Source organism: Streptomyces sp. NPDC030820 (assembly GCF_055572075.1).
Genome location: NZ_JBVIEB010000007.1, coordinates 1 through 54,696, shown reverse-complemented (window position 1 = coordinate 54,696; position 54,696 = coordinate 1). Strand labels below are relative to the sequence as shown.

The following is a 54,696-nucleotide window of genomic DNA, read 5'->3' as shown; positions in this document are numbered from 1 at the left end:
GGCCCGGGCGGGCAGCGGCTCGGTCCGTGGCTCGGCACCGACGCGAGCGCCGCCCGGGTGTACGACGTACCGCTCGCGCACGGCATCACGCCGTACGTCCGCTACGGCGACTGGCCGGTGCACGGCGCGCTGCTGGTGCTGGCGGCGCTGTGCGTCACCGAGAGCCTGCGGGCGCTCAGGCTGCGGCGCAGCGGTCCCCAACCGCTCGTACCACCCGCTCGCACAGCTCATGGGTCGCCAGCGCGTCCCGGGCGCTGAGCACCTTCCCGGCGCGTACGGCGTCGAGGAAGGCGAGGACCGCCTGCTCGATGCCGCGCTGCCGGGCCACCGGCACCCAGTCGCCGCGCCGGCGCACGGTCGGCTGGCCCTTGTGGTCGATCACCTCGGCGAGGTTGAGCACCTGGCGCTTGGTGTCCTGCCCGGAGACCTCCAGGATCTCCTCCGTGGACCCGCTGAGCCGGTTCATCACGCCGAGCGCGGTGAAGCCGTCCCCGGCGAGCTGGAGCACGACGTGGTGCAGCAGCCCGGCCGCGACCCGGGCGCGCACGGTGATGTCGTCGACCGTTCCCGGCACCAGGAAGCGCAGGGTGTCGACGACGTGGATGAAGTCGTCCAGGATCATCGAGCGGGGTTCCTCGGGCAGCCCGATCCGGTTCTTCTGCATGAGGATCAGCTCGCGCGGGTGCTCCAGACACTGCGCGTACCCGGGCGCGTACCGGCGGTTGAAGCCGACGAACAAGGAGACCCCGCGCTGCTCGGCAAGCCTCACCAGCCGCTCGGAGTCGGCGAGTTCGTAGGCGAGCGGCTTGTCCACGTACGTCGGTACGCCCGCATCGAGCAGCCGGGTGACGATCTCGGGGTGGACGGCGGTCGGCGCGTGCACGAAGGCCGCGTCGAGACCGGCCCCGAGCAGGGAGTCGAGCGTGGTGTGGCGCCGGTCGGCCGGCAGATGCAGGCTGTCCGCGACCCGGTCCAGGGTGGCGGCCGTCCTGGTCTGGACGTGCAGGTCGACCCCCGGCTGCATGGCCAGCACCGGCAGGTACGCCTTCTGCGCGATGTCCCCGAGTCCGATGCAGCCGACCTTCACGTGCCTCTCCCCTACCGCTTGATTGCCTCTCCGGCAGCATACGGGGGCCGCCAGTCGGCGATGCCGTCGAAGCCGCGCAGGAGGAGGGCGGGTGCGGCCTTCGACAGGGCCGCGATCAGGGTGTCGCGTACGGCGACGGCTACGGGGTTGCCGGCCATGTTCACGCGTGCGGCCTTGACGGCCCGGCGGGCGATCGCGGTGGTGCGCGGCAGCCGGGCGGCGGTGTAGGCGGCCAGGTCGTCGCAGTGGTGCGCGAGCACGACGGCGTCCTCGACGGCCTGGTTGCCGCCCTGGCCGAGGGTCGGCGGCATGGCGTGGGCGGCGTCGCCGAGCAGGGCCACCCGGCCCGAGTGGTAGGCGGGCAGGGGCGTGACGATGTGGTGGACGTCGTGCCGGAGCACGTCCTCGGGGCGGGCGGCGGCGAGGACGGCGGGGACGGGGTCGTGCCAGTCACCGAACAGGCGCAGGAGTTCGGCCTTCTCGTCGTCGGGTGCCCGCCCGCCGGCCGGGGTCATGGCCGCCGCGTAGGCGTAGACGCGGCCGTCCTTGAGCGGGTGCGTGCCCCAGATGCGGCCCCGGCCCCAGGTCTCGTGCGAGGCGAACTGCACGCCGGGCACCGGGATCAGCACCCGCCAGGTGGTGAACCCCGCGTACACCGGGCCGGGATGGTCGGGAAACAGGGCGCCGCGGACACGGGAGTTGATGCCGTCCGCGCCCACCACCAGCTCGGCCTCCAGTTCGTCGTCGCCGATGCGCACTCGGGCGGGCCGCCGGCTGTCGCCGGGGTCGGTGAGCTGCGCGGCGGCCGCCGTACGGACGGCACCCGGCGGGAGCAGGGCGGCGAGGCGGTCGACCAGGGTGGCGCGGGGCAGCAGGACCAGGGGGCCGCCGAAGCGGGCGGCGGCCGCCTCGGCACTGGACCGGGACAGCCACCGCCCGCGCGGCGTACGCAGTCCGCCGTCCCCCTGCCAGGCGGCGTGGTCGCGGATCTCCTCGCCGATGCCGAGCACGTCCAGGGCGCGCAGGGCGTTCGGCGCGAGCGAGATGGCCGCGCCGACCAGTTCCAGGGAGCTGGCCCGCTCCAGCACGCTCACATCCCAGTCCCTGCGATGCAGAGTCGCCGCTGCGGCCAGACCTCCGATGCCGCCACCGATGACGATCGCGCGCCCCGACCGAGCCATGGTTCCTCCCGAAACCCTCGAACCCTCGACTACACCTGTAGTGAGTGCGACTCTACTACAGCCGTAGTGAGACAGATAGGGTCACCTCATGTCCGTACGCACCCCCAGCGCCTCCCGCGCCGATCTGGTCGCCGACGCCGCCCTCGCCCTGCTCGCCGAGCGCGGGATGCGCGGGCTGACGCACCGGGCGGTGGACGAGGCGGCGGGACTGCCGCCGGGCTCGACGTCGAACGTGGCGCGCACCCGGCAGGCCCTGCTGGAACTGGCGGTACGGCGGCACGCCGAACGCGAGGCCCGGGTGCTGGACGTGGCGGAGCTGCCGGATCCGAGCGGCGGCCTCGACGCGCTCGCCGACGGGCTGGCCCTGGCCGTGCACCGCTCCCTGACCAGGGGCCGCGAACTGCTCATCGCCCGCTACGAACTCGCCCTGGAGGCCACCCGCCGCCCCGAGCTGCGCGCCTTCTACGACCGGACCGGTGCCGTCTTCAAGGAGCAACTGGCCGCGATGCTCGCCGCCGTCGGCTCACCCGACCCGGCCCGGCATGTGCTGTCCCTGGTCGCCTGGGCGGACGGGCTGGTGTTCTCCTGCGCGGCGGGGTCGTTCAGCGCCGAGCAACCGGGCCTGGAGGAGATCCGCAAGAGCCTGCGGGAACTGCTGGCGGGGATGCTGGGCCGCTGAAAACCCCTGGTGGGGGGCGTGGACCAGCGGCGAGGATACGGGCATGACGACCGAACGCCGAGAGCCCGCCCTGAACGCCGGTGAACGCGCCATGCTGGAGGGCTGGCTGGACTACCACCGCCGGACGCTGGCCTGGAAGTGCGAGGGCCTGACCGACGAGCAGCTGCGGACCGCGTCCGTGCCGCCCTCCGAGCTGTCCCTCATGGGCCTGGTGCGGCACATGGCGGAGGTGGAACGAGGCTGGTTCCGCAAGGTGCTCGTGGGCGACGACCCCGGTCCGATCTACTACACGGAGGACGACCGGGACGGCGAGTTCCATCTCACCGAGGACGACACCTGGCAGGAGGCGTACGCGACCTGGCAGGCGGAGATCGAGATCGCCCGGCGCAACGCGGCCCGCTTCGAACTGGACGATCTGTCCCGGGGAAAGAGCAGGTTCACCGACGAGCCGTTCAGCCTGCGCTGGATCTACACCCATATGATCGAGGAGTACGCCCGGCACAACGGCCACGCCGACCTCATCCGCGAACGCATCGACGGCACCACCGGCGACTGAACGGCAGCCCCGGCACCCCGGATTCCTCCGTACGGGGCACGAGATCACCCTTGCGGGGGCATCAACCTCGGCTCCCTGGTGCCAACCCGGGCGCCGAACCAGCAGAGTTGCCCGGGTGCATCGAACGACGACCACCACAGCGCTCCTGGTCACCGTGGCCGTCTCGGCCCTCTCCGGCTGTGTGACGGTACAGCGCCCCGCGACACCCGCGCCGCCGAGGGACACGGCGCCCTCGCTCCCGACCGCGCCCCGGCCGGACGGCAGCGCAAAGCCACGGGTGGTGCAGGCACCGGCCCAGGAGGCACTGGAGATGACGGGGCCGTCCCGGCATCCGAGGCGCGCCACGCCGGCCACGCCGCATCCGACGGTGGAGGCACCCCGGGTCGTACACCACCCTCCGGCGGCCCCACCTGCTCCGTCACGTCCCCACGAGCGCCCCCGACGGTCGCACACCGCCGCCCCGGACCTGCCGAACGCGGCCCCGAAGGCCCCGAACGCATGCGCCCTGGGCAAGCAGTACGGCGGCTGGCGAGCAGACAGCCCGGAGGCGGAGATCTGCGAGCGGACCTACGGCCACTGAAGCGCGCCCCCGGGAGGCGTCAGTCACCCAGCCGCGACTCCAGCCGCCCGATCGCAGCCCACACCCCGTCGCCGTACCCATCGTCGGCCAGAGCGGCAGCGGCATCGCGCGCCCGGCGCAGATGGGTTCGGGCAGCCTCGTCCCGGCCCAGCTTCGCATAGTCGGCGGCAAGATTGAGATGGAGCGAGGGGAACAACCCCCGCACACTCGGCGGAGCGCCCCGGTCCTCCGCCGCCGACAACGCCCTGAGATCCCAGGCGAGTTCGTCCTCCGGGTCGTCCTGGGTGTCCGCGAGATAGTGGGCCAGGGTGCAGCGGTGCAGTGGGTCGCCGTCCTCGCCGATCTCCGCCCACAGGGTCAGAAAGCGGCTGCGGGCCTCCTCGCGGTCGCCGCCGTGGTGCAGCATCACGACCTGCCCGATCCGCGTCAGCAGGGCATCCGGTGCCGCCTGCTCCTGTTGCTCCGCCACGGGGCCCTCCGGGCTGTCGACCGTTGTGTGGTGCTGACGCTAAACGGCGCCGTCTGGATTCCTCGGCAGGCGGCGCCGTTGCGGCCTGGGCCGGTGGTCGGCTGCGGGCCGGTGGAGGGCTGGTCGCGCCCACGCGGCGGAGCCGCATATCGATACGGCCCCGCGCCCCTGGGAGTTGCACCTCCGTCGGCTTCGAGGCGCTCCCTGTCCTCAGCCCAGATTCGGGATGCGCCAGTCGATCGGCTCATGTCCCTGCGCGGCGATCGCCTCGTTGATCTGCGTGAAGGGGCGGGAGCCGAAGAACTTCTTCGCGGACAGCGGCGAAGGGTGCGCGCCCTTGACCACCGCGTGCCGCTTCTCGTCGATCAGCGGCAGCTTCTTCTGTGCGTAGTTGCCCCACAGGACGAAGACCGCCGGGTCGGGGCGGGAGGCCACCGCGCGGATCACCGCGTCGGTGAACTTCTCCCAGCCCTTGCCCTTGTGCGAGTTGGCCTCGCCGGCCCGGACCGTGAGGACCGCGTTGAGCAGCAGCACGCCCTGCCGGGCCCACGGCATCAGATAGCCGTTGTCCGGGATCGGCAGGCCCAGCTCCTCCTGCATCTCCTTGTAGATGTTCCGCAGGGAGGGCGGGGTCTTCACGCCGGGGCGGACCGAGAAGCACAGGCCGTGGCCCTGGCCCTCGCCGTGGTACGGGTCCTGGCCCAGGACGAGTACCTTGACCTGCTCGTACGGCGTCGCCTCCAGCGCGGCGAAGACCTCCTCCCGCGGCGGGTAGACGGGACCCTTCGCCCGCTCCTCCTCGACGAACTCGGTCAGCTCCTTGAAGTAGGGCTGCTGCAGCTCGTCGCCCAGAACCCCGCGCCAGGACTCGGGCAGCATGGCGATGTCGGTCACGTCAACGTCCTCACGGTCGATCGACTACGTCGTGCGGTCACTTCCAGGATGCAGAACCTACAGGTGACCACTGACAATCGGGGCCGCAAGGGCCGTTCACCGGCTCACCAGCTGGTCTTGCGGTGCAGTGCCCACATCATCATGATCGTCGACGGGTCGAGGGCCTGCTCGCCGCCGGAGATGTCCTCGCTGGCGGCGATGAACTGCCGGCCCTGCCACAGCGGGATCAGCCGCGCGTCGTCGACGATGATCTGCTGGGCCTGCTCCATGTCCTTGACCGTCTGGGCGCGGTCGCTCTCGGCGCGCGAGTGGGGCAGCAGCTTGCCGGTGATCTCCTTGGCCGGGTAGGGCGTACCGAGCGCGTTGTGCTCGCCGACGAACGGGGCGATGAAGTTGTCCGCGTCGGGGAAGTCGGGGAACCAGCCGCGCCCGAACACCGGGTACTCGCCCTTCTGGTAACCGACCACATAGGTCTTCCAGGGGCGGCTCTTGAGCGTGATCGTGAACAGCCCGGAGGCCTCCAGCTGCCGCTTCAGCTCCTGGAACATCAGCGCGGTCTCGGAGCCGTAGCGGTCGGTGGTGTACCAGAGGGTGAGCGGCACGGGCTGGTGGATGCCCGCGTCGGAGAGGATCTTGCGGGCCTTGGGGACGCTCGGGTCGCCGTAGTCGTCGAAGAAGCCGGTGGTGTGTCCGGTCAGGCCCCTGGGGACCATCGAGTACAGCGGGTCGACCGTGTCCTTGTAGACCTTGTGCGCGATGGCGCCCCGGTCGACGATCTGGGCGACGGCCTTGCGTACGGCGGGCTGCTTGGCCCAGGGGTCCTTGGGGTTGAACACCAGGTAGCTGATGTCGATGCCGGAGCCGTCGACCAGCTGGAGGTTGCTGTCGCTGTGCTGCTGGAGGGCGAGGATGTCGTCGGCGGCGAGGCCGCGGTAGGTGACGTCGATCTGCTTGTCCCGCAGCGCCTTGACCATCTGGGCCGAGTCCTGGAAGTAGCGGATGGTCACCGCGTCGTTCTGCCGCTTGGCGAAGCCCCGGTAGTTGCCGTTGGCGACGAGGACGGCCTGCTTGCCGTCCTCGTAGGACTGGACCTTGTACGGCCCGGAGCCGTAGACGTTGTCGTCCTTGCGCAGGGAGCGCGCGGGGTAGTCGTCCGGGTCGACGATCGACATGGCGGGCGTGGCCAGCACGAACGGGAAGGTGGCGTCGGGCTGGTTGAGGTGGAAGACGATCTCGCGGTCGCCGAGCGCCTGCACCCGGTCCAGGCTGCCGAGCAGACCGGCGGGGCCGCCGGGGGCGTTGATCGTGCGGATGCGGTCGATGGAGTGCTTGACGGCCTGGGCGTTCAGCGGGTCGCCGTCGGCGAACTTCATGCCCGCGCGGAGCGTGCAGCGGTAGGTGCGGCTCGAGGTGTCGGTGAAGGAGCAGCTCTCGGCGGCGTCGGGCTGGGGGGTGGCGGCACCGCTGGGGAAGGCCAGCAGGGTCTGGAAGATGTTGCGGTACAGCTCCCAGGAGCCGTCCCAGGCGCCGGCGGGGTCCAGCGTGCTGGGGGCGCTGGTGGTACCGACGACGATGGGGCCCTTGCCGTCGCCGCCGTCGGACAGCAGGCTGCAGCCGGCCACCAGGGATATGGACGCGATCGCCGCGACTCTCCGCAGGAATCGGTTCCGGTTGAACACGCGCACGCTCCTCGATCTGCCATACCAAGGGTCGGCAGACCATACCGCAGCGTTCGACGCCCTGAACCTCCCCCGAAACGGGGCTTCTTGATCGATTTCACGATGACGACGTTGTCAGTCCGCTGTGCGGATTCCATACGGCGTTCCGGGCGCCGATCCGTCCGAAAATCGGCGCCCGGAAGATGACTCAGCCCACGCCGGCGTTCAGGAAGATGCCGCCGTCCACGACGAGCGTCTGACCGGTGATCCAGTCGGACTGCTCGGAGGTGAGGAAGGCGGCGGCCCCGCCGATGTCGGAGGGCACGCCGAGCCGGCCGAGGGGGTAGGCGGCGGCCGCCTCCTCCTCGCGGTTCTCGTACAGCGCCTGCGCGAACTTGGTCTTGACCACGGCCGGGGCTATCGCGTTGACCCGCACCCTGGGCGCGAACTCGTGCGCCAGCTGCTGGGTCAGATTGATCATCGCGGCCTTGCTGACGCCGTAGGCGCCGATGAACGGCGAGGGCGCCAGGCCCGCGACCGAGGCGATGTTGACGATCGCGCCGCCGTTGTCCTTCTGCCAGGCGTGCCAGGTCTTCTGGGCGAAGCCGAGCGCGGAGATCACATTGGTCTCGAAGACCTTGCGGGCCACGTCCAGGTCGAGGTCGGCGATCGGGCAGAAGACCGGGTTGGTGCCCGCGTTGTTGACCAGGAAGTCCAGGCGGCCGAAGGCCTCCATGGTGCGCTCGACGGCCTCGGTCTGGTGGGCCAGGTCGTGCGCCTTGCCGGCGATGCCGATGACCCGGTCCGAGCCGAGCTTGTCGACGGCCTCCTTCAGCGCGTCCTCGTTGCGGCCGGTGATGCACACACGGTCGCCACGGGCGACGAACGCCTCGGCGACGCCGTAGCCGATGCCGCGGCTGGCGCCCGTGACCAGGGCGACCTTGCCCGAGAGCTCGGGGAGTTCAGCGGAAGTCATGTACCTGTTTCCTTAGTTCAGCGGTCCGCCGGCGACGTACAGCACCTGGCCGGAGACGAAGCCGGCCGCCTCGCCGGTGAAGAACGCGATGGCGTTGGCGATGTCCTCGGGCTCGCCGACGCGCTGCACCGGGATCTGGGTGGCGGCGGCCTTCTTGAAGTCGTCGAAGCCCATGCCGACCCGGTCGGCGGTGGCCTTGGTCATCTCGGTGGCGATGAAGCCGGGGGCGACGGCGTTGGCGGTGATGCCGAACTTGCCCAGCTCGATGGCGAGGGTCTTGGTGAAGCCCTGCAGGCCCGCCTTGGCGGCGGAGTAGTTGGCCTGGCCGCGGTTGCCCAGCGCCGAGGACGAGGAGAGGTTGACGATGCGGCCGAAGCCCGCGTCGACCATGTGCTTCTGTACGGCCTTGGTCATCAGGAACGAACCGCGCAGGTGCACGTTCATGACGGTGTCCCAGTCGGAGACGCTCATCTTGAACAGCAGGTTGTCACGCAGCACGCCCGCGTTGTTGACCAGGATCGTCGGGGCGCCCAGCTCCTCGACGATCCGGGCGACGGCCGCCTCGACCTGCGCCTCGTCGGAGACGTCGGCGCCGACCGCGATCGCCTTGCCGCCGGCGGCGGTGATCTTCTCGACGGTGTCCTTGCAGGCGGCCTCGTCGAGGTCGATCACGGCGACCGCGCGACCCTCGGCGGCCAGTCGTACGGCGGTGGCGGCGCCGATGCCGCGCGCCGCGCCGGTGACTACCGCGACCCGCTGTTCAGTGGTGGACATTGCTGCTTCTCCTCGCCCTTGAGAGAACCTGTCGGGGCCCTCGGAAGTGAGCCCCTCATGCGGTGAGCGACCGCTTAGTACCTTCAGCACACGTGACGCTAGAAGCCCTGGCACCCGGTGTCAACGGCACACCGGGTGCGTGTGATCCATTACCTCACCAAGAGGTCCAGCAACCGCTCCGTCTCGGCGGCCGGGTCGGTGGTCAGGCCGGTGTGCACGGGGCCGGGCTGGACGACCGTGGAGCGGGGTGCGATCAGCCAGCGGAAGCGGCGCCCGGCGTCGTCCCCGGCGGCCTGCCCGGCCTCCTCTCCGCCCGCGCAGTGGCGCTCCATGGCACCGAGCGCCGCCCGGATCCCGGCCACGTCCGCCTCCGGGTCCAGCGCGAGCAGCCGGGCCTCGTCCAGGTGGGTACGGGCGCCGACGTAGCCTCGCGCGCGGCTGTAGACGACGACGCCCGCGTTGATGCACTCGCCGCGCTCCACGCGCGGTACGACCCTGAGCAGCGCGTACTCGAACACGTCCCGGTCGCCGCCCTGGCCCGCCCGGGTGATGTGCCGCTCGGTGACATGGCCGGCCATGTGGATGTGGGTCTCGCTCACTTCGTCCCCTCGATGCCGGTGATGCGCTCGGCGATGACGGCCGCCCGCGCGAGCAGCGGCCTGGCGTAGGCCCGGCGCAGCTCGTCCGGGGTGTCGAAGCCGGGCTCGTCGGTGAGCCAGGCGTCCGGGATCTCGGCGGTGACCTCGGCGAGCAGGTCCTCGGTGACGCGGGGCGCCAGGGCGGCCGCGGCGGCGGGGACGTCCGGAGCGAAGCGGGCGAGGGCGTGGTCGGCGGCGTCGTAGGGGCGGGCCGCGGAGGCCTCGGCGGAGGGCCAGTTGTGGTGCCAGATCATCGTCGCGCCGTGGTCGATGAGCCACAGCTCGCCGCGGTGCACCAGGAGGTTCGGATTGCGCCAGGACCGGTCCACGTTGTTGATCAGTGCGTCGAACCAGACGATCCGGCCCGCCTCCTCGGGGCTCACCGCGAAGGCCAGCGGGTCGTAGCCGAGGGCCCCGGAGAGGAAGTCCATGCCGAGGTTGCTGCCACCGCTGGACCTGAGCAGGTCCTGCACCTGCTGTTCGGGCTCGCCGAGGCCCAGGACCGGGTCCAGCCGGACGGTGACCAGCCGGGGCATCCGGAATCCGAGGCGGCGGGCGAGTTCGCCGCACACCACCTCGGCGACCAGTGTCTTGCGGCCCTGTCCGGCGCCGGTGAACTTCAGGACGTAGGTCCCGAAGTCGTCGGCCTCGACGAGCCCCGGCAGCGAGCCCCCCTCACGCAGGGGCGTGACATAGCGGGTCGCGGTGACTTCCTTGAGCATCGCCCCAGGTTACTGGTGGCGGCCGACAGCAGGCCCACAGCTGTGGCTTACGGCCGTCTCATGTCCGGACGGCAAGGATCTGGCTGCCCGTCTGAACGGGCGGCGCCCGGGCGCCGTACCCCTGGACGGATCACGAGAAGCTCCGCGGAAGGGAATCCCACATGACCAGCGCCTCGTCCCAGCCCCACACCGGACCGGCCCGCCGCACGGTGGTGGCGGCGGCCGGAGCGGCGGGGCTCGCTGCCGCGCTGACCGCCTGCGGTTCCGGCGACAACAACTCGTCCGACACGGTCAACACCGGGTCCGGTTCCTCCGGCTCGACCGGCTCGACCGGCTCCACGGGAGCGTCGCAGAACAGCGGCGGCTCCGCCGGGGGCACCGCGCTCGCCAAGACCTCCGACATCCCCGAGGGCGGCGGGAAGGTCTTCAAGGACCAGGGCGTGGTGGTCACACAGCCGGCGGCGGGCACGTTCAAGGCGTTCTCGTCCAAGTGCACCCATCAGGGGTGCGCGGTCGGCAGCGTGGCGAACGGTGTGATCGTCTGCCCGTGCCACAACAGCCACTTCTCCGCCGAGGACGGCAGTGTGAAGCAGGGCCCCGCCACCCAGCCGCTGCCTTCGGCGAAGATCACCGTCTCCGGCGACGAGATCAAGCTGGCCTGAGCCGGCTCAGCCGCGTCCGCGCGGCCGTTTGAGGCAGCCGAGCACCTCGTCGGTGGTCGAGACCGTGGCGACCAGCGCCAGGGTGTGCCGGATCATCGCGGGGGTGTACTCGGCGGGCACCCCCGCGATGGCGTCGGCCGGGACGACGGCGGTGTAGCCCAGGTTGACCGCGTCGAACACCGCGTTGGGTATCGCCACATTGGCGGAGACACCGCTGACGATCAGTGTGCGGCAGCCGAGGTTGCGCAGCAGGGCATCGACGTCGGTGCCGTGGATCGGGGACAGGCCGTGCAGCCGTCGTACGACGAAGTCCTCCTCGGTGACCTCGATCGGGGGCGCGACCCGCACCGCCGTACTGCCGCTCAACTGCTGTACAGGAAGCCGCTCGGCGGCCCGGAACAGCCGGGCGTTGCGGCTCGCGCCCCGGCCGTCCGGGCGGCGCTCGGCGATCGCGTGGACCACCTGGACCCCGGTCTCGTGGGCGGCGGCGACCAGCCGGGCCACATTGCGCAGTGCACCGGAGGAGCGGGCCTCGCGGGCGAGTTCGGGCAGTGCGCTGTCCGGACCGACGACCCCCTGCTGGCACTCCACGGTGAGCAGGACGGTGCTCACGGGGTCGAGGAGTTCGCTGAGCAGTTCGTACGACGGCATGGCGCCCCCTTGAAGCCGATCCGTTGCAGCCGATCCGTTGCAGCCGACCCATTTTCTTTTCTGACGTGGTGTCAGAGGATCACCGGGACACAATAGTTCTCTGGCACGACGTGGGAGAAGAGGGGGCCGCATGACCGTCACTCAGCAGCGCCGGGGCCGGAAGATCATGATGACGCCCGGCGAGCTGGACGAGTTCCTCACCAGTCAGCGCACCTGCCGGGTCGCGACCGTCTCGGCGGACGGCACTCCGCATGTCAGCGCGCTGTGGTTCGCCTGGGACGGCACCTCGCTGTGGCTGTACTCGGTGGTGCGCAGCAGGCGCTGGGCCCAGCTGCGCCGCGATCCGCGGGTGGCCGTCGTGGTCGACTCGGGCGAGGAGTACGACCAGTTGCGCGGCGTCGAGCTGTCCGGCCGGGTGGAGTTCGTGGGAGAGGTGCCGCGCACCGGGGAGCTGTGCGCCGAACTCGACACGCCCGAGACGCTGTTCGCGCGGAAGAACTTCGGCCTGGACGAGATGCCCCACGACGGCCGCCACGCCTGGGCCCGGCTGACCCCGGAGAAGATCGTCTCCTGGGACTTCCGCAAGCTGGGCGGGGCATAGGGTCCGGCGCTCAGCCGACCTTCCGTGCCGCCGCGCGCAGGGCCTCCACCGCCGCCCGGATCGAGGGGCGGCGGTCGGCGTCCGCCCGCCAGATCACATACACGTGCCGGCGCACCCGCTGCTTGAGCGGCACGAGGACCACGCCCTCCGGGACCGGGTGCCGGCCCAGCAGCGGTGCGATGCACACGCCCAGTCCGGCGGCGACCAGGCCGAGCTGGGTGTGGGTCTCGCCCGCGCGGTGGCCGACGATCGGCTCGACACCCTTGGACCGCAGCGTGAACATCAGCCACTCATGGCAGAACTCACCCTCGCCCCAGGTGATCCACTCGTCCTCGGCGAACTCGGTGAGGTCCACCTCGTCCCGGTCGGCGAGCCGGTGCCCGACCGGCATGGCGACATCGGCCGGGTCGTCCAGCAGGGGCGCCTTGACCAGGCCGTCGGGCACGGGCATCGGCTTGTTGTACCAGTCCAGGACCACCGCGAGATCGAGATCACCCCGGACGACGGCCGCGATCCCCTGCTCCGGCTCCAGCTCGCTGGAGCGCACACGCAGCCCGGGATGCTCGGCCCGCAGCGCGCCGAGCGCGACCGGGAAGAGCCCGCGAGCGGCGGTCGGGAACGCGGACAGTCGCAGCTCGCCGACGACCTGCCCGCGATGCGCCTCCAGGTCGGACTCGGCGAGTTCGACCTGCGACAGGATGCGTGCCGCGTGCTCCGACAGCAGTCGGCCGGCGTCGGTGAGCCGCACCCCCCGGCCGTTCTTGGCGAGCAGCTGCTGGCCGATCTCGCGCTCCAGCTTGCCCAGCTGCTGGGAGACGGCGGACGTGGTGACGTGCAGCGCGTCCGCGGCCGCGCTCACCGAGCCGTGCCGGGCGAGGGCGTCCAGGGTGCGCAGGCGCTCCAGGTTCAACATGTAAGGGATTCTAAGAGGTATCGGGTGGCAAATGTCGATTGTGCTACGAGGTTGCCGCCAGCATCCTTGAGACCATGAGTACGATCACCGCACCCCGAACCCAGTCCCCCGCCCCCGCCCGGCCCCGCGCCCGCCTCGACTGGCGACTCCGCTTCGGCGCGCTGTCCCTGATCTGGGGCTTCAGCTTCCTGTTGATCAAGGTCGGCACGGCGGGCTACGCGCCCTTCCAGGTCACCCTCGGGCGTCTGGTGTTCGGTACGGCGGTGCTGGCGGCGGCGATGGCGGTCAAGCGGGAGAAGCTGCCGCGCGGGGCCCGGCTGTGGGGCCATATGGCGGTCGCTGCGTTCTTCCTGAACGCACTTCCGTTCTCCCTCTTCGCCTACTCCGAGCTGACGATCCCGTCCACGCTGGCCGGCATCTGCAACGCCACGTCACCCCTGTGGGGGATGGCCCTGTCGCTGGTCGCCCTCTCCGAGGACCGGCCGACCCGGGTCCGCGTGGCCGGGCTCGGGCTGGGGTTCCTCGGGGTGCTGACGGTGCTGGGCGCGTGGCAGGGCTTCCACGGGCTCGACGCGACGGGTACGGCCATGGCCCTGCTGGCCTCGCTGAGCTACCCGGTGGGCTGGATCCACGTCCGGCGGACGCTCGCGGGGACGGGCAACTCCCATCTGTCGATGACGGGGGCGCAGCTGATGCTCGCAGCGCTTCAACTGGCCGTCGTGACACCGTTGTTCACCAGCTTCCCCGCGCATTTCCCGCTCGTTCCGCTGCTCGCGATCGCCGCGCTGGGGGCGCTGGGCACGGGGCTTGCGGTGCTCATTCAGTACGGGTTGGTCGCCGAGGTCGGGCCGACGACCGCGCAGATGGTCACGTACTTCATTCCTGTCATCGCGACGGGTGCGGGGGTTGCGATTCTCGGGGAGTCGTTGCGGTGGACCACACCGGTGGGGGCGGTGATCGTGCTGGCGGGGGCCGCGCTCACTCAGGTGCGGCGGAAGAGCGCCTGACGGGGAGGGGCTTGGGGTTGGTGCGCGAGTGCGGGTCCGACGTGACTCGTCGCGCCCACGCGGCGGAGCCGCACATCGATACAGCCCCGCGCCCCTTCGTAGCGCACCCTCAGCCATAGACGCGCGCCGGTGACGGTCGTACCGCTGCCGCCACCGCGTCCGCCAGGAGGCCGATGTCCTCCTCCGTGAGGGTCGAGACCGTGATGCGGATCGCCGGGCCGCTGTTCAGGCGGAAGCGGGCCCCCGGCGCCACCGCCCAGCCCGCCTGCAGCAGGCGGGCCACCGCGCCCGTCTCGTCGGGGACCGGTACCCACACGTTCATGCCGCTGCGGCCGTGGGCGACGACTCCGCGTTCCGCCAGCGCGTCGACCAGCGCGTCCCGCCGGGCGGCGTACGCCTTCGCCACCGCCTGCCGGTCCACCGCGCCCTCGGACCACAGGCGGGCCACGGCCCGCTGCAGCAGCAGGCTCACCCAGCCCGGGCCGAGGCGCTGCCGGCCGCGTACCCGGTCGACGGTGACCGGGTCGCCGGCGACGACGGCCACGCGCAGGTCGGGCCCGTAGGCCTTGGAGGCGGAGCGGACGACGGCCCAGTGGTGGGTGACGCCCGCGAGGGGATGCAGCGGAAGGTCGACGATGCCGTGGCCGTGGTCGTCCTCGATCAGCAGCGTTCCCGGATGTTCGCGCAGCACCGCGCGCAGGGAACGCGCGCGCGTGGCGGTCACCGAGGCACCGGTCGGGTTCTGTGCGCGGTCGGTGACGATCAGCGCGCGGGCCCCGGACTCCAGTGCCTGGCGCAGGTCTTCGGGGCGCGGTCCGTCGTCGTCCATGCCGACCGGGAGCGTGCGCAGGCCCAGCGCCGGGACCAGGTCGAGGACGCTGCCCCAGCCGGGATCCTCGACGGCGACCGCGTCGCCCGCCCTGAGGTGCGCGGCGAGGACGCGCTCGATGGCGTCGAGGGAGCCGGAGGTCACGGTCAGCGGTCCCGCCGGGACGCCGTCGGCGTCGAGTTCGGCGCGGGCCATGCGGACGAGGTCCGGGTCGACCGGGTCGTCGCCGTAGAGGACGGGCCGCCGGTCGCCCTCCTCCGCGGCCGCGGCGAGGGCCGGGGCGAGAGGGGGCAACAGGGCTGGGTCGGGGTTGCCGGCTGCCAGGTCGCGGCCGCCGACGGGGACCTCCACGCGCAGTTCCTCGCGCCCGGTGGTGGCCGGCTTGGGCCGGACCCGGCTGCCCCGGCGGCCGGCCGTCTCGATCACCCCGCGCTCGCGCAGGGTGCGGTAGGCGGCCGCCACGGTGTTGGGGTTCACCCCGAGCCGGGTCGCCAACTCCCGCATGGGCGGCAGCGGTTGACCCGGCCGCAGCTCACCGGCTCCGACCGCGCGCTCGACGCTGGCCGCGATCTCGGCTGCACCGCGCCCTTCGATGGGATATTCTCCTAGCACAAAGCCCATTATGCACTAGTGCAATATGCATCGCAAGATCGTCAGATCGCCGTTGCTCGCCCATGGAGGAACCGTCATGCAGGGGACGACCGAGGAAACCCAGGCCGCCGCCTACACCCCGACCGACCGCACCGTGCCCACGCGCTCCGCGGACCGGGCGTCGTACGACAAGGAACTGGTGCACGCGATACTCGACGAGGGGTACGTCTGCCACCTCGGCTTCGTCCGTGACGGTGCCCCGGTCGTGCTGCCGACCCTGTACGGCCGGGTCGGCGAGCGGCTGTACGTGCACGGATCCACCGGTTCCCGCCCGCTGCGGATGACCGGCGATGCCGACCCGGGCCTGCCGGTGTGCCTGACCGTCACCCACGTGGACGGGCTGGTGCTCGCCCGGTCCGCGTTCCACCACTCCATCAACTACCGCTCCGTGGTGGTGCACGGCATCGCGCACCAGGTCACCGACCCCGAGGAGCGGCGGCTGGCCCTGGACGCGCTGGTGGACCACGTCGTGCCGGGCCGCGCCGCCGACTCCCGGCCCGCGAACAAGAAGGAGCTGGCCGCCACCGCGGTGATCCGGCTGGACCTGGACCAGGTCTCGGCCAAGCTCCGCACCGGCGGCGCGAACGACGAGCCGGAGGACCTCGCCCTGCCGCACTGGGCCGGCGTCGTCCCGCTGCAGAAGGGCTACGCCGCGCCGCTGCCCAACGCCGACCTGGCACCGGGCATCGAGCTGCCGGACTACCTGAAGGCCCTGTAGTCCCCGGACAGGCCCGGGCGAAACGAGCGCGAGGAGCACGGCCCGGCGCGCACCTGCGCAGGGCCGATGTCCCGGAGGCCGCCTCAGGCAGCCGTACCGTGGGCCGGCATCTCCCGGTCGGCCCCGCCTGCGGCCACCGGCTCGGCGGAGCCCTTCGCGGGGGCCGAGGACTGGGCGATGAACGCGCCGACCAGGACGACCGCACCACCGGCCACCTGGGGCGCCGACAGGTGCTCGCCGAGCAGCACCCAGGCCAGCACGGTCGCGATGACCGCCTCCAGGCATGCGACGACACCGGCGACCTGCGGGGACAGCCGGCGCACGGACAGCACACCGGTGACGTACGCGACGACGGTGGAGATCAGCACGATCCAGCCCAGCAGCGCGAGGGCCGGTACGGCGGTGCCGTTCATGTCGGCGGAGCCGGTCAGCACCGACCAGCGCATGCTCCAGGGGCGGGCGACGACCGTCAGCACGAGGGCGCCGACGAGCAGGCCGTAGGCAATGACGCCGAGCGGCTCGGGCGCCTCGTCGCCCGCGTCGCCGCCGTGGTCGGCCAGGACGAAGTAGCCGACCTGGCAGCAGGCGGCGCCGAGCGCGAGCAGCAGGCCGAGCGCGTCGAAGCTCAGCCCCGACCAGACCTCCACCACACAGGCGAGACCGCCGGCCGCGAGGACCACGCCGAGCGCGGCGGCGCGCGTCACGGGCCGCCGCTGCACGAACCGGACCCAGCCGAGCACCAGCGCGGGGGCCAGGTACTCGACGAGCAGCGCCACACCCACCGGAATGCGGGACAGCGCGGCGAAGTAGCAGGCCTGGACGCCGGCAACGGCGAGCAGTCCGAACCCGGCGAGCAGCGCGGGACGGCGGCGCAGCAGCGCGCGGTGCCGTACGGCGACGGGCAGCATGACGACGGCGGCGCCGGCCACGCGCAGCCAGACCACGTGGAGCGGGTCGAGTCCCGCCTCGATCAGCGGCTTTGCGGCGACTCCCGACCCGCCGAAGGCCAGCGCCGAAGCGAGCGCGAGACCGAGCCCGACGCCCTTGCCGCGGCTGCCCTGACTGCTCTCTGACGTATGCACCGGCACATGATGACAGGCGACGACATGAGCGTCACCCCCGTTGACACCTGTCTCAGGGGCTGGACGTCCGCCGGGATCAGTGGGTCGGGCCGCCGTCGCCGGCGTACTCGTCCGGGCCGGGTGCGGCCGGGGGGTTCAACTCGCGGATGCCGGCGCGTTCCAGGACCTCGACGGCCCGCGCACCCGGGTCCGCGGTGAGCGCGGCCAGGAGGTCGAGGCCGGTGACGCGGGGCTCGCCGCGCAGCCGGGCCCGCCCGCGGGCGTCGGCGAGGGCGGCGGCGGCCGTGGGCGACCAGCCGGCGGCGTCCCTCGGCTCGCGTGCGCGGGGCACGGCCGCGGCCGGGACGGCGGGGAGCGCGCCGGAGTCCTCGACGCTGCCCTGCCAGCGCAGCCCGTAGCCGATGCTGCGCTGCACGAGGTAGCCGAGCAGCCGGGCGAGCTGCTGCGGGCTGCCGACTGCGGCGCGCACCTCGGGATCGTTCTCCAGGAGGGAGTGCAGCAGATGGGCGGTGTCGGTCTGGCGGTCCCCGTCCCGGACGGCCCTCCGGCGGGCACCGGCGATCACCGCCGCCAGCTCGGCGCCGAGCACGGCATCGTCGTCCGGGTGCGCAGCCGCCTCGTCATGGGCGGCCCAGTGGGCTGTACGGGGTTGCACAACCCCTACCCCATCAGCCTCAACGGGCCGAGTCATCCACGAGCGGAACCATCTTCGCGTCCCACACAGAGTGGACCCGGGCGTTCGAGATCTCATCCTTACGGAGGAGATTCGGGCGATCCGGCCCGAGGGGCGCGCGCCGCCTTGCTATGGCGCCCCGTACACAACCGCTCCGCGCCCCTACCCGTGCGCCCAGAATTTCTGACGGTTCATCAGTATTGAATGTTGGCGTCCCTGCGGCTACGTTCCGCGACACCTTAGCCCGCTACGCCCGATCCGAAGGGGTGGTCTCATGGCCGAAGTCAGCGCGGAGGCACGCATCCAGGCACCGGCCGAGAAGGTGTGGGCCCAGCTCACCGACTGGTCGTCGTACGGGGAGTGGAACGCCACCCACACCAGCTTTCCCAAGGGGGGCCCGGAGAGCCTGACCGTGGGCGGGACCTTCCAGGAGAACATGAAGCTGATGGGCTTCCCGGCCGAGGTCGACTGGACCGTCGAGGAGCTGGAGCCGGCCCGGGTGCTGGCCATCCGGGGCAAGGGCCCGATGGCGGTGACGGTCGCCACCCGCTACACCCTCACGCCCGACGGCGACGCCACGTCGGTCCGGATCGACGGCGAGTTCACCGGCGCGGCGGTGTCGCTGATGGCGGGCAAGCTGAAGGACTCGGCGACGGCCGCGCTGAACGAGTCGCTGCGCAAGCTGGCCGGCCTGGTCGCCTGAGTCCGGGCCCGCGAAGGCGCCCCGCGCGGTGTCGCACGGGGCGCCCGGTCCGTCGTACGAGCCTCAGTGCTCGTCGGCGAGGATCAGGTACAGCTTCTTGCGGGCGTCGTTGATGACGGCCAGCGCCTTCTCGCGCTGTTCCTTGCTACCGGTCTTCCAGACCTGACTGAAGGCCTCCATCAGACCGAAGCCGGCCTGGCGGATCTCGCTGAGGGCCTCCCAGTCGACCCCGCGCGAGGCCTCCTCCCAGGGTGCGTCCGGTCCCTCGTCGGCGGCGGCACGTCCGTCCTCGGTGAGCGCGAACAGCTTCTTGCCGCCCTCGCTCTCGCTGGCGATCAGGCCCTCGTCCTCCAGCAACTGGAGCGTGGGGTAGACCGAGCCGGGGCTGGGCTTCCAGGCGCCGCCGCTGCGTTCGGCGATCTCCTGGATCATCTCGTAGCCGTGCATGGGACGGTCCTTGAGCAGGGCCAGGATCGAGGCCCGCACATCACCGCGCCGCGCCCGCCCCCTCGGACCACCACGCCCCCTGGGTCCCCAGGGGCCTGCTCCGAAACCGGGGCCGCCGGGACCGAACCCCGGACCGCCCGGGCCGAAGGGCCCGAAAGCGGCCCGCCGCCGGTCGAATCCACCCATGCCCCGCGAGCCGGGGCCCTCGTGCCGATGTCCGTGCTCGTATCCGTGGGTACGCATCGCGATCACTCCATTCCATCGACGATCTGTCACGTATGCATCGCGTATCGTTCGCGATGCCTCAACGATATATCGGAACCGATCGCATGACAAGCCTCTCGCCGTGGCCCTTGGCGTCGCCACGCCGCTCGCCGCCGAGGCCCAGCCGTGAACAGGTCTCGGCCCGGCGGCCGCAGTCACCCGAAGTCGCCGAGGTCGCCCAAGCGCCGGACGTCGGGGGCGAGGCGGGCCAGAACGGTGGCCAGGTGGGCGGGGTCGACACGGCAGAAGGTCGTGGCGCGTCTGATCCGGACGGTGTTCCGGAACGTCTCGACGAACTCGGGGTCGACCTGAGTGGCGAGGTAGGTGTCGAGCGCTGTCACCTCGGCAGCGGTCGAGGGCCGAGCGGCGGCCGGGCCGGGGTTCCGGCGATGGACTTCCAGGTGGCTTCCGCGCCCGAAGGGCGGCTGCTCGGCCGACCATTCCACCGCCGCGACCTCGGACCACGGCACGAACTCGGACCGGCGGAAGCGAAGGAAGCGATAGAGCGTGATGCCCTGTTTGTCCACACGCACGGTCCTGCGGCGGCTGGAGGACATCGCCGCGATCCAGACGGCGACCGGGCTGACGAACAACTCGATGTGATCGTCGCCGGGCGGCTCCATGTGCGGAAGGAAGCACACCCCGATGAACAGGACGATGCCCGCGACGGTGACGATGCCGTCACGGGTCCAGCCATAGCGGATCACGCAGGCACCATCGAGCTGTTTCACGCCGACCAGGATGAGGTGTCCCGCGCACCCCGGTCGCTCCGGCCCTCCCCCCGCAGCGGGCAGCCGGTGCCGACCCGTGAGGTGAGGTCCGCGCGGAGTGCGGTCAGTTCGGCCATGCGCTCGTCGATGACCCGGATCTTGTCCTCGAGGAGGGCGGACAGGGCCTCCGCGCTGTCCGGGGCGTCCCGCAGCTCCTCGCCGTGCCGGGCGATCTCGGCCAGGGTGAAACCGAGCGCCTGAGCGGTGCGGACGTAGCGCAGCCAGATCACGGTCTGCGGCGGGAAGTCCCGGTAGCCGTTGGGCAGCCGGTCGCCGTCGAGCAGGCCGATCCGCTCGTAGAAGCGCAGGGTGTCCTTCGACAGCCCGGTGCGCGCGGCCAGTTCTCCGATGCGCATGACTCCCCCCGCCGGCTCGACTTGACCTTGGAGCGTACTCCGCTGTTTAGCGTGGGCGGCGCCCGAGCGAGCCTTCCCCGAGGAGTCCCCGATGACCCCTGCCTCCCCCGCCTATCTGCGCCTTGTCCGTGCCAGCGGCTGGTACGACCTGATCGTCACGGCCGGTTTCGCCACACCGTGGACCTACGCCCTGCTGCACCGCCTCCTGTCGGCCGGAGGCGACGCGGCCGGCCTCGGCACCATGCCCACGCTCACCCCCCTGCAGACCCTGTACGCCAACCTGATGGGCTCGGTCGTCGTGGTCTGGTCCGTCCTGCGCGTCGTACGGCCCCTCCCCCTGCACGGCCTGCTCGACGGCATCGCCCGCGCCCTCTTCTCCCTGTGGCAGGCGTATGCGCTGGCGCACGGCGGGCCCGGGGTGCTGTGGCCCTTCCTCGTGCTGGAGGTCTCGTTCGGACTCGCCCAACTCGCCCCCTGGACAAGGCCGCGGGCCGCGACCGTGCGCAACGCATGCCGGCGTTCGTGAATTGGCCTTGGGCGTGCTGCCGTCGCGCCACTAGCGTCGACGCCATGCGCATTCGAATCGTGGACGCCTTCACCGACCGCCCCTTCGCCGGCAATCCGGCCGGAGTCCTGCTCCTGGACGACGTCTTCCCGGACGACGACTGGCTCCACAACGTCGCCATGGAGGTCAACCACGCCGAGACGGCGTTCGCCCACCGGCTGCCCCAGGGCGGCGAGGCGGACTGGGCGCTGCGCTGGTTCACGCCCGTCGCCGAGGTCGCCATGTGCGGGCACGCCACGCTCGCCACCGCCCACGTCCTGCACACCACCGGCGCCCACGAGGGACCGGTGCGGTTCGCCACCCGCAGCGGCGTGCTCATCGCCACGCCCGCCGAGGACGGCTCCATCACCCTCGACTTCCCGACGGCCCCGCTCACCCCGGCCGAGATCCCGGCCGGGGTCGCCGAGGCCCTCGGCGCCCAGCCGCTCGCCGCCTTCGACACCGGACCGAACGTCGGCGACCTGCTGCTGGAGCTGGCCGACGAGAAGACGGTCCTCGGCCTGGCGCCGGACCACAAGTCCCTCGGCGCCTACTCCGCGCGCGGCATCATCGCCACCGCCCGGGCCGACGACCCGTCCCGCGGCTACGACTTCGTCTCGCGCTGCTTCTTCCCGAACGTCGGCATCGACGAGGACCCGGTCACCGGCAGCGCCCACACCGCGCTCGCCCCGCACTGGTCCGCGCGCCTGGGCCGCGACGACCTCACCGGGCTGCAGGCCTCACCCCGCACCGGCCTGGTGCGCACCGGCCTGCGCGGCGAACGCACCCTGCTCAGCGGCCGCGCGGTCACGGTGATCGAGGGCGAACTGCACGCATGACCCCGGCCCTCAGGCCGTCGGCAGCCAGCCCACCTTGCCCGCGAGCAGGGCGTAGCCGACGAACGCGCCGATGTCGAGCAGGGAGTGGGCGACGACCAGCGGACCGACCCGTCCCCAGCGGCGGTACAGGTACACGAACACCACGCCCATGACCATGTTGCCCATGAAGCCGCCGACGCCCTGGTAGAGGTGGTACGAGCCGCGCAGGACCGCGCTGGCGACCAGCGCGGTCCCCGGGGTCCAGCCCAACTGGCCCAGCCTGCGCAGCAGATAGCCGACGACGATGACCTCTTCGAGGATCGCGTTCTGCAGGGCGGACAGGATCAGCACCGGGAACTTCCACCACACGTTCGGCAGCGCCTCGGGCACGACCGTGAGGTTGAAACCGAGGCCGCGGGCGGCCAGGTAGAAGGCGATCCCGGTGCTGCCGATCACGGCCGCGACTCCGGCACCCCGGCCCAGGTCGGGCCAGGGCCGGGTGCGGTCGAAGCCGAGGGTGCGCAGGCTGCCGCCCTCGCGGATGAGCAGGTGGGCGACCAGGGCGACGGGGACCAGCGCGCTGGCGATGCCGAACAGCTGCCAGGCCAGGTCGAGCCAGGGGCGGCCGGGCGCGGCCGAGGCGTTGAGGGTGGCCGCCTGGTCCTTCAGACCGCCCGGCTTGGTGACCGCGCCGATGAAGCTGATCAGGGCGGAGACCCCGCTCGCGCCCAGCGACAGCGCCAGGACGAGCAGTGTCTCGTCCCGCAGGATGCGCCGCGGGTCGCGCTGCCGCACACCCGCACCGGCCACCGAGTCAGCCTCCACCTGCACCCCTGCCTCCATCCGGCTCACGGGCCCCCTGGCCCACCTCTGCCTGGCAAGGATCGCAGAAGGAGACAAGCACCGCGCAGCGGGCCGAGCACCCCGGCAACTGCGCCGTCCACCCGCTGATCAGCCGAGCGGAACCGCCTCCGGCAGCCCCACCGGCCACATGTGCACCGGCTCCCCCACATGCATCAGCTCGGCATAGCGCCGCGTCGTGGCGGCAAGCGCGGCCTCGCGGGTCAGGCCCTGTTCCAGGAGCCGGTGGAACGTGGCCGCCTGCCAGGACGCCCCGTTCACCCGGCGTCGGCAGCGTTCCTCGATGACGCCCAGGTAGAGGTCCCGGTCGGCCGCCTCCACGCCCCATGCGTCCAGCCCGGCCGAGGCCAGCGGCAGCAGCTCGTCGCGGACCAGGGTGACCGCGTCGACCTCGCCGGTGCCGCCGTAGCGTCCCCGCCGGGGCCACACGAACCGCGCGTCGATGCCGTACCGGCACGCGGCGTCGAAGTTGGCCTCCGCCGCCGCGAAGGACAGCCGGGTCCACACCGGGCGGGACTCCTCGGCTAGGGCGCGGACCAGGCCGTAGTAGAAGGCCGCGTTGGCGATCACGTCGGTGATGGTCGGCCCGGCCGGCAGCACCCGGTTCTCCACCCTGAGGTGCGGGACGCCGTCGGCGATGCCGTACACCGGCCGGTTCCAGCGGTAGATCGTGCCGTTGTGCAGCACCAGTTCGGCCAGCCGGGGCGTGCCGCCCGCCTCGACGACCTCCAGTGGCTCCTCGTCGTCGCAGATGGGCAGCAGCGCCGGGAAGTAGCGCAGATTCTCCTCGAACAGGTCGTAGGCGGAGCTGATCCACCGCTCGCCGAACCAGGTGCGCGGCCGTACGCCCTGGGCCTGGAGCTCCGGCGGGCGGGTGTCGGTGGACTGCAGGAACAGCGGGGGCCGGGACTCGCGCCACAGTTCGTGACCGAACAGGAACGGAGAGTTGGCGCCGACGGCGATCTGCGCGGCGCACGCCACCTGCGCCGCGTTCCACACGTCCGCGAACCGGGCCGGGGTGACCTGGAGGTGCAGCTGTACGGAGGTGCACGCGGCCTCGGGGACGATCGACTTCGAGGTGCAGACGAGGTGCTCCACGCCCTCGATGTCGAGCCGGAAGTCCTCGCCGCGCGCGGCCACGATCTGGTCGTTGAGCAGGGTGTAGCGGTCCACCTCGGAGAGGTTGGAGGAGACCAGGTCGTCGCGGTCGAGCGTGGGCAGGATGCCGATCATGACGATGCCGGCGGCCAGCTCGCCCGCCTTGCGGTCGGCGTAGGCGAGCGAGGTGCGCAGTTCCTCGGCGAGCCGGTCGAATACGCGTCCGCCCAAGCGGTGTGGGGCTATGTTGACTTCCAGATTGAACATGGCGAGTTCTGTTTGGAAATCACGGCTCGCGATGCGTTCCAGTACCTGCCCGTTCAACATTTTCGGCATACCATCCGGCCCGGCGAGATTCAATTCGATCTCGACTCCCATGAGGTTCTTGGGACGATCGAATCGCTTCTCCCGCAGCAGTCGCTCCAGTCCCGTGAGGCACTTCTGAAGCTTTTCGCGGTAGCGCTGGCGATCGGACAGGTCGAACTGCCCCGCCACGACCTTCTCCCCCATCGAAGTGTCCCTCCTCGGATGGGCGGGCCGACGGTCCGGCCGCCGGGCTCCCGGGTGCACGGGGGATGATGCCCCGTGGAAAGCGATCGATAACGCCCCGCGCGGGCCGGCCACCCGCTACTCTGTCGGAATGTTCCCCGCGGCACATTCACGGGGCATGCGTCAGCCTGCACCTCGGGTTCCCCCAGCACCTCGTGAAAAACGCCGACGACATTCGGCCGACCGTTACCGGTGCGTATTCCGAGGTCAGCGGCGGCGGGACGGTCCGGAAATCGGGAGGAATCCCGCAAATCGTCGGCGTATTACCGCCTTGCATGACTTCCCGAAATGAGATAGACGAAACAACGGCCGAACATGCGTCATATAAACTTCGCCCACAAGGCAGAAGGTTGACGCCTCGGTCCTGGTTCCTGCCGTGTCCAGGCCGTCCCGGAGACGGGCGGCAGGCCGAGCCGCACCCATGTGCACCGACTTGGGCCTCCACCCTTCCGGCCTTCCCGTGAGCAGACAGCGCCGTCCGCCCCCATCCCTCCTCGCGCCGCCGCGCCTGTCGAACGAGAGAGGCGACCCACATGCCGCTGCACGTGCCCCCTGCCCCCGCGCCTGCCCTGCGTTCCGTCCTCACCGCCCTCGGTTCCCCCACCGCGGTGCGTGAGGCCCGCACCCCCTCCCTGCGCGCCGCGCAGGGGCCGACGACCCCCGAACTCCCGCTGCCCGTGCACGTACTGGACCGCATCACCGCACCGGGCCTGTCCACGACCCGGCTGGCCGGCTGGCGCTTCCTGATCCGCTGCGGCGACCGGGCGGTGGCCGCGGCGGAGACCATGCTGACCCCCGACGGCTGGGCCTTCTCGCACTTCTTCGAGGGCCCGTACGTCCCCTCCACCGAACGCGCCCTGCAGCAGGCGGAGGCGCTGCAACATCCTTACCAGGCCCGACTGCTGTCCATCCCCGGGCTGTACATGCTCACCCTGTGGCTGCACGGCGACCTCACGGCCGACGGAGCCGAGGGACACCCGGCCGGTACCGATCTGCTCGTCCCGCTGGCGCCGACGCCGCCCGGCATACCGGCGCACCGCCCGTTCCGGGTCACCGAGCTGCTTCCGGTGCTGACCCATCGCGCGACTCCGCTGCCACTGCTCGGCCCGCCCGTGCTCGGCTCGCCCGCCTGACCGGACACCCGCGTACCCCGCTTGCCCGCAAGGGAAGCGGGGTACGTTCATATCAGGGGTCTGGCCTGCAGGGACTAGCCCGATCCGACCACTGCGAACCACCCGAAGTGACAGGGCACTTGGACTGAACCGTCCGGGCGGGTGACGCGTCATGAACCTGTGAGAAGCGGTGCTGCGAAATCCCTGCGGAATGGCGCCGAGAAGGCAACACTGGGTTCCGACCGACTTATCACCACGGGGGACGGCCATGACCACGACAGAGCGAGAGATCCCACCCATGTGCCAGCACCAGCCGCCGTGTCCACCAGCCGAGTCCGCCGACCGGGAGTCCGCCCGTCTCGTGGCGCACCACCCGGAGCAGGGATGGAGTCTGCTGTGCAACGGCGTCCTGCTCTTCGAGGACACCGGTGAGCTGCTGCCCGACGGCCGGATCATCGCCCCGCACCGCCCGCTCGGTGCGGAGCATGTGATGACCGCTGCCTGAGCGGAGCGCGGGCGAACGACCCGAGGGGCCGGCCGCACCCATCCGGTGCGCACCGGCCCTGACGTGCCTCCGGGGTCGGCTACGGTCGGTAGCCGGGCGCTATCGGAGAGCGTCCCGCAGCGCCTGGTACGCCGGCTTGGGGTGCAACTGCTCGTCCCAGGGCAGGGCGGCGCCCTCGCCCGGGAAGAAGGCCGGGATCCAGGAGTATTTGTCCGTGTAGTCCCAGATGGTCACGCCCACGCAACGGCGGACGGCCAGACAGGCCCTGGTCAGTCTCTCGTACCAGCTCGCCTGCTCGGCCAGCTTCTCCTCGGTCGCCGGCAGCTGCATCCGTATGTCGACCTCGGTGAGCGCGGTGTCCAGGCCCAGAGCGGAGAAGCGGCGCAGGTTGTCCTCCAGGCTGCTGGGATAGCCGTACTGCAGGGCCAGATGGGTCTGGAGGCCGATGCCGTCGAGCGGCACTCCCTCGGCCCTGAGGTCCTTGGCCAGCGCGTAGTAGGCGTCGCTCTTCGGGCCGACCGCCTCGATGTTGTAGTCGTTCAGGTAGAGCCTGGCGTGCGGGTCGGCCTCGTGGGCCCAGCGCAGTGCGTCGGCGATGTAACCGGGGCCAAGGGTCTTGTACCAGAGGGTCTCGCGATAGGTCCCGTCCTCGTTGAAGGCCTCGTTGACGACGTCCCAGGAGTACACCTTGCCCCGGTAGTGCCGTACCTCGGTGGTGATGTGCTTCTTCAGCACGGCGCGGAGCTCGCTCGCGTTCCACTGCCTGGAGGTGAGCCAGTCGGGCAGCTGGCTGTGCCAGACCAGGGTGTGGGCGCGGACCTTCTGGTGGTTCTTCCGGGCCAGGTTCACGATCTGGTCGCCGTTGGTCCAGTCGAAGACGCCCTGCTGGGGCTCGGTGGCGTACCACTTCATGCCGTTGCCGGGCGTGATCATGTCGAACTCGGTGCCGAGGATCTTCGTGTAGGCGCCGTCGGTGAGTTCGGGGTTGTCGGTGGCGCTGCCGAAGTAGCGGCCGTGGCGCTCGGCGAGGTCGGCGAGGCTGGGCTGCCGCTCGTGGGCCTGGGCGGCGGGAGCGGCGAGTCCGGTGGCGATGAGGGCGGCCGCGAGGGCGCCGGCGAGTCTGAGACGCGTGCTCGTGCTGGGCATGGTGCGACTCCTGTCTCTCGGAGGGGTGTTCAGCCTTTTGTGGCGCCCGCAGTGAGGCCGCCGACGAGCTGGCGTTCGGCGACGGAGTAGAAGGCCAGGGCGGGGACCATGGCGAGGACGAGGTAGGCGAAGACGCGTGCGGTGTCGGCGGAGTACTGGCCCTGGAACTGCTGCACGCCGATCGGGATGGTCCACCAGGTGTTGTCGGTGAACACCAGCAGCGGCAGGAAGAAGTTGTTCCAGCTGGTGACGACGGCGAGCACGCAGACCGTCCCGAGCGCGGGCCGGGCCATCGGCAGCAGCACCCGCCAGAAGAAGCCGAGCGGTCCGCAGCCGTCGAGCGTGGCCGCCTCCTCCAGTTCGCCCGGGATCTGCCGGAAGAAGCCGCGCAGGATGATGATCGTCATCGGCAGCCCGAACGCGGCCTGCGGCAGGATCACACCCAGCGGGTTGTCCAGCAGTCCCATCGAGCGCAGCAGCAGGAACAGGGGCAGCGCCGCCACCGCGAACGGGAACATCAGCCCCATCGTGAACAGCGTGAACAGCACTTCCCGGCCCCGGAAGGCGAACCGCGCGAAGGAGAACGCGGCGAGCGCCGAGACCGCGACGACGATGACCGTCGTACCGACCGCGATCAGCGTGCTGTTGCCGACCAGCCGCCAGAAGGAGCCCGAGCCGAGGATGTCGCCGTAGTTGGAGAAGACCCACGGACTGGGCAGCCCGACCGGGTTGCGGGAGAGCTGGTCGGTGGACTTGAAGCCGGAGAGCAGCGCGTACAGCAGCGGTACGGCCATGACGGCGCCGACCGCCACCAGGACGACGTGCAAGGGGAGCGTACGACCCCTGCGGCGGGCACTCATGTTCCGGCTCCCCTCATGTTCGTGGTGGCCCCTTCGAGGTCGCGGCGCAGGACGAACCGCTGGTAGGCGAGGGCGAAGACGAGGCTGACGGCGAACATGACCACGCTGATCGCGCTGGCGTAGCCGACCTGGTAGCGCTTGAAGCCGTACTGGAACATGGTCACGGCCATCGTCTCGGAGTGGTGGTCGGGCCCGCCCGCGGTGACCACCCACACCAGGTCGAACAGCTGGATCGACCCGATCACGGACAGGAAGACGCTGATCCGCAGCGTGGGCGCGAGCAGCGGCAGCGTGACGTGCCGGAAACGCTGCCAGGGGCTCGCGCCGTCGACGATCGCCGCCTCGGTCAACTCGGCCGGTATGGACTGCAGTCCGGCCAGGTAGAGCATCATGTGGAAGCCGAAGTACTTCCACGTCATGACGAGGAACAGCGTGGCCAGCACGGTGGAGGTGCCGGCGAACCACTGGCCGCCGAGCCCGCCGAGCCCGATCGCGCCGAGGACGTGGTCGGCGAGACCCTGGTCCGGAGCGAAGAGCATGCTGAACAACACGCCGGTGATGGCCTCGGAGAGCACGTACGGCGCGAAGAACAGCATCCGGTACACCGCCCGGCCGCGCACCTTCTGGTTGAGCAGTACGGCCATGGCGAGCGCGAACGGCAGCTGCAGCGCGAGCGACAGCACGACCAGCAGCAGCATGCGCCACAGGTCGCCGAGGAAGACCGGATCCTGCAGCAGACGGCTGAAGTTGTCGGTACCGGTGTAGTCCGAGGGCATCCCGAAGCCGCCCCAGCGGAAGAAGGACGCGTACAGCGCGAACAGGATCGGCAGCAGGACCAGCACGCCGAAGAGGACCAGGGCGGGCAGTTGGAGGGCGACGGCGGTGAGCCAGTGCAGCGCGCGCCGGCGGAGGCGCTGCCGGCCGGCGCCGGCCACAGGGGCCGGCAGGACGGCTTCGGGTCCGCTCCGCCTGCCCCGTTCACCCTGTTGATCCGGGAGGAAGGTGGAGGTCATCGGGCGGCCTACTGCTCTTCCTTCGCCGTCTTGGTGAGCGCGTCCGTGACCTGCTGCGGGGACTTGGACCCGGCGATCAGTCCGGCCACGCTGTCGTTGACCTGCTGTCCGAGGGCGGGGGCGTAGGCCTGGTCGAGGTAGAGCTGGAAGCCGGTGGCGCCCTTCAACTGGGCCTGTACGGCCTTGATGTTGGGGTCGGTGAGGGCACTCTCGGCCGCCGGTACGACGGGCAGGACACCGGTCTTCTTCACCAGCTCCTTGTCGGTGGTCTCGGAGGCGAAGAACTTCAGGAAGTCCACGGCCGCCTGCGGGGCGCCCTTGCGCAGGGCGTGGCCGCCGCCTCCGCCGAACACCTCGGTGATCTTGCCGGCGCCACCCTCGACCTCGGGGAACGGGAAGAAGCCGAGGTCCGCGCCGAGCCCCTTGCCCGCGTCCGCCTCCACGACCGGCGCCCACTGGCCCATGAGTTCCATGGCCGCCTTGCCGTTGCCGACGGTCGCGGCCTGCCCGGTCGGGGAGGAGTAGGCGGCCCCGAGGAAGCCCCTCTGGAAGGGCTGGAGGCCGACCAGGTCCTTCAGGTGCTGCCCGGCCTGGACGAAGCCGGCGTCGCCGAAGTCCTTCTTCTCGTTCGCCTTCTGCAGGGCGTCGACACCGGCGGTCCGCATCGCGAGGTAGGCCCAGTAGTACATGCCGGTCCAGCTCTCCTTGCCGGCCAGCGCGAGCGGGGTGATCCCGGCGGACCTGAGCTTCTTCACGGCGTCCAGGAAGGCGCTCCAGGTGGTCGGGGGCGCGCTGATCCCGGCCTTCTTGAAGAGCGCCTTGTTGTACCAGAAGCCGATCATGCCGATGTCGAACGGGATGCCGTACAGCTTGTCGTCGAGGAGGTACGGCTGCTTGGCCACCGACAGCAGTCCGTCGGCCCAGGGCTTGGTGCGGTCGGTGAGGTCCTCCACCATCCCCGCGTCCACCTGCTGCTTGAGCACGCCGCCGCCCCAGGTGTGGAAGATGTCCGGCAGCTTCCCGGAGGCGGTCAGCGCGGTCATCTTGGATTTGTAGGCGTCGTTCTCCAACTGGACGATCTTGACCTTGACCTTGGGGTTCTGCGCCTCGAACTTCTTGGCGAGACCAGCCCATACGGTCTTGGTGGGTTCGGTGGTCGAGATGTTCCACCACTCGATCGTGGTCGTCCCCGAGGACGACCCTCCGTCCGAGTCGCCGCCGCAGCCGCTGAGTGCGGTCACACCGAGACCGGCGGCGACGGAGGCCGCCAGGAAGCCGCGGCGGGACAGTGCAGGGTCGCCCATCTTGCGCTCCTTCGAAAAGTTTCGGAGTTGCTTCGCAGAGGTGGTGTTCCGAAACATTCGAAGAAAATCTCGAACGTTCCGGACCGCGACTCTAGAAACGCGCGTGGGGAGCGTCAAGGTGTCGCGCAGGAGGTTGCGGGCGCGTAGTCGAACCAGTCGAAGGCCGCGAGGCCCTCGGTGACGTACATGCCGATGACACGGCCGGTGCATCCGGTGGCCACCTGGGTGGACAGATAACGGCCGTCCAGTTCGGCCAGTCGGACGGATCCCTCGTAAGTTTCGACGGAGAAGGCGACGGTGTCGGGGCCGTTCCCGGGTCCGGGGTCGCGGTTCGCGCGGATGTCGACGGCCAGGGTGAACGGGACGGCGGGCAGCGGGAGTTCGGCGACACGCTGCCGCAGAGGGCCGATCCGGGCGATCACGGCCACGGTTCCCGCTCGCGGGCCGTGCCCCGCGCCCGCTTCCAGGTCGTAGTGATGGTCCTCGTCCAGGCGGACGGACAGCCCGGCCCGGCCCGTCCAGTCCTCCAGCCGCGCGGCGGCCCGGCAGTCGTGGTGCTGCTGGCGGCGGCCGACGAAGGTGTGCCCGGGCCGGTCGAGGCTGTCCCCGCCGGCGGTCAGCGTGAGCCGGCCGGGCCGCTCGGTCAGCGACCAGCACCCCTCGGGCCTGCGGCGCGGGGATATCCAGTACGGCGCGAGCACCGGCGAGGTGAAGTCGTCACGCACCGGCGGCAGTTCGAGCGGGGCCCAGGCGGCCGGCGCGGGATGCTGCTCGCGCACCGGGCCCACCCGGGGCCAGCCGTCGGCCCACTCCACCGGGACCAGGAAGGTCTCCCGGCCCAGCACATGGAACTCGGGGAAGTAACCGCGCGGCCGGGTGCCGAGCAGCAGCATCCACCAGGTGCCGTCGGCCGCCCCGACCAGGTCGGCATGGCCGGTGCGCTGGATCGGCAGGCCGGTGCCGCGGTGGGACAGCAGCGGGTTGCCGGGGGCCGGTTCCCAAGGGCCGCGCGGCGAGCGGGCACGGGCGACCGAGACACCGTGCCCCAGCGCGGTCCCGCCCTCGGCGAGCAGCAGGTACCACCAGTCGCCGATCCGGTACAGATGCGGTGCCCCGGGGTCCCTGGGGCCGGTGCCGGATCACATCGGCAGCGGGCCTTCGAGCACCGCGCCGGTGCGCGGGTCGATCCGGGCCACGGTGACCCCGGCCGCGGCGCACCAGCAGGAGCCGTCCTCGTCCCAGGCCAGGTCGGGGTCGATACCGGGCAGGTCGATCCACACCGGGTCCGACCAGGGGCCCTCGGGACGCTCGCAGTGACGAGGAAGGTGCCTCCTGCGCTGACGTTCGTGGTGACGACGTGGAAGAGCCCGTCGTGATGGCGGATCGTCGGCGCCTAGATGCCGCCCGAGGCCGGTGTCGCGTCGGGCAGCGCCAACTGGCCCGGCCGGTCGAGGACGTTGCCGATCTGACGCCAGTGCACCAGGTCCCGGCTGTGGAACAGCGGGACGCAGCCGGGGAGGACGGGGTTGTCGTAGGTCCGCATGGTTCGCCCCCAACAGGCAGTCGAAAGTTTCGACTGCGGCGCCGAATCTTAGTGAGCGCACGTGCCGGCTGCCGTGGAAAAGACACCGTCCGCCCCACTGGTCGAATCGCCGGTACGGGAGTGGGATGGAAGAAAGCAACGGCCTTGCAGGGCGGGCACGTCCGCGCGCGAGACACTCCGGCGTCGCCCGCGAGGAACGGTGGAGCGATGTCCGGTTACGACGCCTCGGCGACGGCTCGGGTGGTGGTCGGTGTGAGCGGCTCCCTGGGCAGCGTCACGGCTCTGCGGCGGGCCACCGCGCTGGCCCGCCGGCTGGGAGCGGAGCTGTGGCCGGTGCTGGCCTGGGAGCCGCCGGGCGGTGACCCCGCCGCGCGCCGCTCCCCCGCCGCCGGTCTGCTGGTGGAGGACTGGCAGCGGCTGGCCAGACAGCGGCTGGTCTCGGTACTGGAGGAGATCTTCGGCGGAGACGCCCCCGGTGTGCCGATGCACGCGGTCGTCGTCCGCGGCGCCCCGGGCCCGGCGCTGGTGGCGACCGCGGACCGGGAGGACGACGTCCTGGTGGTGGGCGCGGGCCGGCGCGGTCTGCAGCGCGCCTTCTCGGGCCGCGTCTCCCGGCACTGTCTGGCGCACGCGGTCTGCCCGGTGCTCGCGGTGCCCCCGTCCCCGCTGGAGTCGGAGCTGCTGTCCGTCCACCGGCGCAACACCTGGCATCTGCGCATGGACCTCCGGCGCCTGTGAGGCCGGCCCCGGCGCGTTGACAGCGCGATGAGGCGCCGCCGAGTCCAGGTCTCGATGCGCCGGGTGCGCTGGGCTTGCGTGAAGAAACGGCCCGCCGGCTGTGGCATCGGCTCGACGGCGCCTGGGTGGCCGAGGCCGTCGGCACCCTCCTGTGCGGCACGACCGCCCTGCGACCCGACCGTCGGTGGATCTCCACGGCTCCCAGGACAATGACGCTCGGTGGCCGCCCCCGATTGCGAACCGCGGGCCGTCGACCGGGCGGCCGTGCCCTCGGCGAACCTCTCCGGCCTCCCCTTCTCGATGCAGCTCTGCCGCTCCCACGCCATTCTTAACGCAAGATTGACGCCCGCCCACCCCGGATCCGTGGGCCCAGACGTCACTCTCTGCATACGCTGGTGCCCGCCGTCCGAGTGATGGCCGGAAAGAGCTGAGCCGCACACAGGAGCCCACTGATGGCCACGACCGAGCACCCCCCTCCCAGTCGCCTGCGCAACTGGATGCTGGAGGGGCTCTCCGACATGGGCAAGCACGGCGGCCAGGCCGGGCCCCACGCCGAGCCGGAACCCCCGCACCAGGGTCAGCGCTGGTACCGGGTGATGTGCCTGACCGGTGTCGACTACTTCTCCACCCTCGGCTACCAGCCGGGCATCGCGGCACTGGCGGCCGGTCTGCTCTCCCCGATCGCCACCCTGGTCCTCGTGGTCGTCACCCTCGCCGGCGCCCTGCCCGTCTATCGCAGAGTGGCCGAGGAGAGCCCGCACGGCGAGGGTTCCATCGCCATGCTGGAGCGGCTGCTGTCCTTCTGGAAGGGCAAGCTGTTCGTCCTGACGCTGCTGGGCTTCGCCGCCACCGACTTCCTGATCACCATCACCCTGTCGGCCGCCGACGCCTCCACCCACCTGATCGAGAACCCGCACCTGACAAGCGCGCTGCACGGCCAGCAGATGCTGATCACGCTGCTGCTGGTGGCCCTGCTGGGCGCGGTGTTCCTCAAGGGCTTCCTGGAGGCGATCGGCGTCGCGGTCGCCCTGGTGGTGGTCTATCTCGCCCTGAACGCCGTGGTCGTGGTGGTCGGGCTGTGGCACGTGCTCACCGCCGGGCATGTGGTCACCGACTGGACCGGCGCGCTGACCACCCAGCACGGCAACGTCTTCGCCATGATCGGCGTGTCCCTGCTGGTCTTCCCCAAGCTCGCCCTCGGCCTGTCCGGCTTCGAGACCGGCGTCGCCGTCATGCCGCACGTCCAGGGCGACCCCGACGACACCGAGGACAACCCCAAGGGCCGGATCCGCGACACCAAGAAGCTGCTGACGGCCGCCGCGCTGATCATGAGCGTGTTCCTGATCGCCACCAGCTTCATCACCACGGTGCTGATCCCGGCGAACGAGTTCAAGTCCGGCGGCAAGGCCAACGGCCGCGCGCTGGCGTACCTGGCGCACGAGTACCTCGGCGGCGCCTTCGGCACGGTCTACGACCTGTCGACCATCGCCATCCTGTGGTTCGCCGGCGCGTCCGCGATGGCCGGCCTGCTCAACCTCATGCCGCGCTATCTGCCCCGCTACGGCATGGCCCCGCACTGGGCCCGCGCCGTGCGCCCGATGGTCCTCGTCTTCACCCTGGTCGCCTTCCTGGTGACCTGGATCTTCGACGCCGACGTCGACGCGCAGGGCGGCGCCTACGCCACCGGTGTGCTGGTCCTGATGTCCTCCGCGGCGATCGCGGTGACCATCGCCGCCCGCAGGGCCGCCCAGCGCGGCTGGACCATCGGCTTCGCGGTCGTCTCGGCCGTCCTGCTCTACGTCACCGTCGCGAATGTCATCGAGCGCCCGGACGGTGTGAAGATCGGTGCCTGCTTCATCGCCGGCATCATCCTGGTCTCGCTGCTGTCCCGGCTGGCCCGTGCCTTCGAACTGCGTGTGACGAGCGTGACCCTCGACCCGATGGCCGAACGATTCATCCGGGACATGGCCAGCCGGAAGATACGGTTCATCGCCAACGAGCCCGGCCATCGCGACAAGGCCGAGTACCGCGACAAGGTCGAGCAGATCCGGGCCGACAACGACATGCCGGAGCAGGAGGACTTCGTCTTCGTCGAGGTCACGGTCACCGACCCCTCCGAGTTCGAGGCGGGTCTGAGCGTCCGCGGCGAGGTCCTGCACAACCGCTACCGCGTGCTGACCCTGGAGTCCGCCTCGATCTCCAACGCCCTGGCGGCCCTCCTCCTGCACGTCCGGGACATGACCGGCTGCACCCCGCACATCTACTTCGAGTGGACCGAGGGCAACCCCTTCGCCAACTTCCTCCGCTTCTTCCTCTTCGGCCAGGGCGAGGTCGCCCCGGTCACCCGTGAGGTCCTGCGCGAGGCGGAACCGAACCGGGAGCGCCGGCCGCGGGTGCACACCGGCTGAGACCCGGCGGACCCCGACGGCGACAGACAGCGGCGGGGTCTACCTGCCGAACCAGCGCCGGGGCGGCCGTACCTCCAGACACCCGAGGCTGAGCCGGCCGTGTATCTCCACGCGGAGCACGGTCGGCGCCCCGGGATCGCCGACGGACCGCACCTTGGTCTTGCCGTAGCCGATCACCAGCGCGTCGGCGTCCACGACGACACCGGGCCGAGTGATGAGCCGCAGGGTGCCGCCGCGCATGTCGAGGTCGATGCGGAGGGTGTCGTGCGTGATCTCCGCGCTGGAGAAGTCGAGGGTCACGTCTCCCCAGGCGGACGCGATCTCCATGCGGCGCGGCACCGCCCAGCCGTCCGTGCGCACGGCCGATGCGCCCTGCTGCTCGATCCGCACGACGTCCTTGGCCGGTGCGGCGCCGGCGGTGTCCGGCAGGTCGGCCGTCAGCGCGGCCAGTTCGCCCAGCGTGCGCGCGGATAGCGCCACCGTCACGCGCTCCTCCAGCTCCTCCGCGGTGATCCGGCCGTCGCCCGCGGCGCCCGTCAGCACGTCCACCACCCGGTCCCGGTCCGCGTGCGAGGCACGCAGCCCCGACGGCATCTCCGTGTGCAGCAGCTCGGCCGCCATACCCTCACCCCGATTCAGCACGTCCCCGCAGGGCCCATCGTCCCGAACTAACGCTATATCGCGTTATACCCAACGGCCAACCCCATGTCCACGGTTCCCCCGGTGTGGCCCTATCGTGACCGGCATGCAGTCCTACACGATCGGCCAGGCGGCGCGGCTGCTCGGCGTGAGCCCGGACACCGCCCGTCGCTGGGCCGACGCGGGCCGGGTGGCGACCCATCGCGACGACTCCGGGCGGCGGCTCATCGACGGCAGGGATCTCGCCGCGTTCTCGGTCGAGCTGGCCAAGGCGGGCGGTGGCGAGGAGGACGCCTCCTACACCTCCGTCCGCAACGCCTTCCCCGGCATCGTCACGGCGATCAAGCTCGGTGACGTCGCCGCCCAGGTGGAGATCCAGGCGGGCCCGCACCGGCTGGTGTCGCTGCTGACCCGGGAGGCCGTCGAGGAACTGGGCCTGGAGGTCGGCATGGAGGCCACCGCGCGCGTGAAGTCCACCAACGTGCACATCGACCGCGTCTGACCCTTCACCCTGCCGTCACCGGCACAGCAGGACGGCGGTGGCGGGCCGGTCGGCCTCCGGCAACGGGCCGAGGACCGTACGGCTGAAGGCGGCACGCACATCGGCCGGCACCCCCGTGAGCAGGGCGTCGGTGAGGCGGGAGGCGTCGGGAGCGGTGGTGCGGGCCGAGGCCAGGGCGTAACGGACCCGCTCCGCCGGGCCCCTAGGGCGCCGCCGCGGGCATGCCGACACCGGGCACGCAGTCGGCGACCGACGGCCACACCTCTTCCACCCAGCCGACCGGCACACCGGACAGCTGCCCCTCCGCGTCCGCGACGAACCTGGTACGACCCTCGCCTCCGGCAGTCCGCACCGGCGTAGCACCGCCTCCACCGTGCCGTCCTCCCGGCGGGCCGGCACGGCCGGCACGGCCGGCACGGCCGGCAGCGCACCGAGTCCCGATGACCGCGGCCGCCCTGACCGAGGACCAACTGGCCGATTTCCCCCCGGAGTTCAAGGGCAACCTGTGCCGGTTCACCGAGGTGCCGCTGCTGCGTGGCCTGGTGCGGCGGGCGCTGGACCGGCGCAGCGGTAGCCGCCGTCCACCCGGATCGCCGTGATCCCGCTGATGTGCCGGGCCCCGCACCGGTCCTGCGGGAGCACCAGCTGGGGCCCGGCCGCGTGCAGCGGGGTGTCGTCGATGCGCACGCCCAGCAGGACGGGCGCGTCCGCGAAGTCCGGGTCGATCTCGGCCCAGGACAGCACGGCGTGGTGGCCGTCCGTCCCGCTGACGGCGATGAGGAAGCGGAGCCGGTCCTTGCGCCGCGCCGGGTCGAAGCCGGGCTCCGCGTCGGCCAGGACGTCGTACAGGCGCGGGCCGGCGAACCGGTGGTGCTGGATGCCGCTGGTCGCGCACTCGAAGCTGACGTCCACCCGGTGCTGCGGCCAGCGGAGCAGGTCCGGCACGGTCAGCCGGGCGGGGCGGGCCAGATCGCCGGTCAGGGCGAGTTCCGCGAGCGTCACCTGCGACCACCTCCCGCAGCACCGTACCCGCCGCGGCGCACCGTGCAAACGCACATGCAAGCTACAAGTCACAAGTTCGCAGCTCATGCGATGAGACAGGAGACTCATAGCTGGCAGATGCGGCAGTATCATCGCCGCACGGCCGGTGCTTCCGACCGTGCCAGGGCGCGACAGTCGTTCCACAGAACCTGAGGAGTAGATCCGTGATGACCCGTTCCGTGCGCCGGACCCGGCGGATGCTGCAGCTGGCCGGTGCGGGAGCCGCCGCCCTGATGGCACTCAGCGCCTGCTCCTCCTCGGACTCGTCCAACGCGAAGTCGGACACGTCGAACTCCGCCTCCCCGAAGCTGTCCGGCAACGTCACCGTGTTCGCCGCCGCCTCCCTGAAGGAGGGCTTCACGACCCTGGGCAAGGAGTTCGAGCAGCAGCACCCGGGCACCAAGGTCAGCTTCAACTTCGGCGGCAGCGACACCCTCGCCGCGAGCATCACCGGCGGTGCCCCGGCGGACGTCTTCGCCGCTGCCAGCCCCAAGACGATGGCGATCGTGACGGACAAGAAGGACGCGGCCGGCACCCCGGCCACCTTCGTGCGCAACCAGCTGGAGATCGCCACCCTGCCGGGCAACCCCGACAAGGTGTCCTCCCTGAAGGACCTCACCAAGTCCGGCCTGAAGGTCGTGCTGTGCGACAAGACCGTGCCGTGCGGCGCCGCCGCCCAGAAGGCCCTGGACGCCGCCAAGCTCAAGCTCACCCCGGTCTCCTACGAGCAGGACGTCAAGTCCGCCCTCAACAAGGTGGAGCTGAAGGAGGCCGACGCGGCGGTCGTCTACAAGACCGATGTGAAGTCCGCGGGTGGCAAGGTGCAGGGCGTGGAGTTCCCCGAGTCCGCCCAGGCGATCAACGCCTACCCGATCGTCCTGCTGAAGAACGCGCCGAACGCCCAGGCGGCCAAGGCGTTCATCGCCCTGGTGCAGTCCGCCGAGGGCCAGAAGGTGCTCGGCGAGGCAGGGTTCCTCAAGCCGTGACCTCGCTCCACAAGCCCGGCGCCGCGACCGGTCCCCGCACGGACCGGCCGCGGCGTCGCCGCGTCGGCACGGGGGGCCGGCGCGGGGTGCCGCTGCCGCTGCTGCTGCCGGGCCTGCTGGCGCTGGCGTTCCTGCTGGTGCCGCTGGTCGCGCTGGTCATCCGGGCGCCCTGGCGCAGTCTGCCGGACCAGCTGTCCAGCACGGAGGTGTGGCAGGCACTCCAGCTGTCGCTGGTCAGCGCCACAGCGGCAACGGCCGTGAGCCTCGTCCTGGGCGTGCCGCTGGCCTGGCTGCTGGCCCGTACAGAGTTCCCCGGTAGAGGCCTTGTACGGGCCCTGGTGACGCTGCCCCTCGTGCTGCCGCCGGTGGTCGGCGGTGTGGCACTGCTGCTGGCCCTCGGCCGCAACGGCGTGATCGGCAGGGCGCTGGACGCCTGGTTCGGGATCACGCTGCCGTTCACCACCAGCGGGGTCGTGATCGCGGAGGCGTTCGTCGCAATGCCGTTCCTGGTCATCAGTGTCGAGGGCACCCTGCGCGCGGCCGACCCGCGCTTCGAGGAGGCGGCGAGCACGCTCGGCGCGTCCCGCCTCACCGCGTTCCGCCGGGTCACCCTGCCGCTGATCGCGCCCGGCATCGCGGCGGGCGCGGTCCTGGCCTGGGCGCGTGCGCTCGGCGAGTTCGGCGCGACGATCACCTTCGCGGGCAACTTCCCCGGCCGCACCCAGACCATGCCCCTCGCGGTCTACCTGGCCCTGCAGAACGACCCCGACGCCGCGATCTCCCTCAGCCTGGTCCTGCTGGCGGTGTCGATCGCGGTGCTGGCGGGGTTGCGAGACCGCTGGATGACAGGAGCGTGACCGTGGCAGCCGACCCGGGGCATGTGCGAACGTACGCACCCATGACCGACATCGACGCCCCCGAAGCCGGCCTCCGGACGACGGGCGACGAGGGACTCGACGCCCGCCTCATCATCGACCGCACCACATTCCGCCTGGACATGACCGTCACCGCCGCCCCCGGAGACGTCCTCGCCCTCCTCGGCCCCAACGGCGCCGGCAAGACCACCGCCCTGCGCGCCCTCGCCGGCCTCACCCCTCTCACCGACGGCCACCTCCGCCTGGACGGCACCCCCCTGGAGCACACTCCCCCGGAGTCCCGCCCGGTCGGCGTCGTCTTCCAGGACTACCTCCTCTTCCCCCACCTCTCCGCCCTGGACAACGTCGCCTTCGGCCCCCGCTGCCAGGGCGCGAGCAAAGCCGAGGCCCGCGCACAGGCCGCGGCCTGGCTGGACCGCATGGGCCTGGCCGATCACGCGAGCGCCAAGCCGCGCCGCCTGTCCGGCGGACAGGCCCAGCGCGTGGCCCTGGCCCGCGCCCTGGCCACCCACCCCCGGCTGCTGCTCCTGGACGAACCGCTCGCCGCGCTGGACGCCCGCACCCGCCTGGAGGTCCGCGCCCAACTCCGCCGCCATCTGGCCGAGTTCGAGGCAGTAGCCGTACTCGTCACACACGACCCGCTGGACGCCATGGTGCTCGCCGACCGGCTGGTCGTCATCGAGGACGGCCGAGTCGTCCAGGAGGGCGGCCCCGCCGACATCGCCCGCCATCCGCGCACCGACTACATCGCCCAGCTCGTCGGCCTCAACCTCTACCGCGGCCGGGCGAACGGGCACACCGTACGACTCGACGCGGGCCCGTCGATCACGACCACCGAGAAGCTGTCCGGCCCGGCGTTCGTGGCGTTCCCGCCGTCCGCCGTCACCCTCTTCCGGGACCGGCCCACCGGCGCCAGCGCCCGTAACCTCTGGCGCTGCGAGGTGGCCGGCCTGGAGACGCACGGCGACCAGATCCGCGCCGACCTCACCGGCGAACTCCCCCTCGCCGCCGACCTCACCACGGTCGCCGCCGCCGAGCTCGATCTGCATCCCGGCGCCGCTGTCTGGGCGACCGTCAAAGCGGCGCAGACACACGCATACCCGGCCTGAACGCATGGGCGCTCTACCGTGAGTGCCCATGACCCTGAGCATCCGCAACCAGCTCCCAGGCACCGTCACCGCCGTCCACCCGGGCGAGGCCATGGCCACCGTCGAACTCCGTCTGGACGGCGGCCAGCACCTCATGGCGGCCATCACCAAGGAGTCCGCCGAGGACCTCTCCCTCGCCCCCGGCTCGCCCGTCCGCGCGCTGGTGAAGTCGACCGAGGTCTCCCTGGCCACCCATCGGGTCGAGGGCCTGTCGATCCGCAACCAGCTTCAGGGCACGATCATCGGCCTCACCACCGGCGCCGTCATGGCCACGGTCAAGATCTCCGTCGACGACGGCGAACTGACCGCGGCGATCACCAAGGACGCGGTGGCCGACCTCGGCCTCTTCGTGGGCTCGGACGTGGTCGCTCTGATCAAGGCGACCGAGGTGTCCCTGGCCACGGCATGACGCGGCGAGGGCCCCGCCCGGAAACCGGACGGGGCCCTGTGGCACCGCTCGCTCAGTCCTCGTGCGCGACGACGTCAGTCCTCGTACGCGTCCAGCGGCGGGCAGGAGCACACCAGGTTGCGGTCGCCGAAGGCCTGGTCGATACGGCGGACCGGCGGCCAGTACTTGTCGGCGGCCGAGCCACCGGCCGGGAAGACGGCCTCCTCGCGGCTGTAGGCGTGCGTCCACTCACCGCCGAGCGCGGCGGAGGTGTGCGGGGCGCCCCGCAGCGGGTTGTCCTCCGCCGGCCACTCACCCGCGCCGACCTTCTCGATCTCCGCGCGGATGGCGATCATCGCGTCGCAGAACCGGTCCAGCTCGGTGAGGTCCTCGGACTCGGTCGGCTCGATCATCAAAGTGCCGGCCACCGGGAAGGACATGGTCGGCGCGTGGAAGCCGTAGTCGATCAGGCGCTTGGCCACGTCGTCCACGCTCACGCCGGTCGCCTTGGTCAGCGGGCGCAGATCGATGATGCACTCGTGCGCGACCAGGTTGCCGGGGCCGGTGTAGAGCACCGGGTAGTGCGGCTCCAGGCGCTTGGCGATGTAGTTCGCCGACAGCACGGCCACCTGCGTGGCGCGCTTGAGGCCCTCGCCGCCCATCAGCCGGACGTACGCCCAGGAGATGGGCAGGATGCCGGCGGAACCCCAGGGAGCGGCCGAGATCGGGCCGACGCCCGTCTCCGGGCCCGCGGCCGGCTGCATCGGGTGGTTCGGCAGGTACGGCGCCAGGTGCGAGCGGACCGCGACCGGGCCGACGCCCGGGCCGCCGCCGCCGTGCGGGATGCAGAAGGTCTTGTGCAGGTTCAGGTGCGAGACGTCACCGCCGAAGTGGCCCGGCTTGGCGAGGCCGACCAGGGCGTTGAGGTTGGCGCCGTCGACGTACACCTGGCCGCCGGCCTCGTGCACCTGGGCGCAGATGTCGGCGACGTGCTCCTCGAAGACGCCATGCGTCGACGGGTAGGTGATCATCAGCACCGCCAGTTCGTCGCGGTACTGCTCGATCTTGGCGCGCAGGTCCTCGACGTCGATCTCGCCGTCCTCGGCGGTCCTGACGACGACGACCTTCATACCGGCCATCACGGCGCTGGCGGCGTTGGTGCCGTGCGCGGAGGACGGGATCAGGCAGACGGTGCGCTGCTCGTCGCCGTTGGCCCGGTGGTAGCCGCGGACGGCCAGCAGACCGGCCAGCTCGCCCTGCGAACCGGCGTTCGGCTGCAGGGAGACCTTGTCGTAGCCGGTGACCTCGGCGAGACGTTCCTCCAGCTCGCGGATGAGCGTGAGGTAGCCCTCGGCCTGCTCGGCCGGGACGAAGGGGTGCAGCTGGCCGAACTCGGGCCAGGTGACCGGCTCCATCTCCGTGGTCGCGTTGAGCTTCATGGTGCAGGAGCCCAGCGGGATCATGCCGCGGTCGAGCGCGTAGTCGCGGTCGGCCAGCCTGCGCAGGTAGCGCAGCATCGCGGTCTCGGAGCGGTGCTGGTGGAAGACCGGGTGGGTGAGGAAGGCGTCGGTGCGCAGCAGCGCCTCGGGGAGCGTGTCCTCGGCGGTCGCGTCCAGCGCCTCGATGTCGCCTTCGACACCGAAGGCGGACCACACGGCGGCGACCTGAGCCCGCCTGGTGGTCTCGTCGCAGGCGATCGAGACGTGGTCGGCGTCGGCCAGGTGCAGGTTGACGCCGTGCTCCCGGGCGGCGGCGACGATCTCGGCGGCCTTGCCGGGCACGCGCGCGGTGAGGGTGTCGAAGAAGGCGCCGTGCACGATCTCGACACCGCCGGCCTTCAGGCCCTCGGCGAGGATCGTGGCGTACCGGTGGGTGCGCCGGGCGATGGCCTGCAGGCCCTCCGGACCGTGGTAGACGGCGTACATGCCGGCCATCACGGCGAGCAGCACCTGCGCGGTGCAGATGTTGCTGGTGGCCTTCTCGCGGCGGATGTGCTGCTCACGGGTCTGCAGCGCGAGCCGGTACGCCTTGTTCCCGTCGGCGTCGACGGAGACACCGACCAGACGGCCGGGCAGGCTGCGCGCGAACTTCTCGTGCACGGCCATGTAGCCGGCGTGCGGGCCGCCGAAGCCCATCGGCACACCGAAGCGCTGGGTGGTGCCGACGGCGATGTCCGCGCCGAGCTCGCCCGGCGAGGTCAGCAGGGTCAGCGCGAGCAGGTCGGCGGCGACGGTGACGAGCGCGCCGAGCTCGTGGGCCTGGTCGATGACCGGCTTGATGTCGCGTACGGCGCCGGAGGCACCCGGGTACTGGAGCAGCACGCCGTTGATCTCACGCGCGGCGATGTCGGCCGGGATGCCGTCGCCGAGGTCGGCGACGACCACCTCGACACCGGTCGGCTCGGCGCGGGTCTGGATGACGGCGATGGTCTGCGGCAGCGCGTCCGCGTCGACCAGGAACAGGCCCTTCTTGTTCCGGCCCATGCGCCGGGACAGCGCCATGGCCTCGGCGGCGGCGGTGCCCTCGTCCAGCAGGGAGGCGCCGGAGGTGGGCAGCCCGGTGAGGTCGGCGACCATCGTCTGGAAGTTCAGCAGGGCTTCGAGGCGGCCCTGGGAGATCTCCGGCTGGTACGGCGTGTAGGCCGTGTACCAGGCCGGGTTCTCCATGACGTTGCGCAGGATGACGGGCGGTGTGAACGTCCCGTAGTAGCCCAGCCCGATCATGGAGTCGAGCACCTGGTTGCGGTCGGCCAGCGAGCGCAGCTCGGCGAGCACCTCGGCCTCGGTGCGGGCGCCCGGCAGGTCGAGGGCGTAGGCGTTCTTGATCACGTCCGGCACCGCCGCGGCGGTCAGCTCGTCCAGCGAGCCGTAGCCGACCTGCGCGAGCATCTTGGCCCGCGCCTCCTGGTCGGGGCCGATGTGGCGCTGCTCGAACGGGATGCCCGCTTCGAGCTCCGAGAGCGGAATGCGATGGGCGGTCATTGCGGAGGCCTCCTGGTCTGACGCGACCTTCGAAGGGCACCACGGTGCGGGTGCCCCGACGGCCTCCCCCTCTGTCATCTCAACCTGAGAGCTTCACCGGGTACGTCCCGGCTTTCACCGTCGGTGAGAGCGGGAGCCGTCGACACCCGCCCTGCTTTCCAGAGTGACCTCGTCCGTGCGGTACGTGAGCCTGAGAGATTCCGGGGAGGATTTGCTCCTTCGGCGCCTCCGAGGTGGTCGGAGGACTCTCCCGCACGGGGTCAGCAGCCGCTGTCAGCCTACCAGCGGGGTCAACGACGAGGCCCTCGAGTGGCCGCCTCCCTGAATGTGCTCTTTCGTAGTGCTTACGGATGAGTTGCGACCACGTGGAGGGAGAGGGACCGTGCAGACCGACATCGATCCGCGCAACCTGATCGGCCGCAAGGCGTTCGACCGCAATGGCACCAAGATCGGGACCATCGACGAGGTGTACCTCGACGACGCGACCGGCGTGCCCGAGTGGGCGGCGATACGCACCGGCCTGTTCTCCCGAGACGCCTTCGTCCCCCTGGAACCGAGCGAACTGGTCGAGGGCTCCCTCCATGTCCCCTTCGACCGCGCCCTGATCAAGGACGCCCCCGACTTCGGCGTGGGCCGCCACCTCTCCCCCGAGCAGGAGCTCCAGCTCTACCACCACTACGGCCTGGACGTGGCATCGCCTCCCTCGGCCCCGGACCACGACTTCGGCAAGCTGGCGGGGTCGGAGGAAACCTGATCGGAGGCCCCCGCAACCAACGGCAACGGATCGGCGGGCTCCAGCGCAGGATCACCGACAAGAAACGTCCGCACCCTCCCCGGAGGGGACTGCGGCGTCTCGAACCGCACGGTGACCCGCCCCAGCCCACTCCCCTGCACCCACCCGTGCCCGTACTCCGCATGCCTCACGTCCTGTCCCGCCCGCCAGTGCCTTTCGACGGGCTCCGGCCGCTCCACGACGACCTCGGTCCCGGCCTCCTCCGGCGTCTCCGCCGCCCGCGAGGGCATCGCCTGCGCGAACAGATCCTCCTGGGTGTAGTCGGCGAGCCCGGAGACACCCACGCCCAGCAGCCGTACCCCGCCCGTGGTGTCCACCGAGTCCAGGAGCCGCGCGGCCGCCTCCCGGACGACCGCCGGATCGTCCGTGGGTCCCCTGAGCGTCTCGGAGCGGGTCAGGGTCGAGAAGTCGTACCTGCGCACCTTCAGCACGATCGTCCGCCCCGACAGCCCGGCCCCGCGCAGCCGCCCCACGCACCGGTCGGCCAGCCGCTGCACCTCCAGCCCGATCCGCAGCCGGTCATGGATGTCCACGTCGTAGGTGTCCTCGACCGACACGGACTTCGCCTCACGCTCGGCCACCACGGGCCGCTCGTCATGGGCCAGGGCCATGGCGTACAGCGCGTGCCCGTGCGCCTTGCCCAGCAGCCGGACCAGCTCGTCCTCGCCCGCCTCGGCCAGCTCCTCGACCGTGGTGATCCCGGCCCGGCGCAGATGGTCCCCGGTGGCCGGCCCGACCCCCGGCAGGGTCCGCACCGGCATCGGCCCCAGCAGCGCCCGCTCGGATCCCGGCTCGATGAGCACCAGGCCGTCCGGCTTGGCCTGCTCCGAGGCGATCTTGGCGAGCATCTTCGAGGCGGCGAGCCCCACCGATCCGGTCAGCCCGGTGACCGCCCGGATGTCCGCGCGCAGCTTGCTCGCGACCAGCCGCGCCGACTCCTCGTCCCAGGCCCTCCCCCCGGCCTCCAGGTCCACGAACGCCTCGTCCAGGCTGAGCGGCTCCACGAGCGGCGACAGCTCCCGCAGCAGCGCCATCACCTGCTCGCTGATCGCCCGGTACACAGTGAAGCGCGGCACCAGATACGCGGCGTTGGGTGCCAGCCGGCGCGCCTGGGCCATGGGCATCGCCGAGTGGACCCCGAAGACGCGTGCCTCGTACGACGCGGTGGCCACCACCCCGCGCGGCCCGAGCCCGCCCACGACGACCGCCTTCCCGCGCAGGCTCGGCTTGGATGCCTGCTCCACCGAGGCGTAGAAGGCATCCATGTCGAGATGCAGGATCGTGGGCGCGTTTCTCACATCTCCGATGCTGCACCACGGCACTGACAATGCCGTGGCGCCGGGAACGCTGCGGCGCCCGGCGCTCAGACCGCCCGGTTGCGGCGCCGCGCCAGCTCGTCCGCGGGGTTGTGCCCGACCAGCGTCTCGCCGGTGTCGATGCGCTCGCCGTGCAGCTGGGAGAGTGCGCTTTCCACGTCCCGCCACACCACGCCGACGGCGATCCCGAAGATGCCCTGACCGCCCTGGAGCAGGGCGTGGACCTCGTCCGGCGAGCTGCACTCGTACACCGTGGCGCCATCGCTCATCAGGGTCATCCGCTCCAGGTCGCGGAAACCGCGTTCCCTGAGGTGCTGCACGGCCGTGCGGATGTTCTGCAGCGAGACCCCCGTGTCCAGGAACCGCTTGACGATCTTCAGGACGACGACGTCACGGAAGCTGTACAGCCGCTGTGTGCCCGACCCGTATGCGGGCCGCACGCTCGGCTCGACCAGGCCGGTGCGTGCCCAGTAGTCCAGCTGTCGGTAGGTGATGCCCGCGGCCGCGCAGGCCGTCGGCCCGCGGTAGCCGATCTGTTCCGCCACCATGGACGCCGCCCCTCCGCCGTTCGGCACCACCGTCGGCCGCTGCGGAGCGTGAGCGACCGCGCTGCTCGGTTGGGGGTACCCCCTGTTCGAACGCAGCTGAGAGCTAGGGGGAGGGTACGGACCGCTCTCCCCGAACCCGCGTCCGGGGGCACCCCCAGCCGTACCGTCGCCGCTGGTTCTCACGCCGACCTCCGTCCTTGACCTGCCTTCACGACGGTAGGCAGTCACCAGGGGTGCGTCAACGATCGCCACACTCGGCACGCCGAGTGATAATCACCCTAGGAGTGGTTTCCCGTGTCCCACCGCGGGGAAAGGCTAGCCGAATGCTTTCGGGGGAGGCCGTAGGACGCTCTCAATGGCCGGTGGCAATTGCCCGCACACGGGGCGGCGACGCTCACCGGCCGTTCGACCTCACTGGCTGCTGGTGCCGAAGTCCTCGGGCGAGATCTGGTCGAGGAACTCGCGGAACTTCTCCACCTCGTCCTCCTGCTCGTCCGGAATGGCGATGCCGGCGTCGTCCAGCACCGCGTCACTGCCGTAGATCGGCGTTCCGGTGCGCAGGGCCAGCGCTATGGCATCGGAGGGGCGGGCGCTCACCTCGACACCGCTGGCGAAGACCAGCTCCGCGTAGAAAACACCTTCACGCAGATCGGTGATGCGTACCTCGGTCAGCTCCTGGCCGACGGCCTCCAGCACGTCCTTGAACAGGTCGTGGGTCAGCGGCCTGGCGGGGGCCATGCCCTGCTGGGCGAACGCGATCGCCGTCGCCTCCCCCGGCCCGATCCAGATGGGGAGGTAACGGTCGCCTCCCACTTCGCGCAGGAGCACGATCGGTTGGTTGGAGGGCATTTCGACCCGGACACCTACGACATCGAGCTCGTTCACACAGCAACCCTAGGCCGTGCCCGGGACGTTTGGGTAGTCGGGCCGGGAACAGGTGGCCGATCCGGCCGCTCACCGCCCCCGCTGCTCAGGGCAGCCGCACCCCGAGAGCGGTCTGCACCAGTGCCGAGTGCAGCTTCACCGTGAGCGCCGCCAGCTCCTTCGTACGGGCTTCGGCAAGGGCCCTCGTCTGCGGGTTGCGGTGGCGCTTGAGGGGGGCCACCACCTGGTCGACCAGTCCGGCCTCGCGGTCTGCGGCCGCCTTCATCACCCGAAGGTGGCGCGGCTCGATCCCGAACCGGCCCAGTTCGGCGACGAGCGCGGCCACGGTGACCGCCTCGGCGTCGTACGCCCCGTCCTCCAGGGGAGCGATGAGCCCGTACGACTCCCACTCCTTGAGATCGCCCTCGTCGATCTCCGCGGCCGCCAGCAGCTCGGCCCTGCCGATCCGGGCCACCGTGGGCACCACGGCCGGCTCCGGAACGGGCTCAGCGGTGCGCTGACGGCCCACGAGGGGCAGCTGGACGGCCTCGCCCCGCTCCATGGCGTCCAAGTGCTCGCGGATGACCTTGAGCGGAAGATAGTGGTCCCGCTGCATCCGCAGCACACGCGCCAGGCGCTCGACATCCCCGGCGCTGAACTTGCGGTACCCCGAAGGGGTCCGCTGCGGCTCGATGAGCCCCTCCGACTCCAGGAAACGGATCTTGGAGATGGTGACTTCGGGGAACTCGTCGCGCAGCACGTTCAGCACCGCGCCGATGCTCATCAGCCCACTGTCCCTGGCGGCGGTACCGCTTCCGGCACCGCCGCTCGGTGTTTGAAGCATGGACCTTCCCTGGGGGTCCCCCCGGACACCGGTCCGGGGGCGGGTCAGATGCCCTGCCGGCTCGCGTAGAACACCAGCCGGTACTTGCCGATCTGCACCTCGTCACCGTTCGACAGAGCAACCTGGTCGATCCGCTCGCGGTTGACGTACGTGCCGTTCAGACTGCCCACGTCGGCCACGGTGAACGAGCCGTCCGGGGTGCGCCGGAACTCCACGTGCCGACGCGAGACCGTGACGTCGTCCAGGAAGATGTCGCTCTGCGGATGACGGCCGGCCGTGGTCAGGTCGCTGTCCAGCAGGAAGCGGCTGCCCGAGTTCGGTCCCCGGCGCACCACCAGCAGCGCCGAGCCCATCGGCAGCGCGTCCACCGCGGCCTGCGCCTCGGGCGACAGCATCGGCATCTGCGTCTGGCCGGTGACCTCGGCGTCGTAGGCCTCCAGACCGGAGATCGAGATCGTGGACGTCGTCTCGGAGGCACGCTCCGGCGCCACTCCGGGGCGCAGCGGCGCGCCACAGTTGGAACAGAAGCGGGCGTTCTCCGCATTGCGGTTACCGCACCTCGTACACACCAGGACCGACATGGACGGATCCTCCTGCGGCTGCCCCGCCGGGGCGTTGGACGCGTACGGACCGGGGGCGAACCCTCCACCCGCACCTGAGGTTGACGGTTGCCCGAAACCTATGCCGCCGGACCGGGCAGGGTCAACCGACGCCCCGCTCTGACCTCCGGAAATGTCACCGCCCGGACCAGCGACCTGGTCCCGGAACAGCGGGCGCTGGCCCTCCGCGTCGGGCTGTGCGCGATGACGAGCGGTCGCGTTGTCGCTGCCCTCTCGCGCGCTCTTGCGGAACAACTTCGCAAACAACTTCACGGGCGATTCCCCTTGACCGAAACAGACCCGCCCGTGGGGCAGGACGAACCCTGATTGCCTACACCGGCCGAGCCGGACATTCTCACAACGTCCGTATCCACCAGACAGTTTCCACCACGCACCACCTCTTCGGTGCGCCGACCCCCCGCAACCTCATGCCCCTGCCGGACGTCCCCCATGCACCGCCGGTTCACTGGGAGGACGACCGAGCGTAGTCAGGCCGCTTCGCCTGTCGCAAGGCGTCCACGACGATCTTGCCCGACTGCTGGACCGTCACCGTGGCCTGCTCCTTCTCCAGCGTCTGCACCACGCCTCCCGGGATGTTCAGCGCCGGCTCCAGGTCCTGCGGCTTGCCGATGACCTGGAAACGATAGGGGGCGTTGATCTTGTTCCCGTCGACGCCGATGCCGTCACCGGAGTCCGTGAAGTAGGTGCCTGCGACCACCCGGACCCCGTTGACCTGGATCGCCTCCGCACCGGCCGCGCGCAGCTCCTGGATCGCGTCGAGCAGCATGTCCGCCTTGACCGTCCCCTTCGTGTCCTCGATCGTCATCGTGATACCGGGACCCTGCGCCGCCACGGTGCCCGCCAGAATGCCGAGTTGCCTCTCCTTCTCGGCCGTCTGCTTGCGAGCCTCCGCCGCCTGGTCGGAGCTGCTCTGCAGTTCCTGGCGCTGCTTTTCGAGTCCCTGCTTCTCGTCCTCAAGACGCTGAGTACGCGAATCCAGTTCATCGAGAATGCGAACAAGATCTTCCTGGCGTGCGCCGCGCAGCGCGCTGTCGGTGTCGCTGTTGGACGCCACCTGCACCGCCAGGCCGAAGCCCAGGCCGAACAGCAGCAGGGCGACGATGAGTTGCGCCCGGGTGAACCGCGGCGGCCACAGTCCCTTGACCAGCCGCTGCCGGCCGGTCGGCGGCTGCTCCGCCTGCTGCTCCGACGCAGGCTCGGGTGCCCGCGCGGGCACTTCCTCGGGCAGTTCCTTGCGCAGCCTGTTCTCCGGCTGCTCCGGCTTCTCCGGCTGCTCGTTCTGTTCGTTCTGCTCGCTCATCGGTGTCACGCCCGGAACACGTGCCGCCGGATCGCCGCGGCGTTGGAGAAGATCCGGATGCCGAGGACGACCACGACACCCGTGGACAGCTGCGCACCCACGCCCAACTTGTCGCCCAGGAACACGATGAGGGCGGCGACGACCACGTTCGACAGGAACGACACCACGAAGACCTTGTCGTCGAAGATCCCGTCGAGCATGGCCCGCAGCCCGCCGAAGACGGCGTCCAGCGCCGCGACGACGGCGATCGGCAGATAAGGCTCGACGACCGCCGGAACCTCGGGCCGGACCAACAGGCCGGCCACGACTCCCACGACGAGGCCCAGTACGGCGATCACGATGTGCCCTTCTCAGTCTTCTCGGTGCTCGGCTGTGCTGTGCGTACGATCACACTCGGTGCGGCGGGCAACCGTACGTCACCCTCCGTGGAGATGGTGGCGCGGATGCCGAAGTTCTGCTCCAGTGCGTGCAGATACAGGCCGTCCGCGCTGTTCTGGAACCCGGTGTTCAACCGTTCCCCGTCCCCCACCGCCAGCACCGTGTACGGCGGCACCAGCGGCCTGTTGTCGACCAGTATCGCGTCCCCGGCGGCCCTGATCGCGGACAGGGCGGTCAGCCGCTGCCCGTTGATGGAGACGGCCTCCGCGCCGGACTCCCACAGCCCGTTCACCACGCGCTGCATGTCCCGGTCGCGCACCCGGCCGGTGTCGGAGAAGCCGGAGGTCTCCCGCGGGTTGGTGCCGTCACCGCCGGTGCTGGCCTCCTTGGCGTCGTCCACGACGAGCTTGACGCCCGGACCGTGGACCGCCGTGGCACCCGACAGCACGCCCACCAGGTCCGCCTGGGCACTGCCGCCGCTCGACTTCAGCGCCGCCCGCTGGCGCGCGCCGACGTCGTCCCGCAGCCGGTCGACCGTGCCCTCCAGCTTGTCCGCGTTCGCGGTCTCGCTGTCGATGCGGTCGATCAGTTCCTGCCGCTCCTTGGCCACCACGGGCGCCGCCGCCTGCGTCTGTGCCGCCCCGACGGTCACGACCAGCGCCGCGAGGACGAGGCCGGCCGCGAGGCCGAGCTTCGCCCTGAGGGTCCTGGGCAGGCCGCCCTCGCCCTGGGACTTCTTGCGGGCGGCGGCCTCGGCATACCCGTCGTCGAGGCTGTGGTCCATGACGTTGGTGATCAACGACATGGAGGCGTCCGGGCGCTGCGCCCGCGTGGGGCTGCTCCGAACGGGGGGTTGCTGCGGCATGTCGCACATCGTCGCATGTCGCGCGGAGTACCTCCGAATGGCCCCACCGGCGTGCCGGACAGGCCCCCCTTGGGGGACACTTGTCCGGCACGCGCGCGTGCGTAGGTTTTGCCGTGCGGTGGCGTGTACTTCCTTACCGCCGGGCCCTACCGTCCGGCGCTGTCCACGACGGCCGACCACTCGTCGAGCAGGGCCTGCGCCGAGGCGTCATCGGGTCCCTCGGCCCACAGATGGGTGACGGCCTCGGCCGGGTCGGGCAGCACCATCACCCAGCGCCCGTCCGTCTCCACGACCCGTACACCGTCCGTCGTGTCGACAAAGCGATCCCCTGCGGCCTCGACCACCCTCCGCATGACCAGACCCTTGACGGCCCACGGCGTGGCCAGGTCCCGCTTGAGGACATGCGCCCGCGGGATCCGCGCGTCGATCTGGCTCAGCGTGAGCTGCGTGCGCGCCACCAGCCCGATCAGCCGTACGAAGGCCGCCGTGCCGTCGTAGACGCTGCTGAACTCGGGGACGATGAACCCGCCCTTGCCGTCGCCGCCGAAGATGGTGCCCTCCTCGCCGCCGACGCGCGTGAGGTCGTCGGGCGAGGTGGTGGTCCACTCGACCTGGGTGCCGTGATAGGCGGCCACCTGCTCGGCGATCCGGGTCGTCGTCACCGGCAGCGCCACCCGGCCGCTGCGCCGCTCCGCGGCCACCAGGTCCAGCATCACCAGCAGCGCACGGTCGTCCTCGATGATCCGGCCCTTCTCGTCCACGAGCGACAGCCGCTCGCCCACGGGGTCGAACCGGACACCGAACGCGGCCCCCGAGGACGCCACTATCTCGCCGAGCCGCACCAGCCCCTTGCGCCGTATCTCGGCCGTCTCCGTGGGCCGGGATTCGTCAAGACCGGGGTTGATGGTCAGCGAGTCCACCCCGAGCTTGCCGAGCAGGCTGGGCAGCACCAGCCCGGCACTGCCGTTGGAGGCGTCGACGACGACCTTCAGGCCGGATTCGGCGATCCCGGTCGTGTCGACGTTCCGCAGCAGCGATCCGGTGTACGAGTCGAAGACACTCGCCGGGAAGTACAGGTCGCCGATCTCACCGGGGAACGCCCGCCGGTACTCCTGCCGCGCGAACACCCGGTCCAGCTTGCGCTGGCTGCCCTGTGACAGGTCGGCGCCGTTGCCGTCGAAGAACATGATGTCGACCGAGTCCGGGACACCCGGCGAGGTCCGGATCATGATGCCGCCGGCACTGCCGCGCGCGGTCTGCTGCCGGGCCACGGGCAGCGGTACGTTCTCCAGGTCGCGTACGTCGATGGCGCTGGCCTGCAGAGCGGAGATGACCGCCCGCTTGAGCGCGCGGGCGCCTCGGGAGTGGTCGCGGGCCGTGGTGACCGTGGAGCCCTTCTTGAGGGTGGTCGCGTAGGCGCCGGCCAGCCGAACGGCGAGTTCCGGCGTGATCTCCACGTTCAGGATGCCGGACACACCGCGGGCGCCGAACAGATGGGCCTGCCCCCGCGACTCCCAGATGACGGAGGTGTTGACGAAGGCACCGGCCTCGATGGTCTTGAACGGATAGACCCGGACGTTGCCCTGAACGATCGATTCCTCGCCGATCAGGCACTCGTCACCGATGACCGCGCCGTCCTCGATCCGCGCCGCACGCATGATGTCGGTGTTCTTGCCGACGACGCAGCCGCGCAGATTGCTGTGCTGTCCGACGTACACGTTGTCGTGCACGACGGCCTTGTGCAGAAAGGCGCCGCTCTTGACGACGACGTTCGAGCCGACGACCGTGTGCTCCCGGATCTCCGCGCCGGCCTCGACCTTCGCGTAGTCGCCGATGTACAGCGGCCCGCGCAGCACGGCATCGGGATGCACCTCGGCTCCCTCCGACACCCACACCCCGGGAGAGATCTCGAAGCCGTCGATGTCGACGTCGACCTTGCCCTCGAGAACGTCGGCCTGGGCCTTCACATAGCTCTCGTGGGTGCCGACGTCCTCCCAGTAGCCCTCGGCGACGAAGCCGTAGATCGGCTTGCCTTCCTTCATCAGCTGCGGGAAGACGTCACCGGACCAGTCGACCGGAACATCGGGTTCGACGTAGTTGAATACCTCGGGCTCCATGACATAGATGCCCGTGTTGACCGTGTCGGAGAAGACTTGTCCCCAGGTCGGCTTCTCCAGGAAACGCTCGACCTTGCCTTCCTCGTCGACGATGGTGATGCCGAACTCCAGCGGATTGGGCACGCGGGTCAGACAGACCGTGACCAGCGCGCCCTTCTCCTTGTGGAAATTGATCAGCTCCGTGAGGTCGAAGTCGGTCAAGGCATCACCGGAGATGACGAGGAAGGCATCGTCCTTCAACGCCTCTTCGGCGTTCTTGACGCTTCCGGCGGTACCGAGTGGCTTCTCCTCATTGGCATACGTGAGCTCCATTCCGAGCTCTTCGCCGTCACCGAAGTAGTTCTTGACGAGCGATGCCAGGAACTGCACGGTGACAACGGTCTCGGTGAGCCCGTGCCTTTTGAGCAGCCGTAGCACATGCTCCATGATCGGGCGGTTGGCCACAGGTAGGAGCGGCTTGGGCATGCTAGAGGTCATGGGGCGCAGGCGAGTGCCTTCGCCCCCGGCCATCACGACGGCCTTCATGTCGGAAGCGTCCTCCTCACAAGAGACGACGGTCTAGCCGACTTCACCCGTCCAGATTGTCCCGCACTTTTCCACCGCGGGCCATCGTGGCGTAACGTCCGGGACAATCGCCGAGCTCAATCGGCCATGGCGTCCGCCCGAACCAAACGGCGGACCTGTACCACGTAGAGCACTCCTGCCCACCAGTAGAGGGTTGTACCCCATCCGGCGAACGCCCATCCGAAAACAGCGGCCAGTGACGCGATCCAACCGCTCCCGTCACTGAGGAGCAACAACGGGAAGGCGTACATCAAGTTGAAGGTGGCTGCCTTCCCGAGGAAGTTCACCTGGGGCGGCGGATACCCGTGCCGGCGGAGGATGCCCACCATCACCAGAAGCATCAGCTCTCTCGCGAGCAGGAGGGCGGTGATCCAGAGCGGCAGGATCTCCCGCCAGGTGAGACCGACCAGCGTGGAAAGGACATAGAGCCGGTCGGCGGCGGGATCGAGAAGCCGGCCGAGACTGCTGATCTGATTCCAGCGTCGGGCGAGCTTGCCGTCGAGATAGTCACTGATCCCGCTGAAGGCCAGCACGAGGAGGGCCCAGCCGTCGCTCTTCGGACCCCCGAACTCGGGCCTGAGGATCAGCCACAGGAAGACGGGTACGCCGACGAGCCGTGCCATGCTGAGGATGTTGGGGATGGTGAGGACACGGTCCGTCTGGACACGCGTCTCCTGGACCTCCACCCGGGGCCTCCTGTGCGAAACGAGCCAACGATGCTCCCTGACCCTACCTCAACGCAAAAAAGCTCCGGCCCCTGGGCTGTGCCCAAGAACCGGAGCTGTAAAAGGAGTTCGGCGGCGTCCTACTCTCCCACAGGGTCCCCCCTGCAGTACCATCGGCGCTGTGAGGCTTAGCTTCCGGGTTCGGAATGTAACCGGGCGTTT

Annotated in this window: 59 protein-coding genes, 1 rRNA gene, 1 pseudogene and 1 riboswitch (1 of these 62 only partly in view); of the genes and pseudogenes, 21 read left to right on the top strand and 40 right to left on the bottom strand. The window is 70.8% G+C overall.

Annotated features, from left to right (window positions below):
- Window positions 1-258, top strand: the final stretch of a protein-coding gene (gene lnt, locus ACZ418_RS20320) for an apolipoprotein N-acyltransferase (protein WP_468364562.1). The gene continues 1,317 nt to the left of window position 1, outside the view; 258 of the gene's 1,575 nt are visible here — the last part of the coding sequence; its start codon lies off the left edge, out of view; its stop codon occupies window positions 256-258.
- Here lnt and ACZ418_RS20315 read toward each other — a convergent pair.
- Together ACZ418_RS20315 and ACZ418_RS20310 are read right to left on the bottom strand one after the other, a co-directional pair.
- Window positions 176-1,087, bottom strand: coding sequence for a Gfo/Idh/MocA family protein (locus tag ACZ418_RS20315; RefSeq protein WP_468364560.1), 912 nt, complete (start codon window positions 1,085-1,087; stop codon window positions 176-178). The two genes, lnt and ACZ418_RS20315, sit on opposite strands and share 83 nt — an antisense overlap.
- An 11-nt stretch (window positions 1,088-1,098) precedes the next feature.
- A complete protein-coding gene (locus ACZ418_RS20310; RefSeq protein ID WP_468364557.1) occupies window positions 1,099-2,268 on the bottom strand; it encodes an FAD-dependent monooxygenase in 1,170 nt (389 codons plus the stop codon).
- A gap of 88 nt (window positions 2,269-2,356) precedes the next feature.
- On the opposite strand from ACZ418_RS20310, the gene ACZ418_RS20305 reads away from it, so the two are divergent.
- The 3 genes from ACZ418_RS20305 (at window position 2,357) to ACZ418_RS20295 (ending at window position 4,083) form a co-directional block, all read left to right on the top strand.
- Entirely contained in the window at window positions 2,357-2,947 is a 591-nt protein-coding gene (locus tag ACZ418_RS20305) for a TetR/AcrR family transcriptional regulator (protein ID WP_468364555.1), read from the top strand.
- A gap of 43 nt (window positions 2,948-2,990) precedes the next feature.
- Window positions 2,991-3,503: a DinB family protein gene (locus tag ACZ418_RS20300; RefSeq protein ID WP_468364553.1), complete on the top strand. Its 513-nt coding sequence runs from the start codon at window positions 2,991-2,993 to the stop codon at window positions 3,501-3,503.
- 115 nt (window positions 3,504-3,618) lie between these two features.
- Window positions 3,619-4,083: a hypothetical protein gene (locus tag ACZ418_RS20295; protein ID WP_468364550.1), complete on the top strand. Its 465-nt coding sequence runs from the start codon at window positions 3,619-3,621 to the stop codon at window positions 4,081-4,083.
- Window positions 4,084-4,102: 19 nt separating this feature from the next.
- On the opposite strand, the gene ACZ418_RS20290 is transcribed toward ACZ418_RS20295, so the two are convergent.
- From ACZ418_RS20290 to ACZ418_RS20260, 7 genes are all read right to left on the bottom strand, one after another.
- Window positions 4,103-4,552, bottom strand: coding sequence for a hypothetical protein (locus tag ACZ418_RS20290; RefSeq protein ID WP_468364548.1), 450 nt, complete (start codon window positions 4,550-4,552; stop codon window positions 4,103-4,105).
- Window positions 4,553-4,762: 210 nt separating this feature from the next.
- Window positions 4,763-5,446: a uracil-DNA glycosylase gene (locus ACZ418_RS20285; protein ID WP_468364546.1), complete on the bottom strand. Its 684-nt coding sequence runs from the start codon at window positions 5,444-5,446 to the stop codon at window positions 4,763-4,765.
- 104 nt (window positions 5,447-5,550) lie between these two features.
- Window positions 5,551-7,125: an ABC transporter substrate-binding protein gene (locus tag ACZ418_RS20280; protein WP_468364544.1), complete on the bottom strand. Its 1,575-nt coding sequence runs from the start codon at window positions 7,123-7,125 to the stop codon at window positions 5,551-5,553.
- Window positions 7,126-7,312: 187 nt separating this feature from the next.
- Window positions 7,313-8,080 carry an SDR family oxidoreductase gene (locus tag ACZ418_RS20275; RefSeq protein WP_468364541.1) on the bottom strand — a complete coding sequence of 256 codons (768 nt, stop codon included), beginning with the start codon at window positions 8,078-8,080 and terminating at the stop codon, window positions 7,313-7,315.
- Window positions 8,081-8,092: 12 nt separating this feature from the next.
- Window positions 8,093-8,854 carry a 3-oxoacyl-ACP reductase FabG gene (gene fabG, locus ACZ418_RS20270; protein ID WP_450985500.1) on the bottom strand — a complete coding sequence of 254 codons (762 nt, stop codon included), beginning with the start codon at window positions 8,852-8,854 and terminating at the stop codon, window positions 8,093-8,095.
- Window positions 8,855-9,003: 149 nt separating this feature from the next.
- Window positions 9,004-9,453, bottom strand: a complete 450-nt coding sequence (locus ACZ418_RS20265; RefSeq protein ID WP_468364539.1) for a DUF3037 domain-containing protein — start codon at window positions 9,451-9,453, stop codon at window positions 9,004-9,006.
- Complete coding sequence (locus tag ACZ418_RS20260) at window positions 9,450-10,214, bottom strand: HipA family kinase (protein ID WP_468364536.1); 765 nt, start codon at window positions 10,212-10,214, stop codon at window positions 9,450-9,452. The genes ACZ418_RS20265 and ACZ418_RS20260 overlap by 4 nt, the downstream gene beginning before the upstream one ends.
- A 161-nt stretch (window positions 10,215-10,375) precedes the next feature.
- Here ACZ418_RS20260 and ACZ418_RS20255 point away from each other — a divergent pair, with 161 nt between their 5' ends.
- Window positions 10,376-10,876, top strand: a complete 501-nt coding sequence (locus ACZ418_RS20255; RefSeq protein ID WP_468364533.1) for a Rieske (2Fe-2S) protein — start codon at window positions 10,376-10,378, stop codon at window positions 10,874-10,876.
- A 6-nt stretch (window positions 10,877-10,882) separates the two neighbouring features.
- Here ACZ418_RS20255 and ACZ418_RS20250 read toward each other — a convergent pair whose 3' ends face one another.
- Window positions 10,883-11,527 (bottom strand): cysteine hydrolase family protein, encoded by a 645-nt coding sequence (locus tag ACZ418_RS20250; RefSeq protein ID WP_468364530.1) that lies wholly within the window; start codon window positions 11,525-11,527, stop codon window positions 10,883-10,885.
- Window positions 11,528-11,657: 130 nt separating this feature from the next.
- Here ACZ418_RS20250 and ACZ418_RS20245 point away from each other — a divergent pair, with 130 nt between their 5' ends.
- Window positions 11,658-12,128, top strand: a complete 471-nt coding sequence (locus ACZ418_RS20245; protein ID WP_468364528.1) for a pyridoxamine 5'-phosphate oxidase family protein — start codon at window positions 11,658-11,660, stop codon at window positions 12,126-12,128.
- A 10-nt stretch (window positions 12,129-12,138) separates the two neighbouring features.
- On the opposite strand, the gene ACZ418_RS20240 is transcribed toward ACZ418_RS20245, so the two are convergent.
- The gene (locus ACZ418_RS20240) at window positions 12,139-13,041 is read right to left on the bottom strand and encodes a LysR family transcriptional regulator (RefSeq protein WP_468364526.1); all 903 of its coding nucleotides are present in this window, start codon (window positions 13,039-13,041) and stop codon (window positions 12,139-12,141) included.
- A gap of 74 nt (window positions 13,042-13,115) precedes the next feature.
- On the opposite strand from ACZ418_RS20240, the gene ACZ418_RS20235 reads away from it, so the two are divergent.
- Window positions 13,116-14,048, top strand: a complete 933-nt coding sequence (locus tag ACZ418_RS20235; protein WP_468364523.1) for a DMT family transporter — start codon at window positions 13,116-13,118, stop codon at window positions 14,046-14,048.
- A gap of 109 nt (window positions 14,049-14,157) precedes the next feature.
- On the opposite strand, the gene ACZ418_RS20230 is transcribed toward ACZ418_RS20235, so the two are convergent.
- Window positions 14,158-15,489 carry an aminotransferase class I/II-fold pyridoxal phosphate-dependent enzyme gene (locus ACZ418_RS20230; RefSeq protein WP_468364520.1) on the bottom strand — a complete coding sequence of 444 codons (1,332 nt, stop codon included), beginning with the start codon at window positions 15,487-15,489 and terminating at the stop codon, window positions 14,158-14,160.
- 76 nt (window positions 15,490-15,565) lie between these two features.
- Between ACZ418_RS20230 and ACZ418_RS20225 the strand changes: the two genes are divergently transcribed.
- Entirely contained in the window at window positions 15,566-16,246 is a 681-nt protein-coding gene (locus ACZ418_RS20225) for a pyridoxamine 5'-phosphate oxidase family protein (protein ID WP_468364518.1), read from the top strand.
- A gap of 83 nt (window positions 16,247-16,329) precedes the next feature.
- On the opposite strand, the gene ACZ418_RS20220 is transcribed toward ACZ418_RS20225, so the two are convergent.
- The gene (locus ACZ418_RS20220; RefSeq protein WP_468364515.1) at window positions 16,330-17,334 is read right to left on the bottom strand and encodes an EamA family transporter; all 1,005 of its coding nucleotides are present in this window, start codon (window positions 17,332-17,334) and stop codon (window positions 16,330-16,332) included.
- A 70-nt stretch (window positions 17,335-17,404) separates the two neighbouring features.
- Window positions 17,405-17,983 (bottom strand): hypothetical protein, encoded by a 579-nt coding sequence (locus ACZ418_RS20215; protein ID WP_468364513.1) that lies wholly within the window; start codon window positions 17,981-17,983, stop codon window positions 17,405-17,407.
- A 292-nt stretch (window positions 17,984-18,275) separates the two neighbouring features.
- Here ACZ418_RS20215 and ACZ418_RS20210 point away from each other — a divergent pair, with 292 nt between their 5' ends.
- Window positions 18,276-18,704 carry a type II toxin-antitoxin system Rv0910 family toxin gene (locus ACZ418_RS20210; protein ID WP_468364510.1) on the top strand — a complete coding sequence of 143 codons (429 nt, stop codon included), beginning with the start codon at window positions 18,276-18,278 and terminating at the stop codon, window positions 18,702-18,704.
- Window positions 18,705-18,767: 63 nt separating this feature from the next.
- Here the strand turns inward: ACZ418_RS20210 and ACZ418_RS20205 are convergent, their stop codons facing one another.
- From ACZ418_RS20205 to ACZ418_RS20195, 3 genes are all read right to left on the bottom strand, one after another.
- A complete protein-coding gene (locus ACZ418_RS20205; protein ID WP_468364507.1) occupies window positions 18,768-19,394 on the bottom strand; it encodes a PadR family transcriptional regulator in 627 nt (208 codons plus the stop codon).
- Between the two features lie 176 nt (window positions 19,395-19,570).
- On the bottom strand, window positions 19,571-20,146 hold the full coding sequence (locus tag ACZ418_RS20200) for a hypothetical protein (RefSeq protein ID WP_468364505.1): 576 nt from the start codon (window positions 20,144-20,146) through the stop codon (window positions 19,571-19,573).
- Window positions 20,143-20,541 (bottom strand): MerR family transcriptional regulator, encoded by a 399-nt coding sequence (locus tag ACZ418_RS20195; protein WP_468364503.1) that lies wholly within the window; start codon window positions 20,539-20,541, stop codon window positions 20,143-20,145. Before ACZ418_RS20195 ends, ACZ418_RS20200 begins: the two co-directional genes overlap by 4 nt.
- Before the next feature lie 91 nt (window positions 20,542-20,632).
- Between ACZ418_RS20195 and ACZ418_RS20190 the strand changes: the two genes are divergently transcribed.
- Window positions 20,633-21,067: a hypothetical protein gene (locus ACZ418_RS20190; RefSeq protein ID WP_468364500.1), complete on the top strand. Its 435-nt coding sequence runs from the start codon at window positions 20,633-20,635 to the stop codon at window positions 21,065-21,067.
- A 44-nt stretch (window positions 21,068-21,111) separates the two neighbouring features.
- On the top strand, window positions 21,112-21,924 hold the full coding sequence (locus ACZ418_RS20185) for a PhzF family phenazine biosynthesis protein (protein ID WP_468364498.1): 813 nt from the start codon (window positions 21,112-21,114) through the stop codon (window positions 21,922-21,924).
- Window positions 21,925-21,933: 9 nt separating this feature from the next.
- Here ACZ418_RS20185 and ACZ418_RS20180 read toward each other — a convergent pair whose 3' ends face one another.
- On the bottom strand, window positions 21,934-22,746 hold the full coding sequence (locus tag ACZ418_RS20180; RefSeq protein ID WP_468365470.1) for a CPBP family intramembrane glutamic endopeptidase: 813 nt from the start codon (window positions 22,744-22,746) through the stop codon (window positions 21,934-21,936).
- A 108-nt stretch (window positions 22,747-22,854) separates the two neighbouring features.
- Window positions 22,855-24,372: a glutamate-cysteine ligase family protein gene (locus tag ACZ418_RS20175; protein ID WP_468364496.1), complete on the bottom strand. Its 1,518-nt coding sequence runs from the start codon at window positions 24,370-24,372 to the stop codon at window positions 22,855-22,857.
- Window positions 24,373-24,944: 572 nt separating this feature from the next.
- Between ACZ418_RS20175 and ACZ418_RS20170 the strand changes: the two genes are divergently transcribed.
- The gene (locus ACZ418_RS20170) at window positions 24,945-25,544 is read left to right on the top strand and encodes a hypothetical protein (RefSeq protein WP_468364493.1); all 600 of its coding nucleotides are present in this window, start codon (window positions 24,945-24,947) and stop codon (window positions 25,542-25,544) included.
- Window positions 25,545-25,821: 277 nt separating this feature from the next.
- On the top strand, window positions 25,822-26,028 hold the full coding sequence (locus ACZ418_RS20165; protein WP_067045924.1) for a DUF5999 family protein: 207 nt from the start codon (window positions 25,822-25,824) through the stop codon (window positions 26,026-26,028).
- Between the two features lie 99 nt (window positions 26,029-26,127).
- Here ACZ418_RS20165 and ACZ418_RS20160 read toward each other — a convergent pair whose 3' ends face one another.
- The 5 genes and pseudogenes from ACZ418_RS20160 to ACZ418_RS20140 all read right to left on the bottom strand — a co-directional run bounded on the left by ACZ418_RS20160 (window position 26,128) and on the right by ACZ418_RS20140 (window position 31,894).
- Window positions 26,128-27,174, bottom strand: coding sequence for an endo-1,4-beta-xylanase (locus ACZ418_RS20160; protein ID WP_468364490.1), 1,047 nt, complete (start codon window positions 27,172-27,174; stop codon window positions 26,128-26,130).
- A 29-nt stretch (window positions 27,175-27,203) separates the two neighbouring features.
- The gene (locus tag ACZ418_RS20155; protein ID WP_468364487.1) at window positions 27,204-28,034 is read right to left on the bottom strand and encodes a carbohydrate ABC transporter permease; all 831 of its coding nucleotides are present in this window, start codon (window positions 28,032-28,034) and stop codon (window positions 27,204-27,206) included.
- On the bottom strand, window positions 28,031-29,047 hold the full coding sequence (locus tag ACZ418_RS20150) for a carbohydrate ABC transporter permease (RefSeq protein ID WP_468364485.1): 1,017 nt from the start codon (window positions 29,045-29,047) through the stop codon (window positions 28,031-28,033). Before ACZ418_RS20150 ends, ACZ418_RS20155 begins: the two co-directional genes overlap by 4 nt.
- 8 nt (window positions 29,048-29,055) lie before the next feature.
- The gene (locus tag ACZ418_RS20145) at window positions 29,056-30,351 is read right to left on the bottom strand and encodes an extracellular solute-binding protein (RefSeq protein ID WP_468364483.1); all 1,296 of its coding nucleotides are present in this window, start codon (window positions 30,349-30,351) and stop codon (window positions 29,056-29,058) included.
- A 113-nt stretch (window positions 30,352-30,464) separates the two neighbouring features.
- Window positions 30,465-31,894, bottom strand: a pseudogene (locus ACZ418_RS20140) (glycoside hydrolase family 43 protein).
- A gap of 207 nt (window positions 31,895-32,101) precedes the next feature.
- Here ACZ418_RS20140 and ACZ418_RS20135 point away from each other — a divergent pair.
- Complete coding sequence (locus ACZ418_RS20135; protein WP_468364480.1) at window positions 32,102-32,632, top strand: universal stress protein; 531 nt, start codon at window positions 32,102-32,104, stop codon at window positions 32,630-32,632.
- A 452-nt stretch (window positions 32,633-33,084) separates the two neighbouring features.
- Window positions 33,085-35,040 carry an APC family permease gene (locus ACZ418_RS20130; RefSeq protein ID WP_468364477.1) on the top strand — a complete coding sequence of 652 codons (1,956 nt, stop codon included), beginning with the start codon at window positions 33,085-33,087 and terminating at the stop codon, window positions 35,038-35,040.
- Window positions 35,041-35,079: 39 nt separating this feature from the next.
- Here the strand turns inward: ACZ418_RS20130 and ACZ418_RS20125 are convergent, their stop codons facing one another.
- The gene (locus ACZ418_RS20125; RefSeq protein ID WP_468364475.1) at window positions 35,080-35,661 is read right to left on the bottom strand and encodes a DUF1707 SHOCT-like domain-containing protein; all 582 of its coding nucleotides are present in this window, start codon (window positions 35,659-35,661) and stop codon (window positions 35,080-35,082) included.
- Window positions 35,662-35,785: 124 nt separating this feature from the next.
- Between ACZ418_RS20125 and ACZ418_RS20120 the strand changes: the two genes are divergently transcribed.
- Window positions 35,786-36,181 (top strand): TOBE domain-containing protein, encoded by a 396-nt coding sequence (locus ACZ418_RS20120; protein ID WP_468364473.1) that lies wholly within the window; start codon window positions 35,786-35,788, stop codon window positions 36,179-36,181.
- A gap of 15 nt (window positions 36,182-36,196) precedes the next feature.
- On the opposite strand, the gene ACZ418_RS20115 is transcribed toward ACZ418_RS20120, so the two are convergent.
- The 3 genes from ACZ418_RS20115 to ACZ418_RS20105 form a co-directional block, all read right to left on the bottom strand.
- On the bottom strand, window positions 36,197-36,412 hold the full coding sequence (locus tag ACZ418_RS20115) for a hypothetical protein (RefSeq protein WP_468364470.1): 216 nt from the start codon (window positions 36,410-36,412) through the stop codon (window positions 36,197-36,199).
- Window positions 36,384-36,533, bottom strand: a complete 150-nt coding sequence (locus tag ACZ418_RS20110) for a hypothetical protein (RefSeq protein WP_468364468.1) — start codon at window positions 36,531-36,533, stop codon at window positions 36,384-36,386. The genes ACZ418_RS20115 and ACZ418_RS20110 overlap by 29 nt, the downstream gene beginning before the upstream one ends.
- A 161-nt stretch (window positions 36,534-36,694) precedes the next feature.
- Window positions 36,695-37,183: a molybdopterin-dependent oxidoreductase gene (locus ACZ418_RS20105; protein ID WP_468364465.1), complete on the bottom strand. Its 489-nt coding sequence runs from the start codon at window positions 37,181-37,183 to the stop codon at window positions 36,695-36,697.
- Window positions 37,184-37,389: 206 nt separating this feature from the next.
- Between ACZ418_RS20105 and modA the strand changes: the two genes are divergently transcribed.
- The 4 genes from modA to ACZ418_RS20085 are packed head-to-tail and all read left to right on the top strand — an operon-like array spanning window position 37,390 to window position 40,640.
- Complete coding sequence (gene modA / locus ACZ418_RS20100; RefSeq protein WP_468364462.1) at window positions 37,390-38,208, top strand: molybdate ABC transporter substrate-binding protein; 819 nt, start codon at window positions 37,390-37,392, stop codon at window positions 38,206-38,208.
- Window positions 38,205-39,065 (top strand): molybdate ABC transporter permease subunit, encoded by an 861-nt coding sequence (gene modB / locus ACZ418_RS20095; protein ID WP_468364460.1) that lies wholly within the window; start codon window positions 38,205-38,207, stop codon window positions 39,063-39,065. The genes modA and modB overlap by 4 nt, the downstream gene beginning before the upstream one ends.
- A gap of 41 nt (window positions 39,066-39,106) precedes the next feature.
- A complete protein-coding gene (locus ACZ418_RS20090; RefSeq protein ID WP_468364457.1) occupies window positions 39,107-40,192 on the top strand; it encodes an ABC transporter ATP-binding protein in 1,086 nt (361 codons plus the stop codon).
- 28 nt (window positions 40,193-40,220) lie between these two features.
- A complete protein-coding gene (locus ACZ418_RS20085; protein ID WP_468364454.1) occupies window positions 40,221-40,640 on the top strand; it encodes a TOBE domain-containing protein in 420 nt (139 codons plus the stop codon).
- A gap of 74 nt (window positions 40,641-40,714) precedes the next feature.
- Here the strand turns inward: ACZ418_RS20085 and gcvP are convergent, their stop codons facing one another.
- Window positions 40,715-43,600 carry an aminomethyl-transferring glycine dehydrogenase gene (gene gcvP, locus ACZ418_RS20080; protein ID WP_468364452.1) on the bottom strand — a complete coding sequence of 962 codons (2,886 nt, stop codon included), beginning with the start codon at window positions 43,598-43,600 and terminating at the stop codon, window positions 40,715-40,717.
- A gap of 168 nt (window positions 43,601-43,768) precedes the next feature.
- Window positions 43,769-43,863: riboswitch (glycine riboswitch) on the bottom strand.
- Between the two features lie 119 nt (window positions 43,864-43,982).
- On the opposite strand from gcvP, the gene ACZ418_RS20075 reads away from it, so the two are divergent.
- Complete coding sequence (locus tag ACZ418_RS20075; protein WP_468364450.1) at window positions 43,983-44,354, top strand: PRC-barrel domain-containing protein; 372 nt, start codon at window positions 43,983-43,985, stop codon at window positions 44,352-44,354.
- Here the strand turns inward: ACZ418_RS20075 and ACZ418_RS20070 are convergent.
- The 11 genes from ACZ418_RS20070 to rrf form a co-directional block, all read right to left on the bottom strand.
- Window positions 44,276-45,691 carry a DNA polymerase IV gene (locus ACZ418_RS20070; protein ID WP_468364447.1) on the bottom strand — a complete coding sequence of 472 codons (1,416 nt, stop codon included), beginning with the start codon at window positions 45,689-45,691 and terminating at the stop codon, window positions 44,276-44,278. The genes ACZ418_RS20075 and ACZ418_RS20070 overlap by 79 nt on opposite strands.
- Window positions 45,692-45,756: 65 nt before the next feature.
- Entirely contained in the window at window positions 45,757-46,440 is a 684-nt protein-coding gene (locus tag ACZ418_RS20065) for a MerR family transcriptional regulator (RefSeq protein ID WP_468364445.1), read from the bottom strand.
- A 228-nt stretch (window positions 46,441-46,668) separates the two neighbouring features.
- Window positions 46,669-47,142 carry a bifunctional nuclease family protein gene (locus ACZ418_RS20060; RefSeq protein ID WP_053666762.1) on the bottom strand — a complete coding sequence of 158 codons (474 nt, stop codon included), beginning with the start codon at window positions 47,140-47,142 and terminating at the stop codon, window positions 46,669-46,671.
- An 85-nt stretch (window positions 47,143-47,227) separates the two neighbouring features.
- Window positions 47,228-47,965 (bottom strand): transcriptional regulator FtsR, encoded by a 738-nt coding sequence (gene ftsR, locus ACZ418_RS20055; protein WP_468364442.1) that lies wholly within the window; start codon window positions 47,963-47,965, stop codon window positions 47,228-47,230.
- A gap of 44 nt (window positions 47,966-48,009) precedes the next feature.
- Window positions 48,010-48,837: an FHA domain-containing protein gene (locus ACZ418_RS20050; protein WP_468364440.1), complete on the bottom strand. Its 828-nt coding sequence runs from the start codon at window positions 48,835-48,837 to the stop codon at window positions 48,010-48,012.
- A 190-nt stretch (window positions 48,838-49,027) separates the two neighbouring features.
- The gene (locus ACZ418_RS20045; RefSeq protein ID WP_468364437.1) at window positions 49,028-49,885 is read right to left on the bottom strand and encodes a DUF881 domain-containing protein; all 858 of its coding nucleotides are present in this window, start codon (window positions 49,883-49,885) and stop codon (window positions 49,028-49,030) included.
- Between the two features lie 5 nt (window positions 49,886-49,890).
- Window positions 49,891-50,223, bottom strand: coding sequence for a small basic family protein (locus ACZ418_RS20040; RefSeq protein ID WP_003988855.1), 333 nt, complete (start codon window positions 50,221-50,223; stop codon window positions 49,891-49,893).
- Window positions 50,220-51,128, bottom strand: a complete 909-nt coding sequence (locus ACZ418_RS20035; RefSeq protein ID WP_468364434.1) for a DUF881 domain-containing protein — start codon at window positions 51,126-51,128, stop codon at window positions 50,220-50,222. Before ACZ418_RS20035 ends, ACZ418_RS20040 begins: the two co-directional genes overlap by 4 nt.
- A 146-nt stretch (window positions 51,129-51,274) precedes the next feature.
- Window positions 51,275-53,770 (bottom strand): sugar phosphate nucleotidyltransferase, encoded by a 2,496-nt coding sequence (locus ACZ418_RS20030; protein WP_468364432.1) that lies wholly within the window; start codon window positions 53,768-53,770, stop codon window positions 51,275-51,277.
- A gap of 116 nt (window positions 53,771-53,886) precedes the next feature.
- The gene (locus ACZ418_RS20025; RefSeq protein ID WP_468364429.1) at window positions 53,887-54,495 is read right to left on the bottom strand and encodes a CDP-alcohol phosphatidyltransferase family protein; all 609 of its coding nucleotides are present in this window, start codon (window positions 54,493-54,495) and stop codon (window positions 53,887-53,889) included.
- Window positions 54,496-54,601: 106 nt separating this feature from the next.
- A 5S ribosomal RNA gene (rrf, locus tag ACZ418_RS20020) occupies window positions 54,602-54,696 on the bottom strand; the annotation flags it as partial.

Coding starts and splice junctions, on each gene's coding strand:
- ACZ418_RS20310 (WP_468364557.1), bottom strand. CDS start 2,268: ATGGCTCGGTCGGGGCGCGCGATCGTCATCGGTGGCGGCATCGGAGGT.
- ACZ418_RS20305 (WP_468364555.1), top strand. CDS start 2,357: ATGTCCGTACGCACCCCCAGCGCCTCCCGCGCCGATCTGGTCGCCGAC.
- ACZ418_RS20300 (WP_468364553.1), top strand. CDS start 2,991: ATGACGACCGAACGCCGAGAGCCCGCCCTGAACGCCGGTGAACGCGCC.
- ACZ418_RS20275 (WP_468364541.1), bottom strand. CDS start 8,080: ATGACTTCCGCTGAACTCCCCGAGCTCTCGGGCAAGGTCGCCCTGGTC.
- fabG (WP_450985500.1), bottom strand. CDS start 8,854: ATGTCCACCACTGAACAGCGGGTCGCGGTAGTCACCGGCGCGGCGCGC.
- ACZ418_RS20260 (WP_468364536.1), bottom strand. CDS start 10,214: ATGCTCAAGGAAGTCACCGCGACCCGCTATGTCACGCCCCTGCGTGAG.
- ACZ418_RS20255 (WP_468364533.1), top strand. CDS start 10,376: ATGACCAGCGCCTCGTCCCAGCCCCACACCGGACCGGCCCGCCGCACG.
- ACZ418_RS20250 (WP_468364530.1), bottom strand. CDS start 11,527: ATGCCGTCGTACGAACTGCTCAGCGAACTCCTCGACCCCGTGAGCACC.
- ACZ418_RS20245 (WP_468364528.1), top strand. CDS start 11,658: ATGACCGTCACTCAGCAGCGCCGGGGCCGGAAGATCATGATGACGCCC.
- ACZ418_RS20240 (WP_468364526.1), bottom strand. CDS start 13,041: ATGTTGAACCTGGAGCGCCTGCGCACCCTGGACGCCCTCGCCCGGCAC.
- ACZ418_RS20235 (WP_468364523.1), top strand. CDS start 13,116: ATGAGTACGATCACCGCACCCCGAACCCAGTCCCCCGCCCCCGCCCGG.
- ACZ418_RS20225 (WP_468364518.1), top strand. CDS start 15,566: ATGCAGGGGACGACCGAGGAAACCCAGGCCGCCGCCTACACCCCGACC.
- ACZ418_RS20210 (WP_468364510.1), top strand. CDS start 18,276: ATGGCCGAAGTCAGCGCGGAGGCACGCATCCAGGCACCGGCCGAGAAG.
- ACZ418_RS20205 (WP_468364507.1), bottom strand. CDS start 19,394: ATGCGTACCCACGGATACGAGCACGGACATCGGCACGAGGGCCCCGGC.
- ACZ418_RS20195 (WP_468364503.1), bottom strand. CDS start 20,541: ATGCGCATCGGAGAACTGGCCGCGCGCACCGGGCTGTCGAAGGACACC.
- ACZ418_RS20190 (WP_468364500.1), top strand. CDS start 20,633: ATGACCCCTGCCTCCCCCGCCTATCTGCGCCTTGTCCGTGCCAGCGGC.
- ACZ418_RS20185 (WP_468364498.1), top strand. CDS start 21,112: ATGCGCATTCGAATCGTGGACGCCTTCACCGACCGCCCCTTCGCCGGC.
- ACZ418_RS20180 (WP_468365470.1), bottom strand. CDS start 22,746: ATGGAGGCAGGGGTGCAGGTGGAGGCTGACTCGGTGGCCGGTGCGGGT.
- ACZ418_RS20175 (WP_468364496.1), bottom strand. CDS start 24,372: ATGGGGGAGAAGGTCGTGGCGGGGCAGTTCGACCTGTCCGATCGCCAG.
- ACZ418_RS20170 (WP_468364493.1), top strand. CDS start 24,945: ATGCCGCTGCACGTGCCCCCTGCCCCCGCGCCTGCCCTGCGTTCCGTC.
- ACZ418_RS20165 (WP_067045924.1), top strand. CDS start 25,822: ATGTGCCAGCACCAGCCGCCGTGTCCACCAGCCGAGTCCGCCGACCGG.
- ACZ418_RS20160 (WP_468364490.1), bottom strand. CDS start 27,174: ATGCCCAGCACGAGCACGCGTCTCAGACTCGCCGGCGCCCTCGCGGCC.
- ACZ418_RS20155 (WP_468364487.1), bottom strand. CDS start 28,034: ATGAGTGCCCGCCGCAGGGGTCGTACGCTCCCCTTGCACGTCGTCCTG.
- ACZ418_RS20150 (WP_468364485.1), bottom strand. CDS start 29,047: ATGACCTCCACCTTCCTCCCGGATCAACAGGGTGAACGGGGCAGGCGG.
- ACZ418_RS20145 (WP_468364483.1), bottom strand. CDS start 30,351: ATGGGCGACCCTGCACTGTCCCGCCGCGGCTTCCTGGCGGCCTCCGTC.
- ACZ418_RS20135 (WP_468364480.1), top strand. CDS start 32,102: ATGTCCGGTTACGACGCCTCGGCGACGGCTCGGGTGGTGGTCGGTGTG.
- ACZ418_RS20130 (WP_468364477.1), top strand. CDS start 33,085: ATGGCCACGACCGAGCACCCCCCTCCCAGTCGCCTGCGCAACTGGATG.
- ACZ418_RS20125 (WP_468364475.1), bottom strand. CDS start 35,661: ATGGCGGCCGAGCTGCTGCACACGGAGATGCCGTCGGGGCTGCGTGCC.
- ACZ418_RS20120 (WP_468364473.1), top strand. CDS start 35,786: ATGCAGTCCTACACGATCGGCCAGGCGGCGCGGCTGCTCGGCGTGAGC.
- modA (WP_468364462.1), top strand. CDS start 37,390: ATGACCCGTTCCGTGCGCCGGACCCGGCGGATGCTGCAGCTGGCCGGT.
- ACZ418_RS20090 (WP_468364457.1), top strand. CDS start 39,107: ATGACCGACATCGACGCCCCCGAAGCCGGCCTCCGGACGACGGGCGAC.
- ACZ418_RS20085 (WP_468364454.1), top strand. CDS start 40,221: ATGACCCTGAGCATCCGCAACCAGCTCCCAGGCACCGTCACCGCCGTC.
- gcvP (WP_468364452.1), bottom strand. CDS start 43,600: ATGACCGCCCATCGCATTCCGCTCTCGGAGCTCGAAGCGGGCATCCCG.
- ftsR (WP_468364442.1), bottom strand. CDS start 47,965: ATGCTTCAAACACCGAGCGGCGGTGCCGGAAGCGGTACCGCCGCCAGG.
- ACZ418_RS20045 (WP_468364437.1), bottom strand. CDS start 49,885: ATGAGCGAGCAGAACGAACAGAACGAGCAGCCGGAGAAGCCGGAGCAG.
- ACZ418_RS20035 (WP_468364434.1), bottom strand. CDS start 51,128: ATGCCGCAGCAACCCCCCGTTCGGAGCAGCCCCACGCGGGCGCAGCGC.
- ACZ418_RS20030 (WP_468364432.1), bottom strand. CDS start 53,770: ATGAAGGCCGTCGTGATGGCCGGGGGCGAAGGCACTCGCCTGCGCCCC.